This window comes from Streptococcus sanguinis (assembly GCF_020729765.1).
Taxonomy (GTDB): domain Bacteria; phylum Bacillota; class Bacilli; order Lactobacillales; family Streptococcaceae; genus Streptococcus; species Streptococcus sanguinis_Q.
In genome coordinates this window covers 1-57,412 of sequence record NZ_JAJEPD010000069.1, presented here as the reverse complement: position 1 = coordinate 57,412, position 57,412 = coordinate 1, and the positions used below count along the sequence as shown (strand labels likewise).

The 57,412-nt window shown below is 43.7% G+C and carries 59 protein-coding genes, 1 tRNA gene, 1 rRNA gene and 1 pseudogene (1 of these 62 cut by a window edge); 14 read left to right on the top strand and 48 right to left on the bottom strand.

Annotation, left to right across the window (positions count from 1 at the left end):
• Nucleotides 1-925, bottom strand: the 5' portion of a protein-coding gene (gene rsmH / locus K4H96_RS09590) for a 16S rRNA (cytosine(1402)-N(4))-methyltransferase RsmH (RefSeq protein ID WP_002911280.1). The gene continues 26 nt to the left of window position 1, outside the view; only the first 925 of its 951 coding nucleotides appear in the window; the start codon lies at nt 923-925; its stop codon lies beyond the left edge, outside the window.
• Nucleotides 926-1,125: 200 nt separating this feature from the next.
• Between rsmH and K4H96_RS09585 the strand changes: the two genes are divergently transcribed.
• From K4H96_RS09585 to K4H96_RS09570, 4 genes are read left to right on the top strand one after another with little or no spacing between them, the layout of a single operon-like run.
• Nucleotides 1,126-1,341, top strand: a complete 216-nt coding sequence (locus K4H96_RS09585) for a helix-turn-helix transcriptional regulator (protein ID WP_223338035.1) — start codon at nt 1,126-1,128, stop codon at nt 1,339-1,341.
• Nucleotides 1,342-1,388: 47 nt separating this feature from the next.
• A complete protein-coding gene (locus K4H96_RS09580; protein ID WP_227956488.1) occupies nt 1,389-1,919 on the top strand; it encodes a DUF3278 domain-containing protein in 531 nt (176 codons plus the stop codon).
• A 31-nt stretch (nt 1,920-1,950) separates the two neighbouring features.
• Nucleotides 1,951-2,493, top strand: coding sequence for a DUF3278 domain-containing protein (locus tag K4H96_RS09575; protein WP_223338033.1), 543 nt, complete (start codon nt 1,951-1,953; stop codon nt 2,491-2,493).
• Entirely contained in the window at nt 2,490-2,666 is a 177-nt protein-coding gene (locus tag K4H96_RS09570) for a hypothetical protein (RefSeq protein WP_223338032.1), read from the top strand. Before K4H96_RS09575 ends, K4H96_RS09570 begins: the two co-directional genes overlap by 4 nt.
• A gap of 59 nt (nt 2,667-2,725) precedes the next feature.
• Here the strand turns inward: K4H96_RS09570 and K4H96_RS09565 are convergent, their stop codons facing one another.
• From K4H96_RS09565 to K4H96_RS09465, 21 genes and pseudogenes are all read right to left on the bottom strand, one after another.
• The gene (locus tag K4H96_RS09565; protein ID WP_004189791.1) at nt 2,726-2,983 is read right to left on the bottom strand and encodes a DUF896 family protein; all 258 of its coding nucleotides are present in this window, start codon (nt 2,981-2,983) and stop codon (nt 2,726-2,728) included.
• A 22-nt stretch (nt 2,984-3,005) separates the two neighbouring features.
• The gene (glyS, locus tag K4H96_RS09560; RefSeq protein ID WP_223338031.1) at nt 3,006-5,045 is read right to left on the bottom strand and encodes a glycine--tRNA ligase subunit beta; all 2,040 of its coding nucleotides are present in this window, start codon (nt 5,043-5,045) and stop codon (nt 3,006-3,008) included.
• A gap of 2 nt (nt 5,046-5,047) precedes the next feature.
• Complete coding sequence (glyQ, locus tag K4H96_RS09555) at nt 5,048-5,965, bottom strand: glycine--tRNA ligase subunit alpha (RefSeq protein WP_002908141.1); 918 nt, start codon at nt 5,963-5,965, stop codon at nt 5,048-5,050.
• A 199-nt stretch (nt 5,966-6,164) separates the two neighbouring features.
• Nucleotides 6,165-6,926 carry an elongation factor Tu gene (locus tag K4H96_RS09550; RefSeq protein WP_223338030.1) on the bottom strand — a complete coding sequence of 254 codons (762 nt, stop codon included), beginning with the start codon at nt 6,924-6,926 and terminating at the stop codon, nt 6,165-6,167.
• A gap of 313 nt (nt 6,927-7,239) precedes the next feature.
• A complete protein-coding gene (locus tag K4H96_RS09545; RefSeq protein ID WP_223338029.1) occupies nt 7,240-11,760 on the bottom strand; it encodes a S8 family serine peptidase in 4,521 nt (1,506 codons plus the stop codon).
• Between the two features lie 258 nt (nt 11,761-12,018).
• Nucleotides 12,019-12,453 (bottom strand): annotated as a pseudogene (locus K4H96_RS09540) (N-6 DNA methylase); the annotation flags it as partial.
• A gap of 30 nt (nt 12,454-12,483) precedes the next feature.
• Nucleotides 12,484-14,229, bottom strand: coding sequence for a DUF2075 domain-containing protein (locus tag K4H96_RS09535; RefSeq protein WP_227956487.1), 1,746 nt, complete (start codon nt 14,227-14,229; stop codon nt 12,484-12,486).
• A complete protein-coding gene (locus K4H96_RS09530; RefSeq protein WP_223338027.1) occupies nt 14,229-14,564 on the bottom strand; it encodes a MazG-like family protein in 336 nt (111 codons plus the stop codon). The genes K4H96_RS09535 and K4H96_RS09530 overlap by 1 nt, the downstream gene beginning before the upstream one ends.
• 308 nt (nt 14,565-14,872) lie before the next feature.
• On the bottom strand, nt 14,873-15,715 hold the full coding sequence (locus K4H96_RS09525; protein ID WP_223338026.1) for an aldo/keto reductase: 843 nt from the start codon (nt 15,713-15,715) through the stop codon (nt 14,873-14,875).
• Between the two features lie 76 nt (nt 15,716-15,791).
• Nucleotides 15,792-15,986, bottom strand: coding sequence for a hypothetical protein (locus K4H96_RS09520; protein ID WP_002903311.1), 195 nt, complete (start codon nt 15,984-15,986; stop codon nt 15,792-15,794).
• 158 nt (nt 15,987-16,144) lie between these two features.
• A complete protein-coding gene (gene nagA, locus K4H96_RS09515) occupies nt 16,145-17,296 on the bottom strand; it encodes an N-acetylglucosamine-6-phosphate deacetylase (protein ID WP_223338025.1) in 1,152 nt (383 codons plus the stop codon).
• Between the two features lie 240 nt (nt 17,297-17,536).
• Nucleotides 17,537-17,887, bottom strand: coding sequence for a 30S ribosome-binding factor RbfA (gene rbfA / locus K4H96_RS09510; protein ID WP_002908941.1), 351 nt, complete (start codon nt 17,885-17,887; stop codon nt 17,537-17,539).
• Between the two features lie 177 nt (nt 17,888-18,064).
• Nucleotides 18,065-20,860, bottom strand: coding sequence for a translation initiation factor IF-2 (gene infB / locus K4H96_RS09505; RefSeq protein ID WP_223338024.1), 2,796 nt, complete (start codon nt 20,858-20,860; stop codon nt 18,065-18,067).
• Nucleotides 20,861-20,879: 19 nt separating this feature from the next.
• Nucleotides 20,880-21,176, bottom strand: a complete 297-nt coding sequence (locus tag K4H96_RS09500) for a YlxQ-related RNA-binding protein (RefSeq protein ID WP_002893557.1) — start codon at nt 21,174-21,176, stop codon at nt 20,880-20,882.
• Nucleotides 21,169-21,465 (bottom strand): RNase P modulator RnpM, encoded by a 297-nt coding sequence (gene rnpM, locus K4H96_RS09495; protein WP_002893558.1) that lies wholly within the window; start codon nt 21,463-21,465, stop codon nt 21,169-21,171. The genes K4H96_RS09500 and rnpM overlap by 8 nt, the downstream gene beginning before the upstream one ends.
• Before the next feature lie 10 nt (nt 21,466-21,475).
• Nucleotides 21,476-22,732, bottom strand: a complete 1,257-nt coding sequence (nusA, locus tag K4H96_RS09490) for a transcription termination factor NusA (protein WP_173332619.1) — start codon at nt 22,730-22,732, stop codon at nt 21,476-21,478.
• Between the two features lie 59 nt (nt 22,733-22,791).
• The gene (rimP, locus tag K4H96_RS09485) at nt 22,792-23,280 is read right to left on the bottom strand and encodes a ribosome maturation factor RimP (RefSeq protein WP_314581574.1); all 489 of its coding nucleotides are present in this window, start codon (nt 23,278-23,280) and stop codon (nt 22,792-22,794) included.
• Nucleotides 23,281-23,478: 198 nt separating this feature from the next.
• A complete protein-coding gene (trmB, locus tag K4H96_RS09480; protein WP_002911262.1) occupies nt 23,479-24,117 on the bottom strand; it encodes a tRNA (guanosine(46)-N7)-methyltransferase TrmB in 639 nt (212 codons plus the stop codon).
• Nucleotides 24,114-24,908 carry a cell cycle regulator CcrZ gene (gene ccrZ, locus K4H96_RS09475; protein ID WP_002893562.1) on the bottom strand — a complete coding sequence of 265 codons (795 nt, stop codon included), beginning with the start codon at nt 24,906-24,908 and terminating at the stop codon, nt 24,114-24,116. Before ccrZ ends, trmB begins: the two co-directional genes overlap by 4 nt.
• A gap of 50 nt (nt 24,909-24,958) precedes the next feature.
• Nucleotides 24,959-26,005 carry an ABC transporter permease gene (locus tag K4H96_RS09470; protein WP_223338022.1) on the bottom strand — a complete coding sequence of 349 codons (1,047 nt, stop codon included), beginning with the start codon at nt 26,003-26,005 and terminating at the stop codon, nt 24,959-24,961.
• A complete protein-coding gene (locus tag K4H96_RS09465) occupies nt 26,002-26,733 on the bottom strand; it encodes an ABC transporter ATP-binding protein (RefSeq protein WP_032911853.1) in 732 nt (243 codons plus the stop codon). Before K4H96_RS09465 ends, K4H96_RS09470 begins: the two co-directional genes overlap by 4 nt.
• A 68-nt stretch (nt 26,734-26,801) precedes the next feature.
• Between K4H96_RS09465 and K4H96_RS09460 the strand changes: the two genes are divergently transcribed.
• Complete coding sequence (locus K4H96_RS09460; RefSeq protein WP_002893566.1) at nt 26,802-27,212, top strand: HIT family protein; 411 nt, start codon at nt 26,802-26,804, stop codon at nt 27,210-27,212.
• Between the two features lie 9 nt (nt 27,213-27,221).
• Entirely contained in the window at nt 27,222-27,509 is a 288-nt protein-coding gene (locus K4H96_RS09455; RefSeq protein WP_002896907.1) for a hypothetical protein, read from the top strand.
• Between the two features lie 120 nt (nt 27,510-27,629).
• On the opposite strand, the gene lytR is transcribed toward K4H96_RS09455, so the two are convergent.
• The 5 genes from lytR to K4H96_RS09430 form a co-directional block, all read right to left on the bottom strand.
• Nucleotides 27,630-28,868 (bottom strand): glycopolymer--peptidoglycan transferase LytR, encoded by a 1,239-nt coding sequence (lytR, locus tag K4H96_RS09450; protein WP_223338021.1) that lies wholly within the window; start codon nt 28,866-28,868, stop codon nt 27,630-27,632.
• Between the two features lie 7 nt (nt 28,869-28,875).
• Nucleotides 28,876-29,397, bottom strand: coding sequence for a GNAT family N-acetyltransferase (locus K4H96_RS09445; RefSeq protein ID WP_223338020.1), 522 nt, complete (start codon nt 29,395-29,397; stop codon nt 28,876-28,878).
• Nucleotides 29,390-29,830 (bottom strand): tRNA (adenosine(37)-N6)-threonylcarbamoyltransferase complex ATPase subunit type 1 TsaE, encoded by a 441-nt coding sequence (gene tsaE / locus K4H96_RS09440; RefSeq protein ID WP_223338019.1) that lies wholly within the window; start codon nt 29,828-29,830, stop codon nt 29,390-29,392. Before tsaE ends, K4H96_RS09445 begins: the two co-directional genes overlap by 8 nt.
• A 139-nt stretch (nt 29,831-29,969) precedes the next feature.
• The gene (locus K4H96_RS09435) at nt 29,970-31,391 is read right to left on the bottom strand and encodes an NCS2 family permease (RefSeq protein ID WP_002923330.1); all 1,422 of its coding nucleotides are present in this window, start codon (nt 31,389-31,391) and stop codon (nt 29,970-29,972) included.
• Nucleotides 31,392-31,536: 145 nt separating this feature from the next.
• Nucleotides 31,537-32,166 carry a DUF1361 domain-containing protein gene (locus K4H96_RS09430; RefSeq protein WP_223338018.1) on the bottom strand — a complete coding sequence of 210 codons (630 nt, stop codon included), beginning with the start codon at nt 32,164-32,166 and terminating at the stop codon, nt 31,537-31,539.
• 96 nt (nt 32,167-32,262) lie between these two features.
• Between K4H96_RS09430 and K4H96_RS09425 the strand changes: the two genes are divergently transcribed.
• The 6 genes from K4H96_RS09425 to K4H96_RS09400 all read left to right on the top strand — a co-directional run bounded on the left by K4H96_RS09425 (nt 32,263) and on the right by K4H96_RS09400 (nt 38,014).
• Nucleotides 32,263-33,075, top strand: coding sequence for a Cof-type HAD-IIB family hydrolase (locus K4H96_RS09425; RefSeq protein WP_002908111.1), 813 nt, complete (start codon nt 32,263-32,265; stop codon nt 33,073-33,075).
• 217 nt (nt 33,076-33,292) lie between these two features.
• The gene (adhP, locus tag K4H96_RS09420; RefSeq protein WP_223338017.1) at nt 33,293-34,312 is read left to right on the top strand and encodes an alcohol dehydrogenase AdhP; all 1,020 of its coding nucleotides are present in this window, start codon (nt 33,293-33,295) and stop codon (nt 34,310-34,312) included.
• A 462-nt stretch (nt 34,313-34,774) separates the two neighbouring features.
• Complete coding sequence (locus K4H96_RS09415; RefSeq protein WP_002893577.1) at nt 34,775-35,770, top strand: PTS sugar transporter subunit IIB; 996 nt, start codon at nt 34,775-34,777, stop codon at nt 35,768-35,770.
• Between the two features lie 44 nt (nt 35,771-35,814).
• The gene (locus K4H96_RS09410; protein ID WP_002893578.1) at nt 35,815-36,621 is read left to right on the top strand and encodes a PTS mannose/fructose/sorbose transporter subunit IIC; all 807 of its coding nucleotides are present in this window, start codon (nt 35,815-35,817) and stop codon (nt 36,619-36,621) included.
• 18 nt (nt 36,622-36,639) lie between these two features.
• Nucleotides 36,640-37,581 (top strand): PTS system mannose/fructose/sorbose family transporter subunit IID, encoded by a 942-nt coding sequence (locus K4H96_RS09405; RefSeq protein ID WP_002893579.1) that lies wholly within the window; start codon nt 36,640-36,642, stop codon nt 37,579-37,581.
• Between the two features lie 70 nt (nt 37,582-37,651).
• Nucleotides 37,652-38,014: a DUF956 family protein gene (locus K4H96_RS09400; RefSeq protein ID WP_002920098.1), complete on the top strand. Its 363-nt coding sequence runs from the start codon at nt 37,652-37,654 to the stop codon at nt 38,012-38,014.
• 187 nt (nt 38,015-38,201) lie between these two features.
• Here K4H96_RS09400 and K4H96_RS09395 read toward each other — a convergent pair whose 3' ends face one another.
• The 3 genes from K4H96_RS09395 to K4H96_RS09385 are packed head-to-tail and all read right to left on the bottom strand — an operon-like array spanning nt 38,202 to nt 39,976.
• Complete coding sequence (locus K4H96_RS09395; RefSeq protein ID WP_223338016.1) at nt 38,202-38,834, bottom strand: GNAT family N-acetyltransferase; 633 nt, start codon at nt 38,832-38,834, stop codon at nt 38,202-38,204.
• Nucleotides 38,835-38,847: 13 nt separating this feature from the next.
• Nucleotides 38,848-39,426 (bottom strand): NAD(P)H-dependent oxidoreductase, encoded by a 579-nt coding sequence (locus K4H96_RS09390; RefSeq protein WP_223338015.1) that lies wholly within the window; start codon nt 39,424-39,426, stop codon nt 38,848-38,850.
• On the bottom strand, nt 39,419-39,976 hold the full coding sequence (locus K4H96_RS09385; protein WP_223338014.1) for a TetR/AcrR family transcriptional regulator: 558 nt from the start codon (nt 39,974-39,976) through the stop codon (nt 39,419-39,421). The genes K4H96_RS09390 and K4H96_RS09385 overlap by 8 nt, the downstream gene beginning before the upstream one ends.
• Before the next feature lie 309 nt (nt 39,977-40,285).
• Between K4H96_RS09385 and serS the strand changes: the two genes are divergently transcribed.
• Nucleotides 40,286-41,563: a serine--tRNA ligase gene (gene serS / locus K4H96_RS09380; RefSeq protein WP_223338013.1), complete on the top strand. Its 1,278-nt coding sequence runs from the start codon at nt 40,286-40,288 to the stop codon at nt 41,561-41,563.
• A 120-nt stretch (nt 41,564-41,683) separates the two neighbouring features.
• Here the strand turns inward: serS and K4H96_RS09375 are convergent, their stop codons facing one another.
• The 16 genes from K4H96_RS09375 to K4H96_RS09300 all read right to left on the bottom strand — a co-directional run bounded on the left by K4H96_RS09375 (nt 41,684) and on the right by K4H96_RS09300 (nt 55,225).
• On the bottom strand, nt 41,684-42,601 hold the full coding sequence (locus tag K4H96_RS09375; RefSeq protein WP_223338012.1) for a TDT family transporter: 918 nt from the start codon (nt 42,599-42,601) through the stop codon (nt 41,684-41,686).
• 72 nt (nt 42,602-42,673) lie between these two features.
• The gene (locus tag K4H96_RS09370; protein WP_223338011.1) at nt 42,674-43,738 is read right to left on the bottom strand and encodes an acyl-CoA dehydrogenase family protein; all 1,065 of its coding nucleotides are present in this window, start codon (nt 43,736-43,738) and stop codon (nt 42,674-42,676) included.
• 18 nt (nt 43,739-43,756) lie between these two features.
• The gene (locus tag K4H96_RS09365; protein WP_032911848.1) at nt 43,757-44,305 is read right to left on the bottom strand and encodes a carboxymuconolactone decarboxylase family protein; all 549 of its coding nucleotides are present in this window, start codon (nt 44,303-44,305) and stop codon (nt 43,757-43,759) included.
• Nucleotides 44,306-44,505: 200 nt separating this feature from the next.
• Nucleotides 44,506-45,276, bottom strand: coding sequence for an acetyl-CoA carboxylase carboxyl transferase subunit alpha (locus K4H96_RS09360; RefSeq protein WP_223338010.1), 771 nt, complete (start codon nt 45,274-45,276; stop codon nt 44,506-44,508).
• Entirely contained in the window at nt 45,273-46,136 is an 864-nt protein-coding gene (accD, locus tag K4H96_RS09355; protein WP_223338009.1) for an acetyl-CoA carboxylase, carboxyltransferase subunit beta, read from the bottom strand. The genes K4H96_RS09360 and accD overlap by 4 nt, the downstream gene beginning before the upstream one ends.
• A 99-nt stretch (nt 46,137-46,235) precedes the next feature.
• Entirely contained in the window at nt 46,236-47,603 is a 1,368-nt protein-coding gene (locus K4H96_RS09350; RefSeq protein ID WP_002893598.1) for an acetyl-CoA carboxylase biotin carboxylase subunit, read from the bottom strand.
• Between the two features lie 18 nt (nt 47,604-47,621).
• Nucleotides 47,622-48,044 carry a 3-hydroxyacyl-ACP dehydratase FabZ gene (gene fabZ / locus K4H96_RS09345; RefSeq protein ID WP_002896886.1) on the bottom strand — a complete coding sequence of 141 codons (423 nt, stop codon included), beginning with the start codon at nt 48,042-48,044 and terminating at the stop codon, nt 47,622-47,624.
• Nucleotides 48,041-48,529, bottom strand: coding sequence for an acetyl-CoA carboxylase biotin carboxyl carrier protein (gene accB / locus K4H96_RS09340; RefSeq protein ID WP_061589281.1), 489 nt, complete (start codon nt 48,527-48,529; stop codon nt 48,041-48,043). Before accB ends, fabZ begins: the two co-directional genes overlap by 4 nt.
• Before the next feature lie 6 nt (nt 48,530-48,535).
• Nucleotides 48,536-49,768: a beta-ketoacyl-ACP synthase II gene (gene fabF, locus K4H96_RS09335; RefSeq protein WP_002893606.1), complete on the bottom strand. Its 1,233-nt coding sequence runs from the start codon at nt 49,766-49,768 to the stop codon at nt 48,536-48,538.
• Between the two features lie 64 nt (nt 49,769-49,832).
• Nucleotides 49,833-50,567, bottom strand: a complete 735-nt coding sequence (gene fabG / locus K4H96_RS09330; protein WP_223338008.1) for a 3-oxoacyl-[acyl-carrier-protein] reductase — start codon at nt 50,565-50,567, stop codon at nt 49,833-49,835.
• A gap of 12 nt (nt 50,568-50,579) precedes the next feature.
• On the bottom strand, nt 50,580-51,500 hold the full coding sequence (gene fabD, locus K4H96_RS09325) for an ACP S-malonyltransferase (protein WP_223338007.1): 921 nt from the start codon (nt 51,498-51,500) through the stop codon (nt 50,580-50,582).
• Entirely contained in the window at nt 51,493-52,467 is a 975-nt protein-coding gene (fabK, locus tag K4H96_RS09320) for an enoyl-[acyl-carrier-protein] reductase FabK (RefSeq protein ID WP_002896881.1), read from the bottom strand. Before fabK ends, fabD begins: the two co-directional genes overlap by 8 nt.
• A gap of 136 nt (nt 52,468-52,603) precedes the next feature.
• Nucleotides 52,604-52,828, bottom strand: a complete 225-nt coding sequence (locus tag K4H96_RS09315; protein ID WP_227956485.1) for an acyl carrier protein — start codon at nt 52,826-52,828, stop codon at nt 52,604-52,606.
• 55 nt (nt 52,829-52,883) lie between these two features.
• Entirely contained in the window at nt 52,884-53,858 is a 975-nt protein-coding gene (locus K4H96_RS09310) for a beta-ketoacyl-ACP synthase III (protein ID WP_223338006.1), read from the bottom strand.
• The gene (gene fabT, locus K4H96_RS09305; RefSeq protein WP_002901186.1) at nt 53,858-54,292 is read right to left on the bottom strand and encodes a fatty acid biosynthesis transcriptional regulator FabT; all 435 of its coding nucleotides are present in this window, start codon (nt 54,290-54,292) and stop codon (nt 53,858-53,860) included. Before fabT ends, K4H96_RS09310 begins: the two co-directional genes overlap by 1 nt.
• 141 nt (nt 54,293-54,433) lie before the next feature.
• On the bottom strand, nt 54,434-55,225 hold the full coding sequence (locus K4H96_RS09300; protein WP_002893616.1) for an enoyl-CoA hydratase: 792 nt from the start codon (nt 55,223-55,225) through the stop codon (nt 54,434-54,436).
• Nucleotides 55,226-55,475: 250 nt separating this feature from the next.
• On the opposite strand from K4H96_RS09300, the gene K4H96_RS09295 reads away from it, so the two are divergent.
• On the top strand, nt 55,476-56,840 hold the full coding sequence (locus K4H96_RS09295; RefSeq protein ID WP_223338005.1) for an aspartate kinase: 1,365 nt from the start codon (nt 55,476-55,478) through the stop codon (nt 56,838-56,840).
• A gap of 195 nt (nt 56,841-57,035) precedes the next feature.
• Here K4H96_RS09295 and K4H96_RS09290 read toward each other — a convergent pair.
• Nucleotides 57,036-57,109: transfer RNA gene (locus K4H96_RS09290), tRNA-Asn, on the bottom strand.
• A 5-nt stretch (nt 57,110-57,114) separates the two neighbouring features.
• Nucleotides 57,115-57,230 (bottom strand): 5S ribosomal RNA (rrf, locus tag K4H96_RS09285).
• Nucleotides 57,231-57,412 lie beyond the last annotated feature (182 nt).

Here is a 57,412-nt window from a genome sequence, read left to right as displayed (position 1 = left end):
GCAGTTTGGCGGAATGAGCCCGGTTATTGCTTTCTAATTCTTCTTTGCTTGGTAAAATTGGTTTGCGGCTGACCAGCTCCAGCTTAGGCTGCAGTTCATCAGGTATAAAGGGCAAGCCCTTGGGAACATCCACTGTTGACGCCTCCTTGAAAAGCTGCTTGGTCAGACGATCTTCCAGCGAATGAAAAGTAATGACCGCAATCCGGCCGTCCACCGCCAGCAGATCAATGGCCTGCTGAATAGACTCATCCGCCGCTCCCAGCTCATCATTGACCTCAATCCGAATAGCCTGAAAAATCTGCTTGGCTGGATGGCCTTTCTTCTTCAGCTCCTTAGCTGGCTTGGCCGACTTGATAATTTCAGCCAGTTCTGTCGTTGTTTCAATAGGCTTGATACTTCTAGCCTGCTCAATCTTGCGAGCAATCTGCTTAGAAAACTTGTCTTCGCCGTATTTAAAAAAGATTCGTACTAAATCCTGATAACTATAATGATTGACAACCTCAAAAGCTGTCAAGGCTGCCTCGCGGTTCATACGCATATCCAAAGGTGCATCCTGTTTATAGGAAAAACCACGCTCACGCTGATCCAGCTGAGGGCTGGAAACGCCTAAATCATAACAAATCCCATCAATTTCTTCCACACCGGCTTCTTGCAAACGGCTCTTGAGGTGGCGGAAATTGTCCTTGATAAAGGTCACCATCCCCCGCTCTACATATGGAGCCAAGCGCTTTTTAGCATTGTCAATAGCTGTCTGGTCCTGATCGAAGGCATAGAGATGCCCTTCGTCTCCGAGCTGGCTCAAAAGATATTCGCTGTGACCAGCGCCCCCAAGGGTCGCATCAACATAGATGCCGTCAGGCTTAACTGCCAACTGGTCAACCGTTTCATGAAGAAGAACCGTAATGTGATGAAATTCGTTTGTCATATCTTACTTATTATATCACATTCAAAAGCAAAAAAAAATTTAAAAGAAAAAGTAAGCGGATGAAATCCTTTTTAAAATTTTTTGTCAGATATACTTGACACTTTTTCTAAAAAGTATTATACTAGCATAAAATAAAAGTCAAATATAACTGACAAACTTACTGGAAGTTATCAGTTATAGAATTAGAAAGGAAGGGTGTAATGAATCGTGTCAAAGAATTTCGAAAAGAAAAAAAGATGTCTCAGCTAGAGTTGGCCAAGTCTATCGGGGTATCGCGGCAAACTATCAATATGATTGAAAACAACAAATACAACCCCACCCTCGAGCTCTGTATCAATCTGGCTAGAGCGCTGGATACTGACCTAAACGCCCTCTTTTGGGAACCTCAGCTGACAGATGAAGAATCAGAGGACTAAGAATTTTTCCCTGCAGCAAATTTCATACCTAAAGAAAGGACTCAAACATGAAAAAAGAAACATTCTCAGACAAGATGATCAAACGATTTTACGGCATTACTGGACCTTTGGACGAGCAAAAACGTCAACAGGCTGAGCACTTAGGAAATATAGGCTTTATTTGGCTTTTCTTGATTTTGCAAGTTGGTAATTTCCTAGCTTTCATGCTAGCCGATATCTATCCAGGCTTAGATGCTCGAATTTACCCCATTATTATAGAGCTTCTTACCTTTATAATAGCTGGTATCATTTACTTCAGGTCTGAGRAAGAGSACCTGGCAGATTTGGATTTGGAACTAATGAGTGAAAAAGAAAAGCGCAAGCTTCAATATCCTGGTCTTAAGATTGCTCTCTTCGTTGGATTAACTTTCCATCCTATCTTTAGCCTTATAGAAGCAGTCACTCTCAAGCAAGACTTTTTCACTCTCTTTTTACAAGCTGATCGAATCCTGAAAACAGCCTTGGTCGCTAGCATTTTAGGTGTTTTTATCAGTTTCTACTTCAAATCACGCAAACACCATACTGAACAGAGCGAATAATCCCTCGACTCAAGCTAGAAAGGACACAAACATGAAAAAAGAAACATTCTCAGACAAGATGATCAAACGATTTTACGGTATTACTGGACCTCTGGACGAGCAAAAACGCCAACAGGCTGAGCATCTAGGAAATATAGGCTTTATCTGGCTTTTCTTTATTCTGATTTTTGGCAATGCCATCGCCTTTCCCCTAGCCTTTCGCTGGCCCAAAATTATCGCTGTTGCCTATCCAATCCTGCTGGAAATCCTTATCCTCGGCTTCTGTGTCTATATAGTCATTCAAGCACGGCGCAAAGGAATTGATGACCTAGAGCTAGGACTTCAGGATGAAAAAGAAGAAAAAGCTATGAAACATGCTGGTCTCAAAGCAGGTTTCTCCTATTGGCTGCTCTTTTACCCTCTCTTTGGCATCATGATAGCTGTCATGGAAAAGAAAGATATCCTACAAGTTCTGCTTCAGCCTAAACTCATTATAACTGGATTAGCTGCAGGCCTTGGATTTGGACTGATTATGCATTTCATTGCCAAAGGAAAGATTCGTCAAGCACAAAAAAAGGAGGAAGAAGACCTATGAGACTCAATCTCAAAGAAAAAATTGATTTAGGGATTCTGTCCCTCATTATTGCCATCGCTGCTTATTTCTTTTTCCGTATCACGGAGCCTTGGATTTTCTGGCTGGATGTAGCAATCATCATTAGCTGCATCTATGTAGCTCTCCGCATTTTGAAAAAACATAAACAAGAATAAAAGAATCCCTCGACAGGAACTTTCTAGCTTCCTAGCGAGGGATTTTTTTATATTTTTACTTAAGACTCTGGGTCATCCAGACTACGGCCGTGAAGGCCTTTCTCGCGCTGAACTTGACGCAATTTTTCAGGCGTCACATCATTGCCATCCTCATCAACAATCTTAATGCCTTCGATGTGATGGCGAACAGAACGACGGTAGCCTTCGATGTACTCTTCACGAAGCTTGGCTTGTTCCACTTTTTCCTCAGCAGTTAGACCTTCAGCTTTTTTCTTTTTAGCCAGTTCATTGATACGTTCAATTTTTTTAGGATCCATGATTCTACCTCTCTCTTACCTTTTATTTGGTATTAATCTGATTAAACTGGGCCAGCTGTCCCGCTTTAGCCGTCAAAGACGCCAGGAGAGCTAGGCGATTGTTACGCACAGCCTCATCTTCAGCCATAACCATGGTATGGTCAAAGAAAGCATCAATAACTGGACTGAGTGTAAAGAGTTGGTCCATATTGGCAGCCAAGTCAGATGTCAGCTCCACTGCTTCAATGGCGGCAGCCAAGTCTTTTTCCTCTTGATTTTCAAAGAGAGCTGGATTGACAGCGGTCTGCCCTTGGGCTTTCTCAGCTAGATTAAAGACCCGAGACAGGCTTTCGACTGCTGACTTGAAGTTGTCTTCCTGAGCTTTTTCTGCTAGGAGCGCAGCTGTTTCTACCAAATCGCGTACGACAAAGTTAGTGCTTTGAAGAACAGCCGTCACGATGTCTTTTGGAATGCTGCGATCCATCATTTTCTCAATGCGGGCACGGAAGAAGTCCAGCACCGCCTCTTGATTGTCATAGCTTAGACTATCAAACTTGAGTTCGTAAAGTCGACCAAGAAGCTGAGCCAAGTCAATGTTCCAACCAAACTTATCCAAGATACGCACAACACCCTGAGTCGCACGGCGCAGAGCATAAGGGTCATTGGAACCGCTCGGAATCAGTCCAACAGAGAAGAAGGACAGAATGGTATCCAGCTTATCAGCCAGAGCCAAGACAGCACCGACCTTGGTATCAGGTAATTCGCCATCGGCTGAAGTCGGCATATAGTGCTCCCGAATGGCAGCTGCCACCGCAGCATTCTCACCAGCCAGAAGAGCATACTTCTCACCCATGATACCTTGCAGCTCGTCAAACTCACCAACCATGCCGGTCAGCAGATCAAACTTATAAATAGCTGCTGCACGAGCCAAATCGGCTGTCTCATCAGCATCCAATCCAGCTTCTTGCGCCAAGAGAACAGCAATCTTGCCAGTCCGCTCCATGTGCTCTGCCAGAGAGCCAATCTTTTCGTGGAAGGTCACATTGCTCATTTTTTCAACCAAGTCGGCAATAGCTAGTTTTTGGTCTTCCCGCCAGAAGAATTCCCCATCTTCCAGACGAGCCACCAAGACTTTCTCATTTCCCTTGATGACATTTCCCAGATGCTCTGCATTTCCGTTACGGACAGAGATAAAGTGTGGCAAAAGCTTGCCTTCACTATCGCGCACAACAAAGTAACGCTGGTGCTCTTTCATGGAAGTTACCAAGACTTCTTCTGGCACCTCTAAGTATTTAGCATCAAAATTACCTAGGAAAGCAGTTGGATATTCTACCAGATTCAGAACTTCATTGAGCAAGTCTTCGTCAATCTCGATAGAAACCCCGTGCTCCTCTTCTAGTGCTCGAATCTGCTCGACAATCATATCTCCCCGCTCAAGAGGACTGGCAATGACAAACTGAGCCCGTAGATCATCTTCATAGGAATCCGCTGAAGCAATCTCCGTTTCTTTGCCCAAGAAACGGTGTCCTCGACTAGTACGTCCGCTCTTGATGTCCAAGAATTCCAAATCAAAGGCCTGCTCATCTAAGAGCACAGTCAAGGTGTGGACCGGGCGAATGTATTCAAAGGTGTTGTTGGCCCAGTGCATGCTGACAGGGAAGGTCAGGGCTTGCAAAACTTCTGTCACTGCTGGGATGATTTCTTCTACAGGGCGGCCGATTTCTTCCTTAGTCACATAGACGTATTCTTCGCCCTTAATTTCACGGAAAGTAATATCCTCAACCGTCAAGCCCTTGCCACGGACAAAGCCTTCTGCAGCCTTGGTAAAGTTGCCATCAGCATCCAGAGCAATTTTCTTAGAAGGACCTTTGAAATCTTCGGTCAGATCAGACTGCTTGTCCGCCAAGCCAACCACGCGTACCGCCAAACGACGCGGTGTGGAGAACATTTCAATTTTCTCAAAGGTCAGACGATGGTCTGTCAGGAAGACTCCCATCTTGTCGCGCAGCTGCTTCATGCTCGGTGTCACGACATAGGCTGGCATTTCCTCCAAGCCTAATTCAACTAATAAATTCTTTACCATGATTATTCTCCCTCCTCTGCCAAGAGTTTCTCGCGAGTCTCTGCATCCAAAAGCGGATAGCCCAGACGCTTGCGCTCAGCCACAAAGGTCTTAGCCACGACACGCGCCAGATTACGAATACGGGCAATGTAACCAGCCCGTTCTGTCACAGATACGGCTCCACGCGCATCCAAGAGGTTAAAGGTATGCGAGCATTTGAGAACATAGTCATAGGCTGGGTGTACCAGATGCTCGTCCAGACAGCGCTTAGCCTCCGCCTCAAACTTCTCAAAATTCCCCAAGAGCAAGTCTTGATCGCTGACCTCAAAGCTGTACTTGGAATGCTCATACTCAGGATGAGTGAAAATTTCGCCGTACTTAACGCCATCAGCCCACTCAATGTCATAGACAGAGTCCACTTCTTGGATATAAGAAGCCAGACGCTCCAGACCATAAGTCACCTCAGCAGTCACCGGGTGAGTTGGCAGACCTCCGACCTGCTGGAAGTAAGTGAACTGCGTGATTTCCATTCCATCCAGCCAAACTTCCCAGCCCAGACCAGCAGAGCCAGTTGACGGATTTTCCCAGTTATCCTCAACAAAGCGGATGTCGTGCTCCAGCGGATTAATCCCCAAGAGCTCCAAAGACTGCAAGTAAAGTTCTTGGATATTGCTTGGAGATGGCTTCATAACCACCTGAAATTGATGGTGCTGATAAAGACGGTTGGGATTTTCCCCATAACGACCATCTGCTGGCCGACGAGACGGCTCTACATAGGCCGCATTCCATGGTTCAGGACCAATGGCACGCAGGAAAGTGTAGGGGCTCATCGTTCCCGCTCCCTTCTCATTATCATAAGCCTGCATGAGCATACAGCCCTGGTCATTCCAGAACTGTTGTAGAGTCAGGATAATTTCCTGAAAGGTTAATTTCTTAGACATTTTTTACTCCTTTAGTTTATTTTGATTTCTTGCGAAGCGTTCAAAAGGGAACGATTATTTCCCTTTTGAAAAGCTAGTACATCGCCTAGACAAACCGCCCATAGCGGTTGTCGTCAGTCAATCGAACCTTTAGGTTCGCAATTGACTTTGGCGAGGTGAAAGGGAAGTTTCTTGGACATTAGTTACTCCTTTAGTTTGTTTATATCTCTTTGTCTATTATTTTCTGTTCTATGAACCAATCCAACAAGGGAAGTGTTTTATCTGTATTCGTCCAACGATGATAAGAATCAAAGACCGCTTGTATGTTGCCTAGATTTTCTACTAACTTGTCAACTGTCAAAAAACTGCGCCAGTATTCGTAAAAAATACTAGCATAATTCCCTTGATAAGTCGAAGTGCCGAAATCATTCAATGAGTGCCAACCGTGCTTTTTCTGAAAGAGCTTTACGAGAGACTGATTACAAGCTTTTTCTGCTCGAAATTCCTCATCTGTAAAGAAATACTTGCGGCTAATATACTCAACCATCCCTTCTTCAAACCAGATATAGGCACCGTATCCATCAAAATCATCTGAAAAATGTTCTGACCAATGAGCCAACTCATGGCCCACAATCTGTAAGAGAGAATTTTCAGACAAAGACTGATAATGGCTTTCTATTGCTCGAGTTTGGTGAGAGGTCTCGTAATTCTCCAACTGAAGGAGATACACATCTTTCCAAACCGTCAATTCGGGAGTCATAACCATCCGCCTATCATTTGTATAGGCTGGTACAGGAATTTCCCGAATGATCCGCGTAGCAGAATCAAAATCGGACCAAATGATGGCTTGCGGCAAGTCATAAACCGCAAACTCGTCTTTTAAAAATGTTAGATAAGCCTGCAACTTTGCGGAATTCTTTGCGACGAAATCTCGAAAAGCTGCTAATTGGTTCTCGTCTTTTACAAGGTAAAGGTTCTCCACGAATCTCCTTTCTTTCGAACAATAGACTCAGTACGCAAAAGAACCACATCCGACACTCCTAGGTTATTCACCTAGGGGCGTCAAGACGCGGTTCCACCCTAATTTATTACTTCATTACTTTTGAGATTATAACCGAAAGCGCCATCTGCACTGCTTCCCTATCCGGCTCACACCATCCCGAACTCGCTAAAAAGTAGACAATGAGATTTCTTTCTAAAAAAGATTATAGCAGAAAATAGGGCCAATGTAAAATACTTATCGAAAAATCCCTCAAGTTTCAACTTAAGGGATTTCTAACTGAATTGAAAACCAATTAAACTTGTTTAGGTTTTTTCGGTCTGACTACTCTTGGCTTTCTGCCATCAAGTTTTCTCTTGGCTACTCTGAGGTTGGCAATGGCTTCTTTGACATCTTCCTGACTGGCACCTGGATTAGCCAAAACTTCCTTAGCCTGTGCATAAGCTTCTAGATAAGCCGACTTCACCGCGTCAGTCGCATAGATAAACTTATTGCTGATAGCTTGGTAATGCACCTCATCATCGACTAGCTTCTTGAGATTAGTAAAGTTAGTCGCCTTGCCATCCAGCTTCTTCTCTGCAGTAGTCAGCTGAGCTAGGGCTGTATCTATTTGCTCCTGGGTCACCTTGTCCTGCACCAAGAGCAGAGCAACTGCTTGGAATGCCTTGTCATAAGCACGGCGAGTCCTATCCTTAGCATTGGCATAAGCCCCTGTCTTAGTAGTAGCTGCATAAGCCTCTACTGCCGCTTTAACCGCAGCAATATCAGAGTCCTTGCCGTCTAGATCAGCAGATGCTGTTTCTAGTTTTGCTCTTACGGCATCGACTTGCGTTTGGGTCAGTTTGCTTGTCAAAGCTTCCTTGGCTGCTTGATATGCTTGGTCGTAGGCTGTGCGCTTCGCTGCAGAAGCATTGTAATACTGAGCAGTGCCGACCAGACTAGACTGCTGATTAACAGCTGCCAGCAAGCCCGACTTGACGATAACTCCCAGCTTCAGCAGATTATTCTTACCTTCTTTGACCTCAACAGTCGGCTCATTTTCCCAGAGCTCATAGCCCGTCGGGAGGTTGACAAAGACAGAGTAGAATCCAGCCGCTACGGATCTTCCGAAAGCATGCTTGCCAAACAGTTCTGCTGGAAGCGTATAAGCATCGCCATTATTATTCTTGAGAACCACTTGGGTATTCTTCGGAACAGCTTGATCAAAGGCAACGCTGACTGGTGCAAAGACTAGCTTCTTGACTAGAAACTCAATCGTCTTAAAGCTATCTTGGGCTGTCAGCTCAAACTCCTGAGTCAGATCGCTGTAGAAACGAAGCCCATCCTTATCATAAGTAAAGATCTCTGCTGTATAGCGGCCAAATGGCAGAGCGTTGATTTTCTTGCCCTTGTCCAGTTCGACATACTTGCCCTTGCTATCCTTGATCCGATAGACAAAGGTCGACGATACATCTTGATGCGTATTAGCATCTACCAGAGCGACACGGATACGACCATCATTTTCAGCACTGACCAGCTCTGACAGAGCTATGGCATCACGGTTGCCTGCATAGTCCTCTACCACATAGAAAATCTTAGACTTGTCCACTCCTTTTGGCAAGGTGTAGCTGCCATCTGCATTGGCTGAGATGTAAACTCGACGCTCGTAATCACGCTCAATGCCAAAATCATCCACGGCTTTATAGGTCTCTTTCCCTTTTTCATCTGCTTGCAGATAGAAGACCTGTTCTCTCAAAATACCGCCGTTGCCGACATCTTTTGGCTTACGAGCCGTAAAGGTTTCCGCACCATCCTTGGTACTTATATAGCCTGAACTAATCAAAGGCTTCTGCGTATCAATCTGCAGCTTAAAGCTAATCTGCTGCTCTTTAGCACCTGGTACATCTGGCGTATAGCGAACCACATAGGTATAGAGGCCGTCCTCCAACTTATCACCCTTGCTGTCACGACCATCCCAGTATGTATCTTCTAGTAGGTAGGACTTAGGATTGTCTGACTGACCACTATAATAGTTCTTGCGGCCTTCTCTAATCGTGCTGCTCTGCCAGATTGGGAAGCGATAGTCCGTATCATCTGCCGTATAGACACTAGCTGTCAGATTATTGATATTGCGATAGAGAACTGTCCGATACTGGATGCTGTCCTGATTGCCATCACCATTAGGTGAGAAGGCCAGACGAATCTTGCCATCCGCTCCCAGCTGCAGCACATGCTTACCATCCGCATTTTCTGCAGTTCCCAGTACAATTGAGCTGCGAGCAGCTGTTCGACCGGTAGAGTAGAGTGTATCATTTGACTCTGTCACAAGGGAAGAGACATTGTCATCAGACAGGATACTCTTGTCCTCTGGTACTGGGTAATAGAAGCCTGACTTACCTTCTTGGACTAGATCATAGATTGGTCTTTCTACAGCTGGCAGATCTTGGAATTGCCCGCGGAAGCCCATGAATGGCAGACTAACCACATCGCCGTCATCCGCTGGATCAACAAAGCGGACAAAGCCTTCTAGGAAATAGCCATTCGGCATCTGCTTGATCAACTCTTCCGCAAACTTAGCAGTATTTACCTTGACCGTCACTTTCTGGCTGCTGTGAGCCTTGACAGTAACTTCTGGCCAGACTGTTTCAGTTAATTTGCGAGGTGTCAGAGTAAAGTAGCCATCCTTAACCGCATCCGTATTGGTATTGACAATCATCTTCAGCGTCCGGTCCTTATCAGTGATATTATGAACCGTAACATCAAAAGTGAAACTGTCTTGGACATTGCCCAAGGAAACACTAGGATATTGGTTATCTCCTGTCACATAGAGGCCAGTAGAAATAGCCGCTGCCGTATCCACGATACCAGCACCCTGCTGACGCGGAGAGGTGTAGACACCAGTTTCTTTGTTGACGTGCAGCTTAGCTGTTGACATGATGAGGGCTTTGACCAAATCGGCATTCTGGGCAGGTGTTAAATCTGGATAGTGCTGAAGCAGATATTCCTTGACCAGGGCCGCTACACCAGCCACATGAGGCGTAGCCATACTGGTTCCCTTCATAGAGCCATAGGTATTGTCATTAAGCGAAGAGTAAATATCGCCACCTGGCGCTGTCACATCTGGCTTGAGCAAACCATCTGTCGTTACACCCCAACTAGAGAAGTCAGACAGACTACCTGCTCCTGGATGCGGCCGATTGACCTTAAGACCATTAAAGACCGCCTTGTAATTACCAGCTGCTAAAGCCTCTCCATATTCCTTACTGATAAAGGCTGACGGAACCTTTTTAGATTCACTGTCCAGGCTCATAGTCAGGTTAGCTCCGTCAACATTATTGTAGATCAGAGCACCAATAGCACCATGGCTGATGGCATTTCTAACCTTTTCAGCAAAGGTAAAGGAACCACGCTGGATAAGAGCCAGCTTACCTGTCAAATCTTTACCAGCAAAGTCTTCTTCACGGCCAAGACCAACATGGACATACTCATATTCTTTGCCCTTTTCAAAGGTTGCATTTGTCTCGCCCATGGAGTAGCTGAAATGACCGTTCAAAAGCTTATCGTTCTTTTCCAGACCACGAACTTCCATGACTTCCTCTGTCAGAACAGTGTTATTGACAGAAGCGACTGAGATAGAGCTTTCTGCTGTTGAAGGACTGCCAACCAGACCATAGTCTGGATTTTCAACCAGCGGTTTAGAGTATTCACTTCCGAAGGTGTTGTCATTACCCGCCGCAATGATCACACTCACTCCCTTAGCCCGAGCGCGCTCAATAGCGGCCTGCAGACTAGGGCTGACATCAACCGTTGAACCTGTTGCTGAGCCCAGACTCATATTGATGGTATCAGCTCCCAAAGCTACTGCATCATCAATAGCTTTGATATAGATAGCGTCGCTGGTTGTGCGTTGACGGTCTGAGAAAACCCTCATAAACATAACTTGTGCTTCTGGCGCAACACCATAGACATACTCGTCATTAGGAGCTTTCTTGTTGGGATTTCCCGCTGTAATCCCTGTGACGTGCATACCATGTGAGTAACTGTTCTTTTCCTTGACATTGTCATCACCGTCGATATAGTTATAGGCATAGACAACCTTGTTGTTGTACCATTTCCCGTAGTCAATACCGGCCTTTTTCTTAGCCTCTTCCAAAGCCGCCTCTGTCTGATACTTGGCCTTTGACGGATCAGAAATCTTCAGAACCTCGTGATGGACATACAGACCTGAGTCGATAATGGCTACCACACGGCCTTGACCTTTGTAGCCTTGAGACCAGGTTTGAGGAACCTTAATAATCTCATTGGTACTGATGCTGCTTGGCTTAGCATCGCGAGAAGTTGGTGACTCTGCTACTGCATCAGGATTAGCAGCAGGCTTTTCTGAATCTGCGGCTGACGGAGACTCTGCTGTCGGACTAGCTGGAGCTGTTGGCTTGGTCTCTGTGGTAGATGGCTGAGTTACCTTCTCAGCACTTGAAGAAGCCTGTTCGGATGAAGAAGGCGCTCCTTTCTCTACAGGAGCTGCAGCTGCTTCCTTAGCCTCTGCCGTAGAAGGCTGGCTTGCCTGCTCTGTACTTGAAGCAGCCGATTCAGAAGAAGCTGGTGCTGCTTTCTCCACAGGTGCTTGAGTTGCTGGCTGACTCTCAGGTGTAGATGATTGAGAAGCAGACTCAGTCGCTGATACCACAGCGGCAATCGGCTGACCTTGCCCTGACGAACTAGCTGTTGCCTGCTCATCTGCCCGAGCCTGTCCAGCACCAAAAACCAGAGCAGTCCCCAGCAGAATAGAAGCCAAACCGAACTTGTATTTACGGAGTGAAAAACGTTGTCTTTGCATAGAAGTCTCCTTACTTTATTTATAAACCATATTATAATAAAAATTTTCTGACAATTCATACACTCCTAACAAATGTAACAAAAACGTAATAAAAACGAACGTTATAATAAAAAATAGCTATATAATAAAGTTTCAAGTCTCTATTTATTTGAAATACAGAATAAATACAGTTTAAAATCCGGAAATAAGAAAAACCAATCAGAACTAGCGCAGAATGCACCAGTTTGATTGGTTTGTGGTAGGATATTTCTTTAGATATTATTTCTCAAATTCAGCCAAAAACTTCTCTAGTTCTTCCTGAGCTTCAGACGTTGTGCCTGTGAGCTGGCCCAGCATGTTTACAAGTTCAGCTGTTTTGCTGGCAATCTCCTTATTAGTACGATTAATCTTAGTCACAATCTCAGTCAATGGCTCGACTTCTTCTTCCTCAAAAGTATCTACGTAGCGAGGAATATTGAGATTATAGTCATTTTCGACGATTTCCTCATAACTTGCCAGGTGGGCAAACTTATCTATCTCCTCACGAGACTTATAGGCTTCCAAAATATTATCAATATGAGCATCCGTCATGATATTCTGGTTCTTACCCTTGTCAAACTCCCTAGACGCATCAATGAAGAAAACATCGCGGTTCGTCCGGTCTTTCTTGAGAATGATGACAGTCGTTGGAATGCTGGTATTAAAGAAGATATTTAATCAAAGGTATAATAATTTTTTGTTTTTTTATTTTACGGAGTTCTTTAGAGCATTATTTAATGCTTCATCAACAGCATAAATATATAAACCATTTACACCTCTAGWCAACAAAACATTTAATTCATTTCGCAACAGTCTTTCACCATAATTTACTTTTTCGCCATTCTCTAGTTTACGATTTTGAACAGCGCCCTTATTTTTACTTTCAGAAATATCATAAATAACTTTGCCATTCCGATATTTTACAGAAGGTCCAATAATAACACCTGCATAATTTAAGTCAAATCCCTGAACTGTAAAAGTAGAGCCTATTTCATCAATTGTTTGCGGCTGTTCTATCCAAGATAATTTTGAGTATTTTTTATCTCTAGGTAATTCCCTATTCCAAGGACAAGACCAACCATTAATTTCTACACACCAAAATTCTTTATTTCCGGGTTTTGATTGACTACTATAGTCCCAATCATAGGTAGCAATCAATCTTGAAATACCCAAATTTTGATTTTCATCTTTAAATTTGATTGCATCCTGGAGTTCTTTTGCCGAATCAAAAATTTTAATCTCATATCCAGAATCTTTTGTTAGTTTACCAAGGACCCTATTATCAATGWTATCTCTAATCCATTTTATAGTACTTTCACTAGCTTTGATTCTCATTTGATTATTCAACTCGATATAATTATCATTTTGTATAGCTTCTAATTGTAATGTTGCGAATGAATCATCAATCCACACTTGTGATTTATTCATTATTTGATTTTCATCATACACTAGAACTACTACTTTAGATTTTTCCAATAAATCTTTTAAATGATTTCCCCCATGATACGCTTGATTTTTTGAAGTCAAAAGCAAATGTCCTTCATCAACAATAACTATACCTGCATCAATTCTTTCTTTTCTGAGTCTATTTAAAAATTGAGTAGGTTTCATCGCAACCTCAAGTTTGGAGCCACTATTCCAGTCAAGTTTTTTCTCAATTTCTTTATACACACTCRACTGATCCTCATGGTTTACAATCAAATTTATAGAATTATGCTCTCTAATAAACTTTGTATCATCAGAATTTAATAAATCATCTACCAAAGAACTCATCAAAACAGTTTTACCTGCTCCAGCTTCACCTTTTACTAAAATCAATGTTCCGTGATCTTCACTACCAAGTGCAGAGGTAATTTTAAAAATAATCTTATCTTTTGCTTTTACTTGCTCCTGAGTTAATTTATGAAAAGGAGAAGATTTAAATATTGCAGAATTCCTAACTATACTTTCAGCTGGAAACAGGTATTCATTTTTTCTATTTAAAGATCGCCAAATTTTAGTAAAAATATCATCAAGTTCATCGGATRTATAATATTCATTTTGAGGATTTCCTCTTCTATTTTGTACTCTGGTAACATTGTCGACACTTGATAAATAAAGCATTAAACGATTTTCTATGTCTAGAGTTAACGACTTATTAAAATGATTGTGACCAATTACAAACATCTTCGTTGTCGAAGATGTTGCAAAATCTCTCCAATCAYCTCTATTCTCTTTTTTTATATCGTCAATTAAGTGTTGACTAGTTCGCCGAATTATATCAGTTGTTTCTCCTATGTATACACTAAATTGATTTTTCTTCTCATCGTTAACAATATAAACTACCGGATAATCAAATAAAAATTTAAAATCATTTTTATTTTTACTAAGACTAAGTTGATTTTTAAGTTTCACCAGTGAGTTGCTTGCATACTCTATTTCTCTTACAATTGGACTCTGTATTTTTACCATTATTTCTCCAAATCAGTGTATTTTTTGTTATTACCTTTACTCAGGTTAACTGGATACTTCATGTTATTAGAAATAAGTTTATCCTCAATAATCTTATTTACATCAAGTTGTAAATTATCAGCCAACATAAAACTATAAATTAAAACATCAGCTAGTTCCTCTTTAATCCTTTCCAATGATTTACTGGTGACTTCCTCAGACTGCTTCCACTGAAATAGTTCCAAAAGTTCACTTGCCTCTAGTAAAATAGATATAGCCAAATCTTTTTCATTATGAAATTTACGCCAATCTCGATCGTCTCTAAATTTATTGATTTTGTTAATTAATTCATCCATTATTAGTATCTCCTAGAGTTTTTGAAAAAATTTCCTCAACATACCAGAAATTATAGCATTTTTAAAATTTCTTTAACAGTTTAAAATAGATTAATCTTCTAAAACTCAATTTTAAATATGAAAACAGAATTTATTAATTTAATCAATCGTAAATTAAACTGAATTAAATCTTGTCATATAAAATCATTACAGTTATAATTATTATTTTTATAACACTTAGATGCTAATAAAAACTTAACATTTCAAAAATACCAAAAACCTCTTGCACTCAATAGACCAAGAGGTTACTATCTATTTCCAACATTATCCTAAAAATCCATCCCATCCGGATCTGGTGCCCCAGATTCAACTGATAAACTCTTCAGAAGTTCCATATCAGCAGCATCTAGCTCGATGTCAAAGCAGTCTAGATTGCTGGCAATCCGGCTCGGAGTGACCGACTTAGGCAGGGGCAGGAAGCCTTCCTGCAAGCTCCAAGCTAGAGCGATTTGGGCAATGGTCTTGCCATACTTGTCTGCCACAGCCTGCACAGCTGGATTTTGGAAGAGCTCACCTTGGCCAAATGGTCCCCAAGCTTCCAGTAAAATCTCATGCTCACGGCAGAAGTTCACCGCCTCTGTCTGATAGACACCTGGAGCCAGGCGGATTTGATTGACAGCAGGAGTCATGCGCACTGTTTCAAGCAAGGCTTCTAAGTGATGAGGCAAGAAATTGCTGACGCCAATCGCTCGAATCTTGCCGAGATTATAAAGATCTTCCATAGCCCGCCAGACTTCGGCATTGCGCTTTTTCCAAGCATCGTTTTCCCTCAGGGGTTTGGGATTAGGCCAGTGGATGAGGTAGAGGTCCAGATAGTCCAGTCCCAACCGCTCCATTGAGGCCGCAAAAGCCTCTTGAGCCTCCTCATAAGTATGAATGTCATTCCAAAGCTTGGTCGTGATGAAGAGCTCCTCCCGCGGAATGCCGCTATCCTTGATTGCCCGTCCGACACTCTCTTCGTTCTTATAGATGGCTGCCGTATCAATATGCCGATAGCCTGCCTTGAGAGCGGCTAATGTTGCTTGATAAGCTTCTTCGCCATCCTGAGCCTTCCAAGTACCGAAGCCCAGCACCGGAATGCCAACACCATTGTTCAAAAGATATTCTCTCATCTCATGTCTCCTTTACAAGTTCCATCTACTGCCTTCAGCAAGGCAGCTGCTATAGTGTTCACAAGAGTAGAACTGCTCACTTCTTTTCCTTTTTCTTCAGTATTGGCTTGGGTTTAAAGATATTTTCCTTAGTCGGCTCCATACCTTTACTGAAAAAGCTATAGATAATGAAAGCAACTCCTGCGACAAGGATTAAGATTCGCCCAAAGATCAGTCCCGCCAGCAGTAAAACAAGCCCCATTATCAAAAATTTCGCATCAATTCGTTTCATAGCCTACTCCTGTTCACATTATAGTCTCATTATATCACGCCTAAGAAAGCAATTCAAATCTAGACAAAGGCTATCAAGTTGTCCGCCAATCAAAAAGAACAGGTTTCCCTGCTCTTCCTGAAAAATATAAGGAGACTAATTTAAAATACCTGCGGTTCTCATACATGGAATCGTTCTTGACCATCAAGATAAGTAGCTACCAGCTCTAAATCTTTATCTAAAACGATAAAGTCAGCATCGTAGCCTTCCTTGATCTGTCCGCAGACATCATCAATATGGACTGATTTTGCTGGAATCAGGCTAGCCATCATAACCGCCTGATGAGGATTGGCAATACCCCATTTGACCACATTTTTCAATCCGTCCTTGAGCTTGAGGATAGAGCCAGCTAGATTGCCCGTTGACTTGAGCCGAGCTGTTCCTTCGGCCACAACCACTGGAAATTCTCCCAGCATGTAGTCACCATCTTCAAGACCTCCTGCGGTCATACAGTCAGTAATGAGAGCAATATTTTCATGTCCCTTCTGCTTGAGCAAGATGTCACAAGCCTTAGGGTCCACATGGTGGCCGTCACAAATCAGTTCTGCATAGGTGTGGGGCAACTCATACATGGCACCAACCATGCCCAGCTCCCGGTGGGTCAAGCCCCGCATACCATTGTAAGCATGCACCCAGACGCTAGCACCAGCTTCTACTGCCATCTTAGCTTGGTCAAAGGTTGCGTTAGAATGCCCCAGAGCAACGGTCACGCCTTCATCAGTCAGCGTGCGGACAAATTCCTCTACGCCATCACGTTCTGGCGCGAGAGCTATCTTATTGAGCAAGCCATTTGCGGCCTTCTGCCAAGCACGAAACTCATCCATGCTAGGATCTTTCATATAGGCAGGGTTTTGGGCACCCTTATACTTCTCGGTGAAGTAAGGCCCTTCAAAATAGAGACCGCGAATCTTGGCCCCGCTGGCTTCTTGATAGCGAGCACCGATATTTTCAGTGACTGCTAAGAGGCGCTCATAGGATGAAGTCAGGGTTGTTGGTAAAAAGCTGGTCACACCGGTAGTCAAGAGACCCTCACTCATGGTATGAAGAGTTCCTTCGATGTTATTGTCCATGACATCAACACCGCCGAAGCCGTGAATATGAGTATCCACCAGACCTGGTGCAATTGAGTAGCCGCTGTAGTCTATGACTTCTGCATCCTGCGGAACAGACTGCACCAACTTGCCAAACTTGCCGTCAATCAGCTCTAAATAACCGCCCTGACGGATTCCCTGAGGATAGAAAAATTGATCTGCTTTGATATATGTAGGCATAAGACTGCCTCCCTTGTTCTTGAATTCTATATTCTCGGCCATTCAAAACGGAATTCTGTGATAAATCTAGCTTATTACTCTAGCTATTTTCTAACTCCCGCTTTTGAATCTCTGAGTTTTCTTGACTATATTATAACTCTTTCTTTTTTATTTGTAAATGGTATATACCTATTTTTGCGAAAAATTGTTATATTAAATTAAAAAACAAGAAAACCCAGCCATGACAGCTGAGTTTCTGCTTTACTTTTTATCTAAATCGCGCAGCATCTGGTCGATCTTATTGCCATACTCGATGGATTCGTCCTTGACAAAGGTCAAATCTGGAATCTTGTACATCTTCAGATTGTGGCCCAGCTCTCGCTTGATGGTACCGGTCGCTTTTTCCAGACCGGTCTGAGCTTTTTGATTGTCAGAGGCCAGATTGCTCATAATCGTGTAGTAGACCTTGGCCATGGATAGGTCGCCCAGCATTTGGACATCAGTAATGGTCACTCCCTGCACCCGCGGGTCACGAACTTTCTTCTGCAAGATTTCATTGACTTCGCGCTTGATTTCCATGCCCACACGGTCTGTACGAAAATTATTTGCCATGAGATTTCCTTTCTAATTTTTCTTTTCTGCAATATAAGCTAGGCCTAGCCTAGCTTATATGTTTTGTTTTAGTTGAGTAAGATTCGTTTTAAACTCTTTGTGAAAAAGATGTGAAACTAGAAGTATCAACTTCCACCAAATATGATTTCACTGCGAGTTTTTCACCTACTTCTTATCTTATTTCTTAATTTCTTCCATGATATAGGCTTCAATCGTGTCATCTACTTGGATGTCATTGTAGCCATCAATCATGAGTCCACCTTCGCGGCCGTTAGTAACTTCCTTAACATCATCCTTGAAGTGCTTGAGGCTGGCAAGCTCACCATCGTAAATCACGACGCCATCACGGATAACGCGAACCTTGGAATCACGGGTAACTTTACCGTTGATAACCATAAATCCACCGATAGTACCAACCTTGGAAACCTTGAAGGTCTCGCGGATAAGAGCTTCCCCGATGATTTTTTCTTCGTATTCTGGGTCCAGCATTCCCTTCATGGCATCTTCCATTTCTTCGATAACCTTGTAGATAATGCTGTGGAGACGGATTTCGACATCATCAGTTTCTGCCTGCTGGCGAGCTTGAGATGTAGGACGAACGTTAAATCCGATGATGAAGGCATTTGAAGCTTCCGCCAGTGTCACGTCAGATTCATTGATAGCACCAACCGCTGAGTGGACGATGGTAATCTTAACGCCTTCCACTTCAATCTTCTGCAGAGAAGCAGACAGGGCTTCTACAGAACCTTGCACATCAGCCTTGATGATAACATTAACAGACTTAACTTCACCAGCTTTGAGGGTATCAAAGAGATTTTCCAGACTAACGCGGTGAGTAGCTTGACGCTGTTTGAGAAGGGCACGTTTGGCACGTTCTTCACCAGCTGCACGCGCAGCTTTTTCATCTTCATAAACCGCAAAGTGGTCACCAGCCATCGGAGTTTCATTGAGACCAGTGATAGAAACCGGTGTAGATGGTCCTGCCACCTTAACACGACGGCCCAAGTCATTGGTCATAGCCCGAACCCGACCGAAGGTATTACCAACAACGATTGGATCCTGCACATTCAGAGTTCCCTGCTGAACCAGAAGGGTTGCGACAGCACCTTTTCCTTTATCCAAACGGGCTTCAATGACTGTACCAATCGCTCGAACAGTCGGATCTGCCTTGAGCTCTTGAATTTCAGCCACCAAGAGGACTGTTTCCAACAAGCTGTCGATATTTTGATTGAATTTCGCTGAGATTTCAACAAATTCAGAATCTCCGCCCCAAGCTGTTGACATGACACCATGCTCAGCCAATTCACCAATCACACGTTCAGGATTCGCTCCCGGCTTATCAATCTTGTTGATGGCTACGATGATTGGGACATCAGCCGCCTTGGAGTGGTTGATAGCTTCAATCGTTTGCGGCATAACACCGTCATCAGCCGCTACGACCAGGATAGTGATATCCGTGACAGAGGCACCACGGGCCCGCATAGAAGTAAAGGCCGCGTGTCCAGGCGTATCCAAGAAAGTAATCTTCTTGCCACTTTCCTCGATCTGGTAAGCACCGATGTGCTGAGTAATACCACCTGCTTCACCTGTAGCTACGCGAGAGTTACGCAAGGTATCCAAGAGGGTTGTTTTACCATGGTCAACGTGTCCCATGATGGTTACAACCGGTGGACGCTCAACCAAGGCATCTTGGTTGATATAACCTTCTTCTACGAAGAAGCGCTCAATGTCAGCTGTGTCAACTTCCACCTTCTTCTTAGCTTCGATACCGTAGTCCACCATGAGGAGCTCAATAGTATCCCCGTCAAGAGATTGGTTTTGCGTTGCCATCACGCCCATCATAAAGAGCTTCTTAACAATTTCAGCTGGCTCGCGCTTGATCCGTTTTGCAATTTCTGCAACGGTCATTCCGTCTGTATATTCAAATTCAGTTGGCAACTCATGGAACTTACGTTCTGTAACAGGTTTTGGTGCCTGATTATTGTTGCCCTTTCCTTTTTTATTTTTCTTGTTTTTATTCCAATTACTATTTCTTTGATTTCTCACTTGATTTTGACTGCTTCGATTCTTTTGTTGTTTTCTTGGACCTTCTTCTTCGCGATCAAAATCATCGCGCTTCTTATCTGGTCGAGCTTGCTTCTTACGACGCGTATCCACAGCGGCTGGCGCTGGGCTTGGATTCGCTGCTGGAGCAGACGGAGCTGGTGCAGGCTGAACTGGTGCACTTGCTTCTGCCTTAGGCTGCTCCTTACGGCGATTTTGCCGTTCCATAACTTCTTTAGCTTCTTGTGCTTGCTTAAAGCGTTCCTCGCTGGAACGAGCGTATTCAGCATTCTGCTCTGCTTTCAAAGCTGCTGCCCGAGCCTTAAAGTCAATCTTCGGTCCTTGTGGCTGTTGGCGGTTTTGACCGTTAAATCCTTGATGATTCTGACCATTGCGGCGGCCATCTTGACCACGATTATCACGACGGTCATTTGGACGATTGCCCCTATCTCGGTCGTTGCGGTTTCCGCGATTCTTATTTCGATTATCGCGGTCCTCACGCTTGCCTTGCTCTTTATTTTGTGGTTTGCGGTTGCCTTGCTGCTTACGGCGCTCTGCCTCTTCTTTGGCTCTCGCTTCACGCTCTGCCTTAAAGTTCCGGCTTTGCGGGCGCTTGACAGGCGCAGCTGTTTCTACTTTCGCTTCTGGCTTAGCAGTTACTTTTGCTTCTGTCTGTTCTGCCTTGACTGGCGCTGCCTCTTTGGCAGGAGTTTTTTGCGGTGATGGCTGAGTTGCTGCAGGCTTTTCTACAGTAGCTTGAGGTGCGGCTGCTTTTTTCGTAAAGCTGGACTTGATTCGCTCACTAGCGTCAGCTTCTACGCTGGATGAATGACTCTTGACATCCAATCCCAGCTCCTTAGCACGAGCCACTACCTCCTTGCTTTCTTTTCCCAGTTCTTTGGCGATTTCATACAATCTTACTTTAGACAAATCTTGTCCTCCTCTTCTATTACATAAGAGACCTCATTTTCTTTGTAAAACCAGCATCTGTCACAGCGAGCACTTTTCTGGCCTTGCCAATGGCAGAGCTTAATTCCAGTGTTGAAAACACGGTTGATACTTCTACTTGGTAGTAACGACTTTTATCAGTGATTTTCTTGCTGAGATTAGGAGCTGCATCCTGGGCCAAAAAGACCAGATGTGCTTTTCCCTCCTGGATAGCTTTGACGGTCAGCTCCTCACCAGAAATGATGCGGCCAGCCCGCTGAGCCAGTCCCAGCAAATTTGCAAGTTTCTCTTTATTCAAGACCTAACTCTCTTCTTTTGACCTTATGATCGACATAAGCGATTAACTCATCATAGAAAGCCTCATCCACTTCCATACTGAAGCTGCGGTTAAAGACCCGCTTCTTCTTAGCCTGAAGGGCTTCCTGATTGTCCAGCTTGATATAAGCTCCACGGCCGTTAGCCTTGCCTGTCGGATCGATAAAGACTTGACCTTCCTTGTTCTTGACAATCCGCAGCAAATCACGCTTGTCAATCACTTCGTTGGACACCACTGATTTTCTTAAAGGGATTTTTCTTGTTTTTGCCATTCCAGCCCCCTTAATCTAGTTCTTCAGCTTCGCTTTCTAAACCAGCTGTTTCTAGTACAGTTTCCTCTGCTACTGCGTCAAAGTCTGTTGCTTCTGCTGCTGAAACTTCTGTCTCTAGGACATCTGCATCCGCAAGGATTTCTTCAGCTTCCTGAGCAAATCCGCCCAGTTCATTGGCTGCTTCCATTTCTTCAAACTCTGTGGCAGACTTGATATCGATTCTAAAGCCTGTCAAATGAGCTGCCAAGCGTACGTTCTGTCCGCGACGGCCGATAGCCAGAGAAAGCTTGTTGTCCGGTACAACAACCAAAGCCCGCTTGTTATCTTCTTGGTTAAAGATAACTTGGTCAACCTCTGCAGGAGCAATAGCGTTGTAGATAAATTCAGCTGGATCTGCTACCCACTCGATGACGTCGATATTTTCTTCAGTCGGCACCATACGGCCACTCTTCGGATCGTATTTGGCAGGATGGAACTTGCTCGTAATTTTCTTGATATTGGCTCCACCGCGTCCGACGATTGTTCCGATGGCATCCACATTAGGGTTGTGGCTGCGAACCGCTACCTTGGTCCGATCGCCTGCTTCCCGCGACACGCTCATGATTTCCACAGTTCCGTCATAGACTTCAGGGATTTCCTGCTCCATCAAGCGCTTGATCATTTCTGGATGGCTGCGGCTGACAAAGACATTGACACCGCGAGGATTGTCTTCTACCTTGTAAACAAAGACTTCGATACGGTCATGAGAGGCAAATACCTCACCAGGAATCTGATCTTGCTTCGATAGCTGCGCTTCAATGCTGCCAAGATTGACATAGATAAAGCGATTGTCAAAGCGCTCCACCGTCCCGCTCATGATTTCATTTTCATGCTCTTTATAGGTATTGTAGGTGATTGCTCGGGTCTGCTTGCGCATCTTTTCCATGATGGTTTGCTTGGCAGACTGAGCAGCGACCCGGCCAAATTCAGCTGGCGCTTCTTCAAACTTAATCTTGTCTCCCAACTCATAGGCTGAACTAATAGCCAGGGCATCTTTGAGACTGATTTCCAAACGGCTGTCAAAGACCTCGTCCACGACTTCGCGAACAGTATAGACACGGAAATCTCCTGACTTTTCGTCAAACTCAATAGCTGCGCTGTCTGCCTGACCATAGCGACGACGATAGGCTGAGCGGAGTGACTCAGTCACTGCGTCAATGATATCTTCTTTCTTGATTCCTTTGTCTTCTTCCAAAATGCGGAAGGCCTCTAGCATTTCTTTACTCATTTTCATGTGACTTTTGCCGAAACAAAAGTGTTCCTTTCTTTTCTATATTGCTTCTGCGGCTAAAACTTAACGGCTAATCTGGCTTTGGAAACCAGACTGTAGGGAATTTCGACTTCTTTTCTGCGAGTCTTGTCCAGATATTCCATGTGCAGAACATCCTCTTCAAAACTCAGCAAGGTGCCTTCAAAGACTTTCTGCTTGTCAACAGCCTTATAGAGACTGACATGGATATAACTGCCGACTGCATCAGCTAGCTGTTCCTTGGTCTTGAGCGGACGCTCCAAGCCAGGACTGGTCACTTCCAGAAAATACTGTTCCGGGAAGGGATCTGGCTTGATTTGATCCAAGATCGGACTGATAATATCCGTCAAATCCGCTGTGTCATTGACCGTAATGCCCTCAGGCTTATCTACAAAGACACTGAGAACGTAGTCTCCGCCCATCTTTCCGTACTCAATATCGACTAATTCATAGGGGGGCAGAATGGCTGGTTCAATAACCTCCCTCACCAATTCAACAATCGTTGCGATATGACGACACCTCCTCACAGATAAGAGGCGAAGATACTTCCTCGCCTCTCTTTCCTTATTCATTATTAGTATTATAGCACGACAAGTCCCAGAATGCAAGGGAAATGTGCCATTCAAGCTTGTTAAGACGGAATTCCACTTAAAACGATCTTATTTTTAAGCAAAATTCTTTCCCAATAAAAAGTCTTCAAGGAGTATTTCCTCAAAGACTCTTTCTTATTCAAATGCTGCTTCCACCCGGTAGATAACTTGTCCCTTGTTAGCAAATTTCTGCTCATACTCAGTCAGGACATTATCCTCGAAGTCGCTGGCATGCAAATCTAACCACACACCCTTTAACTTCATACCATACTGTGAAAAGCTTACTAGGCTATACTCAAAAAGACCTCGGTTGTCCGTTTTGAAGTGGATTTCTCCATTTTCCGGCAAAATCTGCTGATAGGTCGCCAGAAAGGACTGATAGGTCAGACGGCGCTTTTCATGGCGTTTCTTGGGCCAAGGATCCGAGAAGTTCAGATAGAGGCGGTCAATCTCGCCATCTTCAAAATAATCAGTCAGATCCGAACCGTCCACCCAGAGAAGCTTGATATTGGGCACATCCGTTGCCAGCACCTTGTCCAAGGCATAGCTGAGGACCGATTTTTGAATATCAATCCCAATGTAGTTGATATCCGGATTGGCCTTGGCCATGCCGGATACAAAAGCTCCTTTGCCGCTGCCAACCTCTACATGAATGGGATGGTCGTTGCCAAAAATCTCCTGCCATCTGCCCTTGGCGTCTGCCGGATTCAAAATCACATACTGGGGATGCGCCTCCAGCAGTTCCGTCGCTCCCTTACGATTCCTTACTCTCATTGTCCTCTTCCGTATTTAGAACGGAAGTTTCGTAATGCGTAAATCTCCCGGTTCACATTTTCTAAATCATTGTTTTCGTAGTATTTGGCAATCTGCATCAGATAAGAATACTGACCAAACCAGTATAGCTTATTGAAAACAGTCTGATTATACTTATAGCCATATGCGCTCAGCCACTCTTGCCAACCTGAATCAGGCACATAATGGCTCAAAATATGTGCTACATCCATCATCCTGTCTGTCAGGCGCACAGAATCCCAATCCACCAAGTAAATAAGCCCGCTGTCGGTCTCTACCCAATTGCTGTGACGCACATCTCCGTGAACGATGGTTGCATAATCCTCACGAAAGGCCGGCACAGTCTGGCGTAGGTCGCGGATAACAGATTGAAGATATTGATTATTTCTCAAAGCAAGCGGCACTTGATTGAGCCAAGCATTCAGCAAATCAGTTGGCGTTTCCAAAGTATAGCCCAGCTTGGTCAGCTGCGTCATCAATGGGCGCGAGCGATGCAGCCGAGTCAAAATATTGATTACCTGCTTTTTGGACATATCATTTGGGGTCAGAATAGTGCCTGAAAGCCACTCCTGCCCGCTCATTACGTTGCCGTCCGGCATCCGGCGGCTCCACAAAAGCTGCGGTGCGATTTGTTCTCGAGCTAAGCCTGCTAAGATAGGGGTTGTATTCATCTTGACGAAAACGCGCCCCCCGTCCGGATAAGTCCCCATATAGGCCTTTCCGCTCTTACCAGCTATCGGTGTCAGGGTCAGCTCGTTATCAACCAAGTCCATGTTTCCCCTCCGTAAAAAGTTTCTTTATCATTTTACTAGTTTTACCTCTTTTAGTCAACCAATCTCCGTAACTTAAACGGCAGATAGAACAGATAGAGTAGGGCAGTTGCTCCCAGCATAGCCAGCACTGCTGTCTTGTCTTGGAGAAATAGCAGAGCAGTCATCACTTCAGCTAAAAGGACACTGCTGCCAATAGATGTGATAATTTGTCTTGCTCCCTTCAGCTTTTCCCCTCTTTCTATCGGAAAAAGCTGGGTCAAAAACTGATAATCAAAAGCTTCGTACAAGGCTGTCAATTGGAAGAGCAAGAGGTAATTGAACAAGATCGCAAAAGCTGCAGCAATCCAAGCTTGACTGACAAAAATCAAGGCCAAAAGAGCCAAAAAGAGCAGTCTCAAGGTCAGAGCAAAGAAGTCTCCATTTCGCAAGTAAGAGCGCAAAAAGAGATTCTGCCAGGTCTTACTATGCTGCTTGCCCACAAGTCTCGTCAAACCATCCAGATAGGCCCGGCGCTTGACACTGTTTGAAATGCCTTTAACATTTGTAAATAGAGCAAAGAAGCGCAGAATCGTCTGCTTTCGGGCTGCTTCATAAGCTACCAGAGCCTGCCAATCTAAGCCATTTTGAGTAAAGAACTTCTTGGCCTTAGCCTGAAACAAAAACCATTTCAAAACTAGCATAAAGATGCAGTAGAGCCCGAAGCCCCAAATAGGCAATCCCAGAGCCAGAAAAAGCGGAGCTAACAGTAGCAATAGCCCAGTCTGTAAGACTGCGTACAAGAGATAGGAACGCAGAATCTGAGCCTTGATAAAAGCCCTGACTTCTGCTTCTCTGACCAAGAGAAAGAGAGCATCCGGCTTTTCCAGATAGGTCGCAATCCGTCCAAAAGGCAAGATAAAGACCGATAGAATAACCAGACTAGCAATAATGGGGAGGTGATTGGTCGGAAAGTGCCGCAAAAGCTGACTGTACTGAACACCTAAAAATCCCATAAAAATCAACAGAAAGAGCACGAAATGGTCATTAAAAACATAGCGCAGGTACTTCAGACACTGCTGACGAAAATCCTGCTTTCGTTTGACAAATAATTCTTTCATAGCGCAGCCTCTTCTGTCAGGGCTAGATAGATGTCATTCAGACTAGCATCCGGCATTTGAAATTGGGCCCGCAACTCAGTCAAGCTGCCCTTGGCCCGCACTTGACCCTTGTGCAAGATTACAAAACTATCGCACATCTTCTCGGCAGAGTCCAGGACATGGGTGCTCATCAGAATGGACTTGCCCTTCTTCTTTTCCTCATCCAAGAGCTGGATAAGGTCTGCAATAGCTACCGGATCCAGACCCAGAAAAGGCTCATCCACAATAAAAAGGCTGGGATCAACTACAAAAGCACAGATAATCATCACTTTTTGCTTCATCCCTTTTGAAAAGTGAACAGGGAACCAATCCAGTTTTTCCTTGAGTCGGAACATTTCCAGTAGCTTATCCACGCGCTTAAAAGCCGTCTCCTGCTCAATGTCGTATGCCATAGCTACTGTCTCAATGTGCTCGCGCAGGGTTAATTCTTCGTAGAGACTAGGCGTTTCCGGAATAAAACCGATCTTCTTGCGGTAATCACTGGGATTGGTCCGCAGCTCCAGTCCATCAATTTGAATTTGCCCCTTATAAGGGGTCAGAAGACCGATAATCTCATTGATAGTCGTGGACTTGCCTGCACCGTTGAGACCAATCAGACCAACCAGCTGGCCATTGCCCACTTCAAAGCTGACATCCTTTAAAACCGGGATATTAACATAGCCGCCCGTAAGCTCTTTGATTTCTAACATATTTTCTCCGAATTCTGGTATAATGGTTCTTATATTATAACAAAATCTAGCGAATAGAGGTACCATTTATGGCTGATTGTATTTTTTGTAAAATTATTGCCGGAGAAATCCCTTCTTCTAAAGTCTATGAAGACGAGAAAGTCCTTGCTTTTCTGGATATTTCCCAGGTAACACCAGGTCATACCTTGGTTGTCCCTAAAGAGCATTTCCGAAATGTGCTGGATATGGATGCTGACAGCACCAGTCAGCTCTTCGCTCGCGTACCTGACATTGCCCGTAAGGTGATGAAAGCCACAGGTGCAGCTGGTATGAATATCATCAACAACAACGAAGAAATTGCTGGACAAACTGTCTTTCATACCCATGTGCATTTGGCACCGCGCTACAGTGATGCAGATGACCTCAAGATTACTTTCGCAGCCCACGAACCAGACTTTCCAGCTCTGGCCGAATTAGCTGAGAAGATTGCGCAAGCTTAAGGAGGGAATATGAAACTTTCAAATATTTTCCTATTTATCGGTGCCGCAGCAGCCAGCTACAAGCTGGTTGAAAACCGTCAAAAAATTCAAGAAGAAATCATTGAAACAACAGATAGTCTAGACAAAGTAAAGGACAGTCTAGCCAATATCCAAAGAAATATTGCCATCATTCAAGAGCAAAAAGAGCAAGTCAAAGACATCGCTCAAGATCTTACTTATAAATATAAAGTCCTTGAAAACCAAGCTCAAGTGCAGATCCAGCAAGTCAAAGACATCTGGGAAAAGTACGAGTCTTGATAGAGAAAAGGTGGGTGATAGGGAAACAAAAACTCCAATCCACTACCGCGTCAAGAACCTCTAGTCATTACCAAAAGAGACCGAGACATTTTGTCCCGGTCTCTTTTTATATTTAACTTTTTACTCTGTAGTCGCATTGACTACTGGCTGACTTTGTGGGGTGCTGACACTGACATCTGTAGCTGGAGCAGAGGAAGCTGCTGGAGCAACCGGAGTTGTATTCGTAGTTCCAACTGTTGTATCTGTCGACGGATAAGAATAATTCTCATAACCATTATTATAAGTAGGCTGACTATAAGAATTCTGGTAACTGCTGTAGCTTTCTATGCTGCTGGATGTACTGCTGCTATTGCTGCTTCTTAGACTGTTGCCGCCCATAATATCTTCATAGAGAACAGCATTGGTCTTCAGACTCTTCACTGTGTCCAAGCCAAGAGACTTGCGGATTAGATTCTGCATGCTCAGCAGATGCTCCGACGTCACTAGCTGATAGCTTCCACCATCAGGCAAGGTCGCGTCTTCTCCACGTAGCTGCTCAGACTTGATGTTTTTAAAGGCGTCTTTATAGCCTAACAGTTGAGGAATGCTTTTTGAATCAAGCGCGATATTAGTCTGCATATTGTTGCTGACAGCTTTTAAAATAGTCTGATAACGGCTGAGACTGTTGAGACTAAGAACTTTTTCAACCACTTTCTCAATTACTTCACGTTGACGCTTTTGGCGGCCATAGTCGCTATCTGGATCCTGATAGCGCATGCGAGCATATACCAGCGCTTGATCACCATTGATTTTTTGCTTGCCAGGTTCCACCTTGGCAGTATACTCAGGCTCATTATCTTCAATAGAAATTGGGAAGTCAAAGGTATTATTGACCTCAATACCACCTACTGCGTCTACTAACTGAACCAAGCCCTGCATATTGATCATCACATAGCGGTCGATGTGGATATTCATCAAGCCCTCAATAGTCGAAATGGCTAACTCAGCTCCACCATTCGCATAGGCCGCATTCAGTTTAGCTTCAACTGTCTGACCGTTTTCGTCAATCTGAGTCAGAATATCACGTTCCAAACTCATCATGACTGTTTTCTTGGTCTTGGGATTGACACTCAGGAGAATCATGGTATCGCTGTTCCCGACCCAAGTATCCTCGCGGGATCCGCTCCCTGTATCTACCCCCATCAGCAAGATAGTCATGGGCTTAGTTGCAGAAATAACATCTGTCTCATTTCCCAAACCCTTATAAGTCTTGGACAGTTCATCTGTTGACTGACCATAAATCGTCCAAGCATAAGTACCTATACCAGCTGTCGTTACGACAAGGAGGCTGAGAAACATCATTATAATCTTTTTAAACATATCTTTTTTAGTCTATCAGTTTACCCATCAGGTAAACATCAAGAAATTTCCCTTCTTTTAAATAGGCTCCTCTTTTTTGTAAGCCTTCAATTTCAAATCCTAAATCTTTATAAAGGTGAACCGCTCGTTCATTTCTAACCTGAACGCTCAATTCCAAACGTCGAATAACTTGAGAATCCTCTGCCCAAGTCAGTGCCTCTTCCAGCAATATGCGTCCCAGTCCTTGGTTCCAGAAAGTTTTCTTCACCACGACAAAGACTTGACCAATATGGCGAATTCGCTCATGGAAATCAGCTGTGATGCTGACAAGACCGGCAATCTCACCATTCAAAAGCGCCAACAGATAAAGCTGATTACCGGAAGCAGCCTGATGCTCAATGAATGAAGCCATCTCCTCTTGATTCATCAAGATTCCAGCCTCATCAAGCGTCATATAATCTGACTCAGACCCGACCTGATTGAGGAAGGCAATCAGCTCAGCAGCATCTGTTTTTTCCGCTTCACGCAAGCACAATTCATATTCAGTCATTCTGCAGTCCCTCAAGTAGCTCTTGGGCTCGTGTTCCTTGGGCTTCAAAAACCAATTCACGCCCGTCTTCCTTTTTCAAGAGGCTTAATTTGAGATAGTCTTCAGGCAGATTTTCTCCCAGTAGCTCCCCCCATTCAATGACCGTCACACCCTCCCCGAAGAGAAAGTCATCCAAATCAATGGAGTCTGGATCGTCTCCGATGCGGTAGACATCCAGATGATAGAGCGGTAAGCGCCCCTCATATTCCCGAACAATGGTATAGGTTGGACTTTTAATCATCTGACTAATGCCCAAACCTAGAGCCAGCCCCTTAGTAAAGGTTGTCTTTCCTGCTCCTAAATCTCCCGTTAAAACCAGTACGTCCCCTGCCTGAAGCAATTTGCCCAGACGCTGACCCTGCTGGATTAATTCTTCCTCATTATGACTAAACATTCTCTTATTATACCAGAAAAAATTTTTTTCTGCTTAATTTTGCAAAAGAAAAATCAGCTAGAAAAAGCTGATTTTTTATGCAAAAAATACAATCTATCCAAACTTCACTAGACATGAGGATTTCCAGCAATGTTTAGACCTAATTTAAAGCCAGATTTACGAAATTCAAAATAAAGAGAAGATCCAAAATCCAAATCATAGAATGCACATCCTTGGCTTGACCTTTGAAGATTTTAACCAAGGTGTAGGTGATAAATCCAGCTGCTATCCCGTGAGTGATAGAATAGGCAAATCCCATAAAAATAGAAGTGAAGAAAGCTGGAATGGCTTCTGCCATATCATCCCAATGGATGTTTTTCAGACTAGCCAGCATCATAATCCCCACGATAATGAGAATCGGTGCTGTTGCAGCATTAGGAACAATGGCTAAAAGCGGACTAAAGAAGCTTGATACTGCAAAGCAGATGGCTACAACCAAGGCGGTCAGACCTGTTCGGCCTCCAGCTCCGATACCAGCTGCAGACTCCACATAAGTCGTCACGTTAGAGGTTCCAGCAATTGCGCCAATAGAGGTTCCGATGAGGTCCGAGTAAAGCGCCTTATCCAAGCCTTCTGATTCATGGTTTTCCCCAGAAGTCGCCACAATCCCGACCTTTTCACCAGTCCCAATCAAGGTACCAATGGTATCAAAAATATCTGTCAACGAGAAAGCCAGAATGGCCATACATGTCTGAGGCCAGCGAGCTGAATCTGCTAAAAGGGCACCCAGACCTTTCGGTCCTACTGCCACCCCAAAAATCTGTCCCAGTTCATTAACAGCAGTACCAATGTTATTCTGCCCAAAGTCAATGGCTGACAAATCAACCAAGCCAACCAGAATAGCTACCACTGTCGTTACTAGGATGGATAGGATAACACCACCCTTGATATTTTTCACGATAAAGAAGATTGTGATGGCCAAACCAACCAGGGCTACTAGGACCGCTGGATTGTTAAAGTCTACCAGACCTGGAGTTGCTGCTGAATTAGCCGTAATAGCCGCTGCAGCTTTATCTGCTCCCTTGCCAGCTACTGTATAGTTTCCCGGATCGATTGAAAACTTGAGCAAGCCAGCATTTTTAATACCTACATAAGCCAGAAAGACTCCGATTCCTGCCGAGATAGCTGCTCGCAAGGAGCCTGGAATTGACTCAATGATCATCTTACGCACCTTGGTCAAAGTGATAATGAGCGAAATAATCCCGCAGATAAAGACCATAGCCAAGGCTTCCTGCCATGTGTAGCCCAAGGCAAAGACGACCGTAAAAGTGAAAAAGGCATTCAGACCCATACCCGGTGCCTGCGCATAAGGCAAGTTGGCAAAGAAGGCCATCATCAAGGTGCCGGCAACAGCTCCGATAATCGTAGCTAGGAAAACACCTTGCTTAGGCATACCTGTCTGAGCCAGCATAGCCGGATTGACAAATAAAATGTAGGACATGGCAAAGAAAGTCGTCAGACCAGCCAAAACTTCTGTCCGGACATCTGTCCCTTTTTCGGTCAGTTTGAAAAATTTATCCATTTTTCAATAAATCTCCTTTTGAGTAAAATTTCTAATATCTAGTTCAAAAACAAAGAAAAACAGATTTAAATCTGTTTATTTGCGAACGATATTTTAAATTATAATAAAAAACATTCACTTTTTCAAGATGAATGTCTCGCTATTCTTATTTTTTATTATCTTTCATCAGAAATACCAAACTCATAAACTGTAAAAAGGTAAAACCAAGAATGAAAGGCAGTCGATCAGGCTGCAAAGATTGCAAGAGTTTCTGTAGAACCAGCTGAGGATGAAGTAATAAATCCCAGCTATTGAGGCGATCATAACGTCCTATGTAGATAGCCAGACTGGACACAGCCGACAGAACTGCCGTCAGCAATAGATCCAAATACCAGTTAAGCTTCCAACGCTCCTTGATGACATACCAGCTCTCCATACCACAGAAAATCCCGAATAAAATACTGGAAACAAAAGCTAAAAAGAGCAGAAAAACACTTGGCTTACTCAGAACATCTGCCACCCAAGTCATATGAATCAAATCAGTAATCATATAGAAAGTGTTGGGGAAGAAAAGCAACCACAACAGGAAAAGAAGAGGATAAGCCCACTTCTGCTTCTTGAATAAAAGCGTCAAGACAGCTGCATCATAGCTGATTAAGGCCAAGGTCATATTCCAGATGAGATAGGTTGGACCCCCATTTAGAGATTGGATATAGATAAAAAAGGCAATCATTAGAAAAAGAGCATGAATCATGAACGGTTTACGCATACGAAAAGCTCCTCCTTGCTGTGTCATAATTGTGACTGATTAGAGCACCATTATAACATAAGTCGTGTTATTTACACTGAATTCTGTTATAATAGTCTGTATTATCACTGAAAAGAGACTCACATGACAAAAAAAGTAATCGCTGTGGATTTGGACGGAACCTTGCTGGATTCTAACAGCAATCTGTCTGACTTCACCAAAGAAACCATCAAAAAAATTTCCCAAAAGGGCCACAAGGTCATCATCACAACAGGACGGCCCTACCGCATGGCTTTGAAATATTATAAAGAATTAGAGCTCAATACGCCCATGATTAACTTCAATGGCTCTCTGACTCACATTCCAGAAAAGAAATGGGACTTTGAAAAATCGCTGACGCTGGATAAGTCCTTTCTGCTGGATATGGTTAAGCGCAGGGATGAGATTGAAGCGGATTTCATTGCCGGCGAATACCGCAATAAATTTTATATCACCAATCCTAATGAAGAAATTGCTGATCCCAAGCTCTTTGGCATCGATGCTTTTAAGCCTGAAAATCAGTTTCAAGCCAATCTAGTAACGGAGAATCCTAACGCCATTCTCCTGCAGACACGAGCAGCTGACAAATATGCTCTGGCAGAGGAAATGAATGCTTTTTACCAGCATGAACTTGCCATCAACTCTTGGGGCGGACCGCTCAACATTCTCGAGTGTGCTCCCAAAGGGGTCAACAAAGCCTTCGCCCTTCAGTACCTGCTTAATGTTCTCAATGTGGATCGTAAAAATCTGATTGCCTTTGGCGATGAGCAAAATGATACTGAGATGCTGTCCTTTGCTGGCACTGGCTATGCCATGAAAAATGCCAATACTGACCTTCTTCCATACGCAGACCAGCAGTTGTCTTTGACTAACGACCAAGATGGCGTCGCCCACGAGCTAAACAAACTCTTTTTATAAAAGTAGACAATTAGGCAAACTCTGTTCGAGAGTTTGTCTTTTATTTTTTGTCTTCTCTCGACCTCAATCATGCTCAAAAGCTTTAAAAATCGGAGCTTATCCGCCGTATCATAGTTTTAAAGGTTACTTCTGCTTGAAATTGTAAGCGTTTGCCATTTGTTTGAGTTTGTGATATAATTAACATAATCAAAAACTAAATAACAGGAGGAAACTACTTATGAGAGCAGTTGTTGTAAATCCAGAGGGAACTAATGTCCAACTCGTTGAAAATAAAGAAATGCGTCCTCTTGAAACCGGGGAAGCTCTCGTTGATATCGAATACTGCGGTGTCTGCCATACGGATCTGCACGTCGCGCATGGTGACTTTGGCAAGGTACCGGGTCGCGTTCTCGGACATGAAGGTATCGGTATTGTCAAAGAAATCGCTCCAGATGTAAAAAGTCTCAAAGTCGGAGACCGCGTCAGTGTCGCTTGGTTCTTTGAAGGCTGCGGCGCTTGTGAATACTGTACAACTGGCCGCGAAACCCTTTGCCGGATAGTAAAAAATGCAGGCTATTCCGTTGACGGTGGGATGGCAGAGCAATGTATCGTAACAGCTGACTACGCTGTCAAAGTCCCTGAAGGTCTTGATCCTGCTCAAGCTTCTTCTATCACCTGTGCCGGTGTAACTACCTACAAGGCTATCAAAGAAGCTCAGTTGCAGCCAGGCCAATGGACAGTTATCTTTGGAGCAGGTGGATTGGGTAACCTAGCGGTTCAATATGCTAAGAAAGTCTTTAATGCCCATGTTGTCGCTGTTGATATCAACAATGACAAGCTCGCTCTGGCCAAAGAAGTTGGTGCTGATATCGTCATCAACGGCCATGAAGTTGAAGATGTCGCTGCTCTTATCCAAGAAAAAACTGGCGGTGCGCATTCTGCCGTAGTAACAGCCGTTTCTAAAGTTGCCTTCAACCAAGCTGTTGATTCTGTTCGTGCTGGCGGTCGGGTAGTTGCTGTTGGATTGCCATCTGAAATGATGGACCTCAGCATTGTCAAAACTGTTTTAGATGGTATCCAAGTCATTGGTTCCCTCGTTGGTACACGCAAGGACTTGGAAGAAGCCTTCCAGTTTGGTGCTGAAGGATTAGTGGCTCCTGTCGTTCAAAAGCGCCCTGTTTCAGATGCTGTGGATGTCTTTGACGAAATGGAAGCGGGTACTATTCAGGGACGTATGGTCCTTGACTTCACACACTAATCCTTTAAAGCATGCCAGTCCCAACATTTACCAAGCTCTTGGAAACTTATGATAGACAGACTTGATACTATTTAGAAACTTTTGCCATTAATAGAGGGAGACTAAAGACATTAGATGCGATTTTTTGTCTTTGGTCCTCCTCTTTCTTTTTTGAAAAATAAACACTTTCTCAAACACGATTCTTTTCTTTCATTTCAAAAGTCTCTTTCATATTATTTCACACTTTTTTCATATATTAATCTGTTGTATTTTCTATTTTCCTAATTTATTAAAACATTTCTATAGCTATGGTTTGCTTATACCTATATTTATCAGGCATTCAGTGAATACTGACATTTTTGAAAGAAAAAGTCGTTTTTAGGAACAAACGCTTGCATTTTTCATGAAAACGTTTTATAATAAACTTGCCTTAAAGTTTTCTTAAAACTTAAGTCAAACATTTTATAAGGAGGAATGTCAATAATGAGTATCGGAATCATTATTGCTAGCCACGGTGAATTTGCTGCTGGTATTCATCAATCAGGTTCTATGATTTTCGGTGAGCAGGAAAAAGTACAAGTTGTAACTTTCATGCCCAACGAAGGACCAGATGATCTCTATGCAAAGTTCAATGACGCTGTGGCTTCGTTTGATGCGGACGATGAAGTGTTGGTCTTGGCTGACCTTTGGAGTGGTTCTCCATTCAACCAAGCTAGCCGTGTCATGGGTGAAAATCCTGACCGCAAGTTCGCTATCATTACAGGCTTGAACCTGCCTATGCTGATTCAAGCTTATACAGAAAGGATGATGGATGCCAACGCCGGCGTTGAAGCTGTGGTTGCTAACATTATCAAAGAAGCCAAGGAAGGAGTCAAAGCCCTGCCTGAAGAGCTAAATCCTGCTGCTGAAGAAGCAAATGCTCCTGCTGCAGCTGCTCCAGTTGCCCAAGCAGCGATCCCTGAAGGAACTGTAATCGGTGACGGCAAGCTCAAAATCAACCTTGCTCGGATCGACACACGCTTGCTGCACGGTCAGGTAGCAACAGCTTGGACGCCAGATTCAAAAGCAGATCGTATTATCGTTGCCTCTGACTCAGTAGCTCAAGATGAACTTCGTAAAGAATTGATCAAGCAAGCTGCACCAGGTAATGTCAAAGCCAATGTTGTCCCAATCGACAAATTGATTGCTGTTTCAAAAGACCCTCGCTTTGGCAACACACATGCCTTGATTCTGTTTGAAACTCCTCAAGATGCCCTTCGTGCTGTTGAAGGCGGTGTGCCAATCAAGACCCTTAACGTTGGTTCTATGGCCCACTCAACTGGTAAAACAATGGTCAACAACGTACTGTCAATGGACAAGGAAGACGTTGCTACTTATGAAAAGCTGCGCGACCTTGGCGTTGAATTCGATGTACGTAAAGTACCAAATGACTCTAAAAAAGATTTGTTTGATTTGATTAAGAAAGCCAACGTGCAGTAGAATCAAACGTTTTGCTTTTATTAATTTACGAAAGGATTTAGAACATGTCTATTATTTCTATGGTTTTAGTAGTCTTTGTTGCCTTCTTAGCTGGTCTAGAAGGTATCTTAGACCAATTCCAATTCCACCAACCACTGGTTGCTTGTACCTTAATTGGACTGGTAACTGGTAATTTGGCTGCCGGTGTTATGCTGGGTGGCTCTCTCCAGCTAATCGCTCTTGGCTGGGCTAATATCGGAGCTGCTGTAGCACCTGATGCCGCCCTCGCTTCTGTTGCCGCTGCCATCATCATGGTACTGGGCGGAGACTTCTCAAGCAAAGGAATCGCTGTAGCACAAGGTGTTGCTATTCCGCTTGCTGTTGCTGGTCTCTTCTTGACTATGATTGTCCGTACTTTGTCAGTCGGTTTGGTTCACGGTGCAGATGCTGCTGCGAAAAAAGGAGACATTAAAGGAGTTGAACGCGCTCACTTTATCGCTCTTTTCATGCAAGGAGCACGTATTGCTATCCCTGCAGCACTTCTTTTGATGATTCCTGCTGAGTCTGTTAAATCTGCTCTTGAAGCTATGCCAGCTTGGCTATCAGAAGGTATGCAAATCGGTGGTGGTATGGTCGTAGCCGTTGGTTATGCCATGGTTATCAACATGATGGCAACTCGTGAAGTATGGCCATTCTTCGCTATTGGTTTCGCTTTGGCTGCTGTCAGCGAACTCACTCTGATTGCCCTCGGTGCAATTGGTGTCGCTATTGCCCTCATCTACCTCGCTCTGTCTAAAAAAGGCGGAAATGGCGGTGGCGGAGCAACAGCTTCATCTAACGATCCAATCGGCGACATCCTAGAAGACTACTAAGAAAGGAGACACACTATCATGACAGAATTAAATACTGTAAAACCTGATGAGTCAGGAAAATTGACTCTTTCAAAGGCTGACCGTCAAAAAGTTTGGTGGCGTTCTACTTTCTTGCAAGGCTCTTGGAACTACGAACGTATGCAAAACTTGGGCTGGGCTTATTCACTGATTCCAGCTATTAAGAAGCTTTATACTAAAAAAGAAGATCAAGCTGCTGCTCTTGAGCGTCACTTGGAGTTCTTCAACACTCACCCATATGTTGCAGCTCCAATCATCGGAGTTACACTTGCGCTTGAAGAAGAAAAAGCAAATGGTGCAGCAATTGACGATGCGGCTATCCAAGGGGTTAAAATCGGTATGATGGGACCTCTGGCTGGTATCGGAGACCCTGTCTTCTGGTTCACAGTTCGTCCTATCCTTGGAGCACTTGGAGCATCTCTTGCTTTGACCGGAAATATCATTGGTCCACTTATCTTCTTCTTAGCTTGGAATGCTATCCGGATGGCTTTCCTCTGGTACACACAAGAATTGGGCTACAAGGCTGGTTCTGAAATCACTAAAGACATGTCTGGTGGTATCCTCCAAGACATTACCAAAGGTGCTTCAATCCTAGGTATGTTTATCTTGGCTGTTCTGGTTGAGCGCTGGGTATCTATTAAGTTTGTCTTTAACGTATCATCTGTTAAGCTAGATGATAAAGCATATATCCATTGGGACAAATTATCTAGTGGCTATAAGGGTATCCAAGAAGCCTTTGCTCAAGTAGGTCAAGGACTATCTCAAACCCCTGAAAAAGTTACAACTTTCCAACAAAACTTGGATTCCTTGATTCCTGGTTTGATGGGACTGCTTCTAACTTTCGCTTGTATGTGGTTGCTTAAGAAGAAAGTGTCCCCTATCACAATCATCATCGCCCTCTTCGTAGTTGGTGTACTAGCTCACGTTGCTGGTTTGATGTAATCAAAAAGAAGGTTTCGACCTTCTTTTTATTGTGGTATAATAGCTATATTATTTAAAAGGGAGTTACTCTATGGCACAGTCACAAAACAAAACAGTTGAGTTTAATACCACTGGCGTATCCTATCTTGGATTAGGCGGAAAGGTTGGGAAATTTCTAATCGGCGAGACAGCTCTGGAGTTTTATGCTGATGCCAATGTAGAAGATTATATTCAGCTGCCTTGGACTAGCATCACTACTATCGGTGCTAATGTTTCTGGCAAAAAAGTCAGCCGCCATTTTGAAATCTGGACTGACAAAGGAAAGTTTCTCTTTGCCTCCAAAGACTCTGGTAAGATTCTCAAAATTGCACGAGAACATATTGGCAACGACAAAGTCGTTAGATTGCCGACTCTGTTACAAAAAATTGCTGGAATCTTTAAGAAGAAAAAATAGGGTTGAAAAAGTTTCAACCTTATTTTTTATATTTTCGACTAAGACAAAAGCTGCTTGTATCAGCAAAATGGAGCTAGCACAAAAAATTGAAAAGTGAAACAGGTTTGAGAATGCACTATTTCAGTCCCTTGAAATGATTGGGTGGGGTAAGCTGATATTATCAATGCAAGACCGCATCATTAGATCTTCAAAAAGTATAAACATCAGCTAATTTTTTCTCGAAAGTCCATGTCTTGACACCTTCAACATCACGGACATCTAACTGCTTAAATCCGTTCTTTTTGTAAAAACGACAGTTGCTTTCTGTATGAGTAATCAAAGTAAGCCGCTGGCATTTCTCTTCTTTTGCAAGCAACTCAAGTCCTTTTGAGATAAAAAGACCGCCAACTCCCTGCCCTTGATAATCAGGCAGCACACCCAGTAGTTCAAGATAAAGAGTTGAAACACTCCTTTTCTTAGCTTCTTTACTGCCCTCCCCAAAGACTTTTTGAAAAGCTAAAAGCTGAGGAATATATTGCCACATCCTCCATGCTCCTGCCCGCAAAAAGGAAAGTATACCGACAGGATGGCTACCGAGCTTATGAATAGTAGCGACTGCCATAAGACGCCCGTCCACTTCAGCAAGCAGACAAATATGATGACGCATCGCTGCCTTAACCATAACTGCATGCAATCTATTTAGAAAATCAATATAAGACTGGCTACTGCCAAAGAGAGGGCGGAATTTTTCTCTGTAGATCTCATGCTCAGCAAAAGCAGCAGTTAAAACTGAGACCACAGCAGCAAGCTCCCTTTCATCTGCTCTTCTAAAACGAATCATGATAGCTACCTCTTCAAATCTTTTCTGCTAATTTTTCTAAAAAAGCTTGACGTTTTTCAGCTGTAGACTGAGAAATATTCCCGAAATTCAACCAACGGCGCTGTCTAGCGCCGATAGACTTAAAGGTATGGCCCAACATGGCTTTCTTGACGACATCACCACAGAAATACTTAAGATAGAAGGTCGGTGCTGCAGAGGTAGTAATAGCCAATACCTCTTTAATATTGGTCAGACGACCAACTAACTGGCGAGTCTTCGTCTCCTCGTAAATCTTATTTTTCAAAAATACCTTATCTTCAAAGCCCTTGACAATAGCTGGCATATCCGCCCACCAGATAGGAAAAATCATGATAAGGCGGTCACAGGACGCAAGAGCTTCCTGATATTTTAAAACCAGCGGGTCTAGTGCCTGCCCTTTATTAAAAAGCGCTAGCTCTTCCTTGGTATAGACAGGATTAAAACCATCCTCATAGAGATCGACCAGTTCATAGGTCTGACCTTTCTTCTCCAACAAGTCCTGAACCTGCTCTAAAATAGCATGGTTAAAGCTTTTATCATAGGGATGTGCATAAACAATGAGATTTTTAATCATGTTTGTAACCTCCTAGTAAATCATTGAACATTGAGCGATAGACTTCCTCATCAAAAGGCTCTAAGCCTTTGGCAATAAAATGACCATAGCCTGTGATGAAGGTGTCCAGTTTGAGCAAGAGAATCTTTTTCTCTTTCTGACTCTCAATAGGCAGCCGATCCAGATAATCTACTGTCTTATTCCCAATTTCCAGAAGCTCACCTTTCCGGTAAGCCTCTATCGCCACAGGACTGAAAAAGAGAAAATCCATCATCCGACTGTTAGTTTCATATTCCGATAAAAGAAAGAGTCCTATCTGCCAAATGCAATCCAGAGGATCAGAGACTCCATCTAGATACTGCCCCTCTAAACGCTTAAGCTGCTTCTGGTTTTCCAAAAGACAGACCTGATAGTAAAGTTCCTCCTTATTCTCAAAAGCCTTGTAAAAAGCACCAGTTGTAACCCCCAGCAGAGATGCCAGTTTCCTCAGGGGGATATTCTGATAGCCATACTCTCTGATAAGCTGGCTTGCCTTTTCAATCATACGGTCGCGTGTTGTTTGTTTTACCATAAGAACTCCTTCAGATAACTACGTTACCTTTATTTAAAGATAACACAGTTATCTTTTTCTGTCAAGATTTTTCCTATCCTGGGATTTACATTTTCCGGAAAATCCTGTATAATAGTTGAAACGGATAAGTACTATTGGGCACTTTTCAGAAAGTCTGCGGTGGCTGTGAGCAGATAAGGAGAAAATAGGAAATTCTACCGTTAGTTTAAAAATGAATAATTAAGCAAGTGCACTTTTGTGAAGTTGGATGGAACCGCGGCTATGCCGCTCCAACAGTTTCATAAAGTGCTTTTATTTTTGGAGGTACCTATGTTAGATTTAAAACGTATCCGTACAGATTTTGATTCTGTAGCTGAAAAATTAGCTACGCGAGGTGTTGACGCAGCTACCCTTAGCCAAATGAAAACCATAGACAAAGAACGCCGGGATTTATTGGTCAAGGTCGAAGAACTCAAGGCTGAGCGCAATACTGTTTCTGCTGAAATTGCCCAAGCTAAACGCAACAAAGAAAATGCAGATGACAAGATTGCTGCAATGCAAAAACTTTCTGCTGAGGTCAAGAACTTAGATGCAACCTTGGCTGACCTAGACGCCAAGTTGACTGAATTCACTACCACTCTGCCGAATATTCCGCACGAAAGTGTTCCTGTCGGAGCAGACGAGGACGAAAATGTCGAAGTTCGTCGCTGGGGGACACCGCGCCAATTTGACTTTGAAGCTAAGGCTCACTGGGATTTGGGTGAAGATCTGGATATCTTGGACTGGGAGCGTGGAGCAAAAGTTACTGGTGCTCGCTTCCTCTTCTATAAGGGCTTGGGAGCAAGACTTGAGCGTGCCATCTACAACTTCATGCTGGACGAGCATGGCAAAGAAGGCTATACCGAAGTTATCACTCCTTACATGGTCAACCACGATTCTATGTTTGGGACTGGGCAATATCCTAAGTTCAAAGAAGATACCTTTGAGCTAAGCGATACCAACTTCGTTCTGATTCCGACTTCTGAAGTTCCACTGACCAACTATTATCGAGACGAAATTCTCGACGGAAAAGAATTGCCAATCTACTTCACCGCTATGAGCCCATCATTCCGCTCTGAAGCGGGCTCTGCTGGTCGTGACACGCGCGGTCTCATTCGTTTGCACCAATTCCACAAGGTTGAAATGGTGAAATTTGCCAAGCCAGAAGAATCATATGAAGAGCTAGAAAAGATGACTGCCAACGCAGAAAACATCCTGCAAAAGTTGAATCTGCCTTACCGCGTTGTAGCACTCTGTACTGGAGATATGGGCTTCTCAGCTGCTAAGACCTACGACTTGGAAGTTTGGATTCCGGCTCAGAACACCTACCGTGAAATCTCTAGTTGCTCTAACACAGAAGATTTCCAAGCTCGTCGAGCTCAAATCCGCTACCGTGACGAAACAGATGGCAAGGTCAAACTCCTTCATACTCTCAACGGTTCTGGACTGGCCGTCGGACGCACAGTGGCAGCTATCTTAGAAAATTACCAAAACGAAGATGGCTCTGTGACTATCCCAGAAGTTCTGCGTCCGTACATGGGTGGATTAGAAGTTATAGCGCCAAAATAAAAAGCAGATCATACTGATAATTTGCCTGTATCATTAGGTCTAAGTTCAGACTTATTTTGCTAAAATTAAAAAAATCCGAGTTCAACTCAGAGAAAATCAAAAACAGATTTTCAAAGAGTATCATCTCGGATTTTTTGTTATCTTTCTGGCTCGCAATGAGACTGTATAGTAAAAACAAACATAGAGGACAATTACGACGGCTAGCAGAGCTTCTGCATGACTTAGCCAAACAAGCCAAGCCCAACCTAGATAATCAAGTCCCAGTTTCAGGGCAAAAGCTGTATTGACAAGAGGAAAGGTCAAGGCTGACCAGCTAAGCTGAGGTCCCAGTCGGAAAATACGAGGTAAGAGGCATAGGACCAAGAGATAAAAGGCCTGCGATAAGAGGAGCAGCAAGGCAACAAACCAACCTTCAGCATCAGAACCAGCCAGACGTATATAACTTCCCAGTAGGAGCGAAAAAGGTGCACAGTAAATGGCCCACTGCGGCTTTAAAACATCAGGCAGCCTTTGTGACCACCTAGACCTGTAAAATAAGGGATAGAGAATCAAACTCAGTAGCAGAGCAAAAAACCAAGCTACATAGCCCAAAAACGGCTGATGAACTACACCCTGAGTCAAGCTTGCCATGGCCAATCCAACATATAGGACCGTCCAGCTCGGGGTCAAAGATAATCCCTCGGCCTTAAGGACATACTTCCAAGTAAAGATAGCTATTAGAAAAATATGCAGCAGCAAGGCTATATACCAAAGAAACTGGCTCACCAAAAATAAGCCAAGCTTGCTTAGGTAAGCAGCTAAGAGCATACTAGCCATAGGATAAGTCGCAAAGCTCGATAAGAAAGGGGCCTTTTGCAAATCTTGCCGATAGTCCGAAAATGACAGCACTAAAGCCAGTGTCAGATAAAGCCAAAGTATCAAAGCTAGACCATTCAAGAAGTGGAAAAAGATAGAATGGTAGTTCAGTAACAGATTACCTAGGCCAAATAGGCCAAGAATCAACCCAGATAAAAGAATGGGCGGTCGTTTGCTGTTCACGAAGCAACTCCTTTATAGTAATGTTTTGAAGTTCCTTTTCAATGACAGTCAAACATTTATTTGCCATCATTTCTATGAAACTTCTAAAATATGCCGCAGCTGGACTGCACTCGGTGAGACAATGGGAAGAAATGCTCCTTCGTTCCAACGACGGATAAAGCCAGAAGTCGAATTACTCAAATATCCTCTGCCTCCACTAGCCTGCAGCTCCAAGAGCAGACTTTGAGCTACCACATCAACTATATCAATTCGCAGCTGGAAGAGCTCCTTAGGACGTTCAACAAAATAACCAGGCTGGAGAAGACCTCTATAGAGCTGTTCCTGGATCGCAGTCAGAGCAGCCACTTGCTCCTCCCACTCCTCTCTCAAAATAGAGCGGACTGACAGATTGGCTTCAACCTCCTCCAGAGACTTCTCTGCTAGGCCAAGAGCCAAACCAAACTGGTAACCGAGAAAAGCTGGGCGATTTTCTGCCAAAAAGGCCTGGGCATCTTGAGCAAGAATCCATTCCTCTTGCAAAGGCACATGGTTAAATGTCAGGGCAGCTGTATTTCCCCCTTGCAAGGATACAAACTCTAAATCCGCTGAACGGGAGAAATTCTCTGCGTCAGATGGTACAGCCAGAACCAGCGGCTGACGGCTCCCGTCTTCGAAACCGGCAACAAATATGCTGAGGAAACGATCCGCGCGAGCATTGGTTACCCAAGGCAGACGCCCCTTCAGATAAAGCTTCCCGCCTGCTTCCACGATAGAGACATTTAACTCCTCTAGATCCGACAAGAATTTAACAGCATTAGACAGGGCTGTCGCACCTGCATATTCTCCTGACAAGAGCCCTTCCAAATAGTGGTCTCTAAAGTAGGGATTAGGAGATTTTAAAATGTTATCAATAAAGGTCCTTTGCCCCCAAGAGATAAAGGAAGAGGTCAAAGAATGGTGAGCCAGCTCCTTGAGCACTTCAATCACATCCGTATCATTGCCACCTCGGCCTCCCAGCTCTTCTGGAACGCCAACCCGAAAGGCTCCTTCAGCAGCAATACGCTCAATCAGTTGATTGCCAGCTGCACAGGATTCTTTGTCAATTTGGTCAGCGTGATCATCCAACCAGTTGATAAACTCTTCTGAAAAAAATGTCATTTGCCACCTCCTCAAAGACTAGGCATAAGGCTGCAATTCCGGATTAATTGGCGTGTTGGCTAGATTATTGGCATAATTGCAAAGGGTCGCAAGGCTAACACCCAGAACTACATCCAGTGCATTCTCATGCGTATAGCCTGCTTCTAGGAAGTCTGACAAAGCCTCATCTCCGACTCGTCCCTTAGTATTGATGACAGCAATGGTAAATTTAGCAAGTGTATCTAGCTTCGGATCTGTATCAATCGGAGTACGATTGCGCAGAGCCTCCAAAAGATCATCATTCATTTGAATCTGCTTGATTGAAAAGGCTGTATGACCCGCCACACAGAAAGCACAGCCGTTAGTAACTGCAGCCGTAATCTGCACTACTTCACGCTCAGTCGGTGTCAGGCTGTTACGGCGATTGATAGCTCCAACCGTCCGATAAGTTTCCAAAGCCGTTGGCGCATTGGCCAAAAGTCCGATAAGATTAGGAATGTAGCCACCGTTATCTTTTTGAACAGTTTCCAGGACTTCTTTTACCTCGGCTGGTGCGGACTCAATTGTGTGGATAGTAAATTCTGACATATGAAACCTCATTTCTTTTAATTAGAAACTATCTTAACATAGGACCAATGGCTTGTATAATATATATTTTATATAGGTCCTATAAAGAGAATATAATGCAATTTTTCAAACTAAAATATATTCCCCTCGTAAGGTGGTTCCACATTAATTCCAAACAAGAATCCGAAACGAGAAAAAGAAGCCTTTTGGCTTCGATTTTTTTAATATTTCCTGAATCTCTGGTAGCGATTTTCCAGTAATTGCTCCAAGGGAAGCTTAGACAGACTATCCAACTCAGCAGCAATTTCTTCTTTCACTGCAGCCAGTAATTCATGGTTGTTAAAGCCTCTTTCAGGAATAACCTTATCCACCACTTCCATCTGCAAGAGCTCGTGTGAAGTAATTTTCATCAGTTCTGCCGCTTCCATAGCGCGGCTGCCGTCTTTCCAGAGGATAGAAGCAAAACCTTCCGGACTGAGAACTGCATACATAGAATTTTCCAGCATCCAGACCTTATCTGCTACAGCCAAAGCCAAGGCACCACCAGAGCCACCTTCACCAATGATGATGGCAATAATCGGTACTTTGAGATTGCTCATTTCCATCAAGTTACGGGCAATGGCTTCCCCTTGACCGCGCTCCTCAGCACCGACACCAGGGTAGGCACCAGCCGTATTGATAAAAGTTACCACAGGACGGCCAAATTTTTCCGCCTGCTTCATGAGGCGCAGGGCCTTGCGGTATCCTTCTGGATGCGGCTGTCCAAAGTTTCGGCGCAGATTGTCCTGCAAATTACGGCCCTTTTGAATACCGACCACAGTTACAGGCTGACCGTTTAGCGTCCCGATACCGCCAATCACCGCACCGTCATCTCGAAAAGAGCGATCTCCATGCAGCTCAACGAAGTTATCAAAAATTCCTTGTGCAAAATCCAGCGCAGTCAAACGAGCCTGATCACGCGCTTCTTTAATAATCCGAGTGATTTTTGTCATGCTTGACCTCCATGGAATGCTAATAAGGTAGCAAGTGTATCTCTCATGTTACCACGCTTGACGATGGCATCTACAAACCCATGCTCCATGAGAAATTCAGCCTTTTGAAAATCATCTGGCAGCTTCTCACGAACCGTGGACTCAATAACCCGACGCCCTGCAAACCCAACAAGAGCCTGAGTTTCAGCCAGAATAATATCACCCTCCATAGCAAAAGAGGCTGTGACACCACCAGTTGTCGGATCTGTCAAGACTGTCAGATAGAAGAGACCTGCTTCAGAATGCCGCTGTACCGCCGCAGAGACCTTAGCCATCTGCATCAAGCTCATAATGCCCTCCTGCATGCGGGCACCACCAGAAGCCGTAAACAGAACGACTGGCAATTTATGCTCTGTCGCATACTCAAAGAGGCGGGTAATCTTTTCACCCACAACTGTCCCCATAGATGCCATGATAAAGTTTGAATCCATGATTCCAAGAGCAGTTTTATGCCCCTTGATACTAGCCGTCCCAGTCAGAACCGCCTCATCTAAGCCTGTCTTCTCACGGGTAAGAGCCAATTTCTCCTGGTAGTTAGGGAAGTTCAGAGGATCCTTGGTTTCAATTCCAGTGAACATCTCCTCAAAACTATTCTCATCCACAGTTAGATTTAAGCGCTCATGAGCAGAAATACGGAAATTATAGCCACAGTTAGGACACACACTGTCATTTCCAAGATCTTTTTGGTAAATGGTATGCTTACAACCTGGGCATTTCGAAAAGAGTTCGTCTGGTACCTCAGGCTTTGCTTGAGGCTTTTCCCGACTCGCTCGATTAGGATTGATACGGATATATTTATCCTTCTTTGAAAACAAAGCCATCGTTTACGTCTTCTCCTTTTCAAGATTTTATACTCAGGCACATCAAACTGCAAGAGCCGCCGTCTTTTTAGTTTACAGAGCAGCTCTTACATGTCTCATCTATTGTTTCTCTTGATAAGCCGGAAGGAACTTCTCCATGAGAAAGGCTGTGTCATAATCACCAGCAATTACATTAGGATCTGAGATTAAGTCCAGTTGGAAGCCGCTGTTGGTCACAACACCGTCAATTTCTAGTTCATAGAGTGCACGCTGCATCTTCATCAAAGCATCAAAGCGATTTTCCCCATGAACAATTATCTTCGCAATCATGCTATCGTAGTAAGGGGGGATGGTGTAGCCAGGATAGACGGCTGAATCCACGCGCAGCCCCACTCCACCGCTTGGCAGATAAACATTTGAAATCTTACCTGGACTCGGCGCAAAGTTAAAGGCTGGATTTTCAGCATTGATCCGACACTCAATCGCATGCCCTCGGATTTCAACATCATCCTGGCTGAAGGACAGCTCTTGACCGTTTGCGATCTTAATTTGCTCTTTTACGATATCCACACCGGTAACAAACTCGGTGACTGGATGCTCAACCTGCACCCGAGTGTTCATCTCCATAAAGTAGAATTCACCCTTGGCTTCATCAAGCAGAAACTCAATTGTACCAGCATTTTCATAGCCGACAGACTGAGCAGCCCGAACAGCTGCTTCACCAATCTGCTGACGCAAGGTTTTCCCGATTGCCACAGATGGACTTTCTTCCAGTACTTTCTGATTATTACGCTGCAAAGAGCAATCCCGCTCGCCCAAGTGAACCACATGCCCCTGCTGATCTGCCAAGATCTGCACTTCAATATGGCGCGCTGGATAGATGACTCGCTCCATATACATGGCACCATTACCAAAGGCCGCTTTGGCTTCGCTAGATGCAGACTCAAAGGCCGCTACTAAATCCTCAGCCTTTTCAACCTTACGAATGCCCTTGCCGCCGCCACCAGCAGAAGCTTTAAGCATGACTGGATAACCAATTTTCTCGGCGACTTCCAAGGCTTCTTCAGAGGTATGAACTTCTCCATCAGAACCTGGGATAACTGGCACTTTCGCCTTAATCATCTGAGCCCGAGCATTAATCTTGTCCCCCATCATGTCCATAACAGCACCTGAAGGCCCAATGAACTTAATGCCGACTTCTTCGCACATGGTCGCAAATTTAGAGTTTTCACTCAAAAAACCAAACCCAGGATGAATGGCTTCTGCACCTGTCAGAACAGCAGCAGACAGGACCGCGTTCATATTCAGATAAGAATCTGTGGACTTGGCTGGACCGATACAGACAGCCTCATCAGCCAATAGGGTATGGAGTGCTTCCTTGTCAGCCGTTGAATAAACAGCTACCGTATCAATTCCCAACTCGCGGGCTGCACGAATAATTCTGACCGCAATTTCCCCACGGTTAGCAATTAAAATTTTACGAAACATGGTGAAAGCTCCTTTTATCTACTGGCCAATCGCAAAGGTCAAAGTACCGCTGGCTGCAAGTTTTCCATCAACTTCTGCTTTCGCCTCTACAACCGCAATCGTTCCGCGGCGCTTAACAAACTTAGCTGTCATAATCAACTGATCACCTGGTACAACTTGCTTCTTGAACTTAACCTTGTCCATACCAGCATAGAAGACCAGTTTGCCCTTATTTTCTTCTTTGGATAATTCCAGCACGCCGGCTGTTTGAGCTAGAGCTTCCATGATCAAGACACCTGGCATAACAGGATATTGAGGAAAATGTCCGTTAAAGAAAGGCTCATTGACTGTCACATTTTTCAGAGCGACAATCTCATCTTCGCTAACTTCCAAAACACGATCCACTAAAAGCATTGGGTAGCGGTGCGGAAGTGCTTCTTTTATTGCATTGATATCAATCATTTGATGCGTACCAGCCCTTTCCCAAATTCAACCATTTCTTCATTCTGAACCAGAATTTCTGTAACCAGACCATCTTTAGGTGCTGGAACTTCATTCATGACCTTCATTGCTTCAATAATCATCAGGGTTTGACCTTTTTTAACTTGGTCTCCAACTGATACAAATGGCGGCTTGTCTGGACCAGCTGCTAAGTAAGCCACACCAACCAAAGGACTTTCCACAACATCACCTTCAGCAGCAGGTGCCGGAGCTTCTGAAGCTGTTTCAGGCTCAACAGATGGAGCTGCTTGAGGAGTTGGTTCAATCACAGGTGCACTCGCAGCCTGCAAAGGTGCAGCAATTGGAGCAGCGCTGGCTGTTGGAACTGCAGCCTGACCTTCATTCTTACTAAAAGTTAGCTCATCACTCTGATTTTTGTAAGAAAACTCACGCAGACTAGACTTGTCAAACTGCGCCATTAAATCTTTAATTTCGTTGATATTCATAGGTTTTTAAGCCTCCCAGCGTTTAAAGGCAAGAACTGCATTGTGGCCGCCAAAGCCAAATGTATTGGAAATCGCATAAGGGATTTCCTGTTCCTTACCTTGACCGTAAATAACGTTGGCTTCAATATAGTCTGGCAGCTCTGTTGTACCAGCTGTTTTTGGCACATAGCTATGACGCATTGCTTCAATCGTCGCAATAGCCTCAACCGCGCCCGCTGCACCGAGCAGATGTCCTGTAAAGGATTTAGTAGAAGACACCGCTACATCTTTACCAAAGACAGAAACAATGGCTCCGCTTTCGCCTTTTTCGTTAGCAGGAGTTGATGTACCATGAGCATTGACATAAGCTACATCTTTTGGTTCAATTTCAGCTTCTTCAACCGCCTGTTTGATCGCCTTGATAGCGCCCAAACCTTCTGGATGCGGAGAAGTCATATGGTAAGCGTCACAAGTATGACCGTATCCTACCACCTCAGCCAAGATAGTAGCTCCGCGTTTCTCAGCATGTTCCAAACTTTCCAGGACCAGCATACCAGAACCTTCACCCATGACAAAGCCATTGCGGTCCTTGTCAAAAGGAATAGAAGCACGCTTAGGATCTTCTGTCGTAGAAAGAGCAGTCAGAGCCTGGAAACCAGCAATCGCAAATGGTGTAATAGAAGCTTCTGAGCCACCAACCAGCATCACATCTTGATAACCAAATTTAATTGAGCGGAAAGCTTCACCAATCGCATCGTTAGCTGAGGCACAAGCTGTATTGACAGACTTACAGATACCATTGGCTCCAAAGCGCATCGCAACATTTCCTGCCCCCATATTTGGCAGGGCTTTTGGCAAGGTCAAAGGTTTGATACGTTTAGGACCTTTTTCATGCAAGCGAACAACCTGCTCTTCAATTTCCTGAATCCCACCGATACCTGAAGCCACAATGACACCAAAGCGATCCTTATCCAACGCATCTACATCTAAGTGAGCATTGTTGACCGCTTCTTGAGAAGCATAAATCGCATAGAGTGTGTAATTATCATAACGGTTGGTATCCTTTTTGACAAAGTATTTATCAAAAGGAAAATCCTGAATTTCCGCCGCATTGTGAACACTGTATTCACTATGATCAAATTTAGTAATTGGACCGATTCCAATATTGCCTTCTTTTAAATTATTCCAGAATTCTTCTGGAGTATTCCCGATAGGTGAAGTTAAACCGTATCCTGTTACAACAACTCGATTAAGTTTCATATTGAGCTCCTTTATTTAGATGAATCAACTGATTTTCTACTCGTTAATATTCAAAAACTGTGACTTACTGCATGGTAAAGCCCCCATCAATCGTGATGACTTGACCCGTCAGATATTCTTGACCCGCCAAGAAGAGAGCAACATCTGCTACTTCTTCCGGAGTACCAAAACGCTTCATCGGAATGAGTGCCAGAGACGCTTCCTTTACTTTTTCTGGAAGTACATCTGTCATATCAGATGCGATAAAGCCAGGGGCAATGCAGTTCACACGGATATTACGCGCTGCCACTTCACGGGCTACTGACTTAGAAAAACCAATCAGACCGGCCTTGGAAGCTGCATAGTTTGCCTGACCGATATTTCCAGCCAAACCAACGACACTCGATAGGTTGATAATAGCACCCTGACGAGCTTTTGTCATCGGTTTCAGGACTGATTGTGTCATATTGAATGTTCCAGTCAAGTTCACTTTCAGCACCTGCTCAAAATCTTCTTCCGTCATTTTCAGCATGAGCTTATCACGGGTAATACCAGCATTATTGACCAATACATCAACAGACCCCAGAGCCGCAAGAGCTTCTTCCACTATCCGCTGAGCATCCGCAGATTTAGACACATCCCCAATAACAGCTACGACTTTACCAGAATAGCCGGCAAATCCAGCCAAAATATCATCAGAAATCCCGCTTAGTCCGTTTAAAATAACATTGGCTCCGACACTGGCAAATTTATGCGCAATTGCCAGCCCAATTCCACGAGCGGACCCTGTAATTAACACATTCTTGTTTTGTAATTCCATGATGATTCCTCATTATTTTTCTAGAAGAGCATTCAAACTTTCTACATCTTCAACTTGGCGTACATCCGCAGACCTATCAATTTTCTTAATAAAACCAGACAGAACTTTGCCAGGACCGATTTCGATAAATTCAGTCACACCAGCTTCCTGCATCTTAGCAATGCTGTCATAAAAGCGCACTGGCTCCATTACCTGACGAGTCAAAAGCTCTCTGACTCTTTCTTTTTCCATCACAGTTGCTTCAGTATTTCCGACTAATGGCAGTACAAAATCTGAAAACTCAACTGTTCCCAAGACTTCTGCCAATCGTTCGCTGGCTGGCTTTAAAAGCGCTGTATGGAAAGGTCCGGATACATTGAGCGGGATTAAGCGCTTGACACCGGCATCTTTCAAAAGCCCCACAGCCTTGTCTACTGCTGCCACTTCTCCGCCAATAACAATCTGACTAGGCGTATTATAGTTGGCTGGTGAGACTACACCAATAGCGCTTGCTTCCTGACAGACCTCTTCAATGAGAGAAGCCTCAGCATTTAAAACTGCGACCATTTTTCCAGAACCTGCTGGAGCTGCCTCTTCCATGAAGCTACCGCGCTTAGCAACCAAGACCACTGCAGTCTTAAAATCAAGGGCGCCAGCAGCTACCAAGGCAGAATATTCTCCAAGCGAGAGACCTGCTACCATATCAGGCTCGATTCCCTTATCAGCCAAGAGCCGATAAATAGCTACTGAAGTTGTTAAAATAGCCGGTTGCGTGTAGCGAGTTTGATTGAGCTTTTCCTCATACTGATCGATCAAAGCTCGGACATCATAGCCTAGAACTTGGCTAGCCTCATCAAAAGTTGACCGCACAAGCTCATACTGATCATAAAGCTCACGCCCCATTCCAAGGTACTGCGCTCCCTGACCGGCAAAGAGAAAGGCTCTTTTAGTCATTTCTAGTTACTCCTGCCCAACGTTTCGCTTCCTGCTGAATCTTCTCAGCAGCACCATAGTAGATATCTTTGAGGATCTCTTCGACTGTTTCTTCCTTACTGATTAAACCAGCAATTTGACCAGACATGACGGAACCATTTTCCACATCTCCGCGAACAACCGCATTGGCTAGAGCACCAGCTCCAAGATTTTCAAAAACAGTCAAATCTGGATTTTCTTGCTTGAAGGCTTCTTTTTCCGCCTTTTCGAAATCACGCGTCAGCTTATTCTTGATAGCACGAACCGCATGACCAAAATGCTGGGCAGAGATAGTTGTATCAATATCGCGAGCCTTCAAAATCATATCCTTGTAGTTCTGATGAGCATTGGATTCCTTAGCGACGACAAAGCGAGTTCCGACCTGAACGGCCTCCGCTCCTAGCATAAATCCAGCCGCAGCCCCAGAACCATCTGCAATACCACCGGCAGCAATAACCGGGATGCTAACTGCTTCTGCAACCTGACGAACCAAGGACATGGTAGTCAATTTTCCGATGTGACCACCGGCTTCCATACCTTCTGCGATGACTGCATCCGCACCGATTTTTTCCATTCGCTTAGCCAAAGCCACACTTGGCACAACAGGGATAACTGTAATCCCCGCTTCATGGAAACGAGCCATGTGCTTGCTTGGATTACCCGCACCAGTTGTTACTACTTTTACTCCCTCTTCAATGACGAGATCCACAATGTCGTCCGCAAAAGGAGACAGGAGCATGATATTAACACCGAAAGGACGGTCTGTTAAAGACTTAATCTTGTCAATATTAGCCTTTACCACTTCCTTGGGTGCATTTCCGCCACCGATGATACCAAGACCGCCAGCTTTTGAAACCGCGCCAGCCAAATCTCCGTCAGCAACCCAGGCCATTCCGCCTTGGAAAATAGGATAATCAATGTTCAATAATTCTGTAATACGTGTTTGCATAATACCTTCCTTTTATCATTGCTTAAGTAATAGCTTGATCTCAAACTACCACACGCTAGATGTATTTTCTTTACTTTGACAGTCAAACTATTACCTAAACAAGAGAGAATATCTTTCGATACTCTCAGTTACTTGCTTATTTAGTTTTTTCTTCTACATAAGCAACCAAATCAMCAACTGTGTTCAAACCTTCTTCAGTTTCGATTTGGATGTCAAATGCATCTTCAATTTCTGAAATCACTTGGAACAAGTCCAATGAATCTGCTTCAAGATCATCGAAAGTTGACTCAAGAGTAACTTCTGATGGCTCTTTGCCAAGTTCTTCAACGATAATTTCTTGTACTTTTTCAAATACTGCCATGGATAGACTCCTTTAAAAATAAAATATTTTTTATCATGTGTTTCCACTTGATTAACTAAATTGTAACAATAAGCGTGCCCCATGTCAAACCTCCACCGAAACCTGACATCAAAATTGTCTGATTTCCGTTCAGTTTGATCAGTCCTTGCTCCACACACTCAGATAATAAAATCGGGATGCTAGCTGCACTAGTATTACCATATTCCATCATGTTGGCTGGAAGTTTCTCCCGCGCAACACCAAGCTTCTTAGCCATTTTATCTAAAATACGGATATTGGCCTGATGCAGCAACAGTAAATCCAAATCTTCCGCTGAAAGCTGACTGCTTTCAATGGTTTCTTTGATAGAACGAGCAACATCACGAATAGCAAAGTCAAAAATTGCTCTACCGTCCATTGTCAGATAAGGCTGATCCTTACCTTTTTCAGAAAAAGGTGAAGACAAACCGATTTTTCCGCAGGTCAGACTATCTCCGCGAGATCCGTCCGTAAACTGACTTTCTGCCAAAAAATGCTGTTCTGAAGCACTTTCCAACAGGACACCGCCAGCACCATCTCCAAAGAGAACAGCCGTTGAACGATCTGACCAATCTACTGTCTTAGAGAGCGTCTCACTTCCTATGACTAGACCTTTTTGATAACGGCCTGAAGAAATAAATTTTTCCCCAGTAGATAGGGCAAAGATAAAGCCACTGCAGGCCGCCGTCAGATCAAAGGCAAATGCATTCTTAGCCCCAATATTGGCCTGTACTCTCGCAGCAGCTGAAGGCATTAAAGAATCCGGCGTAATAGTGGCAACAATGATAAAGTCCAGGTCCTGAGCAGAAATTCCTGACTTTTGCAGCAAATTCTCTGCTACTTTTGTAGCTAAATCACTGGTCGTTTCATCTGACGATAAATGGCGGTTTTTAATCCCAGTTCGACTTGAAATCCACTCATCACTGGTATCCATAATCTCGGCTAGATCATCATTGCTGACAACCTGACGGGGAGCATAATGAGCCACCTGGCTAATCTTAGCATAGTTCATTATTTCAAATCCTCTAGGAAACTATATAAATTTTGCAGGCCCTTTTGCATTACTTGTCTCTCTTCTGGACTCATCCCATCCACTACTTGCATGACCATGCGGTTGTGGAATCGCTTGTGGAGACGATACAAAAGCCGCCCATTCTTTGTCAAATTTAGATGCACCACACGACGGTCAACTTCCGACCGACGCCGCTCAATATACCCCTTACGCTCCAGATTATTCAAACTGGTCGTAACAGTCCCCAAGGTAACCATCAATTCTCGTGATATATCACTTGGAGTAGCATTTGGGGTTGTGCCGATGACATCTATCGTATGCATTTCCTTAATGGAGACGTCGTTGAAGCGACTGCTTCTTAGGCTCGATTCTTCAATAACCAAGACATTATTGAAAATAGACGTTAAGTAATCATTTACTAACTGAAAATTCAAAACCAACCCTCCTTAAGAAAATACTTTGATAATCAAATTTTATCAGATAGAAAAGTAATTTGCAAGCTTTTTTGAAAATTAATTTGATTTTCAAATATTTTTGTAAACAACTTGCAAAATAAGCAACCTTGAACCGATACATTATTTACCAGTAAAGTTTGGACGACGTTTCTCAGAGTAAGCCCGAACCCCTTCTTTAAAATCTTCTGTAAAAGCCAGCGATTTCTGTAGTTCCAACTCTAGCTCAGCATACTCAGACCAGCCACTGAACAGACTCTTCCAGACCATTTCTTTCATAGCTCTGTAAGAATTTAGAGAGCCACGTTTCAGCTTCTTCAGCAACTGTTCCGTTGTTTTTTCCAATTTCTCTGTTTCACAGACTTTATAAAGCAAGCCGTAATCCAGAGCTTTCTCTGCAGTCAGAGCTTCCCCAGTCATAACCAGATGGGTCGCCCGAGTTACCCCGATAGCACGAGTCAGTAAGAAAAGACCACCAGCATCTGGCGCCAGACCAACCCCAACAAAGGCCTGAATGAAACGGGATTTTTCAGTGGCAATACAGAAATCTGCTGCAACGACCATATTAGCAGCCGCACCAGCAACAGGGCCATCAACACTCATGATAACCGGCTTAGGCAGACGCTTCATAGCAAAGGAAATATCATTCACCAGTTCTGCGATTTTCACCAAGGATTGGACGTCATCATCACTGACAGCTCTCTGCATCTCAGCCAAATCCCCACCCACTGAAAAAACCTTACCATTAGCATTGATAACTAAAAATTTGACGGACTCATCCTTAGCAGCAAGTTCAATAGCCTCTAAAATTTCCTCACACATAGGAATATTAAAGCCATTTGAAACTTCAGGACGATTGAAAGTAATCGTTGCTACCTCATCTGCTACATGATAGAGAATTCCATTAAATGTCATTTCAGCTCCATTCCCGACCCGATTTCAAATCAGCCGTTTTATTTTATTCTTAAATAATTTGATATTCAAATTATACACAACTTATATTTTATCATAAAATATAAAAGAAAGGAAATAAAAAATGGGAAAAATTAGATGGTCTTCAAATTTGAAGTGTAAAAGTAATATTTTGGATAAAAATAGTATAAAAAATGCGTTTGAATAATTTTCAGAATTTTGTTATAATTTTTAAAATAAGATAGGAGAACCAATGAAAGTTGTAAAATTTGGTGGAAGTTCACTGGCTTCTGCGACTCAATTAGAAAAAGTTTTGAACATTGTCAAATCTGATCCTGAACGTCGATTTGTTGTAGTATCAGCGCCAGGAAAACGCCACGACGACGATATCAAAGTAACCGATGCCCTGATTAAATATTACCGAGAGTATATAGCAGGAAATGATGTCACACCAAACCAACAGTGGATTATCAATCGCTATGCAGATATGGTGGCAGAACTAGGTTTGAAACCAAAAGTTCTGGAGAAAATTTCCAAAAGCATCACAAGCCTTGCAACTTTGCCAATTGAAGATAATGCATTTCTTTATGATACTTTCCTTGCAGCAGGAGAAAACAACAACGCTAAATTAATTGCAGCATATTTCAGTCAAAATGGCGTTCCAGCTAGCTACGTACATCCGAGAGAAGCAGGACTCGTCGTTTCCAGTGAACCTGGCAATGCAAGAATTCTCCCTTCTAGCTATGATAAGATTGAAGAACTCAACAATTCTGATGAAGTTCTAGTTATTCCTGGTTTCTTTGGTGTAACACAAGATGGACAAATCTGCACTTTCTCTCGCGGGGGTTCTGATATTACGGGCTCTATCATTGCTGCGGGAGTCAAAGCAGATGTTTATGAGAACTTTACTGATGTTGATGGAATCTTTGCCGCCCATCCTGGCATCGTTCACAAACCACATTCCATTCCCGAGCTAACCTACCGTGAAATGCGTGAATTGGCCTACGCTGGCTTTACCGTTCTCCATGATGAAGCTCTGCTTCCAGCATACCGCGGCAAAATCCCGCTGGTTATTAAAAATACCAACAATCCAGAACATCCAGGTACTCAAATTGTCCATAAACACAGTAAGGACCACCTCCCGGTCGTTGGAATTGCTGGAGATGCTGGCTTTGTCAGCATTAACATGTCCAAGTACCTGATGAACAGAGAAATCGGCTTTGGTAGACGCGTCCTTCAAATTCTAGAAGACCTGAATATTGGTTGGGAGCACATGCCTACAGGAATTGACGACCTTTCCATTATCTTACGTGAGCGCGAACTAACTCCAATCAAAGAGGAAGAAATCCTTCGCCAGCTTGTCCAAAAAGCAGAGGTTGATCATGCAGAAATCGAACACAACCTTTCCATTATCATGATTGTCGGCGAAAAAATGAAAAGTCATATTGGTGTAACTGCCACTGCAACCAAAGCTCTTTCAGAAAATAACATCAACATTCAAATGATGTCCCAAGGCTCAAGCGAAGTATCCATCATGTTTGTTGTTGAAAAAAACCAGGAAAAAGCTGCCATTCGCGCGCTTTACCGAGCTTTCTTTGAACCCCAAACACAGGAGTAAAATCAGACTTAGGAACCATTTTTATCAAACAAACTCTAGTGAAAAAAGCAGAAGTTAGTCTGAGACTAACTTCTGCTTTTTTTGATTCAACTGCTAAATACTGTTATTTAATTCATAGACTATCTGAAAAACAATAGATTTCAACTGTAAATAATACCGAAAAATACAAAAAAAGAGGTAAAAACCTCTTTGAAACTCCGCCAGTAGGACTCGAACCTACGACATCATGATTAACAGTCATGCGCTACTACCAACTGAGCTATGGCGGATAACTGCTAAGCGACTACCATATCTCACAGGGGGCAACCCCCAACTACTTCCGGCGTTCTAGGGCTTAACTGCTGTGTTCGGCATGGGTACAGGTGTATCTCCTAGGCTATCGTCACTTAACTATTGAATTAACTGTCCTGTCCTCTCAGACAAGCCTTGTCAACTCAAAATTGAATACAATATCAAATCTCACAAAAACTCAAACCATTCGCTGCACTCTGATGAATCTCTTATTCTAGGATAAGTCCTCGAGCGATTAGTATTAGTCCGCTCCATGTGTCACCACACTTCCACTCCTAACC

Bases quoted from the DNA above. Each gene is read 5' to 3' on its own strand.
- K4H96_RS09585 (WP_223338035.1), top strand. From the start codon at position 1,126: ATGAATCGTGTCAAAGAATTTCGAAAAGAAAAAAAGATGTCTCAGCTA.
- K4H96_RS09575 (WP_223338033.1), top strand. From the start codon at position 1,951: ATGAAAAAAGAAACATTCTCAGACAAGATGATCAAACGATTTTACGGT.
- K4H96_RS09570 (WP_223338032.1), top strand. From the start codon at position 2,490: ATGAGACTCAATCTCAAAGAAAAAATTGATTTAGGGATTCTGTCCCTC.
- K4H96_RS09565 (WP_004189791.1), bottom strand. From the start codon at position 2,983: ATGGATCCTAAAAAAATTGAACGTATCAATGAACTGGCTAAAAAGAAA.
- glyS (WP_223338031.1), bottom strand. From the start codon at position 5,045: ATGGTAAAGAATTTATTAGTTGAATTAGGCTTGGAGGAAATGCCAGCC.
- glyQ (WP_002908141.1), bottom strand. From the start codon at position 5,965: ATGTCTAAGAAATTAACCTTTCAGGAAATTATCCTGACTCTACAACAG.
- K4H96_RS09545 (WP_223338029.1), bottom strand. From the start codon at position 11,760: ATGCAAAGACAACGTTTTTCACTCCGTAAATACAAGTTCGGTTTGGCT.
- K4H96_RS09530 (WP_223338027.1), bottom strand. From the start codon at position 14,564: ATGGATGAATTAATTAACAAAATCAATAAATTTAGAGACGATCGAGAT.
- K4H96_RS09525 (WP_223338026.1), bottom strand. From the start codon at position 15,715: ATGAGAGAATATCTTTTGAACAATGGTGTTGGCATTCCGGTGCTGGGC.
- K4H96_RS09520 (WP_002903311.1), bottom strand. From the start codon at position 15,986: ATGAAACGAATTGATGCGAAATTTTTGATAATGGGGCTTGTTTTACTG.
- nagA (WP_223338025.1), bottom strand. From the start codon at position 17,296: ATGCCTACATATATCAAAGCAGATCAATTTTTCTATCCTCAGGGAATC.
- rbfA (WP_002908941.1), bottom strand. From the start codon at position 17,887: ATGGCAAATAATTTTCGTACAGACCGTGTGGGCATGGAAATCAAGCGC.
- rnpM (WP_002893558.1), bottom strand. From the start codon at position 21,465: ATGGCAAAAACAAGAAAAATCCCTTTAAGAAAATCAGTGGTGTCCAAC.
- nusA (WP_173332619.1), bottom strand. From the start codon at position 22,732: ATGAGTAAAGAAATGCTAGAGGCCTTCCGCATTTTGGAAGAAGACAAA.
- trmB (WP_002911262.1), bottom strand. From the start codon at position 24,117: ATGAGAGTAAGGAATCGTAAGGGAGCGACGGAACTGCTGGAGGCGCAT.
- ccrZ (WP_002893562.1), bottom strand. From the start codon at position 24,908: ATGGACTTGGTTGATAACGAGCTGACCCTGACACCGATAGCTGGTAAG.
- K4H96_RS09470 (WP_223338022.1), bottom strand. From the start codon at position 26,005: ATGAAAGAATTATTTGTCAAACGAAAGCAGGATTTTCGTCAGCAGTGT.
- K4H96_RS09465 (WP_032911853.1), bottom strand. From the start codon at position 26,733: ATGTTAGAAATCAAAGAGCTTACGGGCGGCTATGTTAATATCCCGGTT.
- K4H96_RS09460 (WP_002893566.1), top strand. From the start codon at position 26,802: ATGGCTGATTGTATTTTTTGTAAAATTATTGCCGGAGAAATCCCTTCT.
- K4H96_RS09455 (WP_002896907.1), top strand. From the start codon at position 27,222: ATGAAACTTTCAAATATTTTCCTATTTATCGGTGCCGCAGCAGCCAGC.
- lytR (WP_223338021.1), bottom strand. From the start codon at position 28,868: ATGTTTAAAAAGATTATAATGATGTTTCTCAGCCTCCTTGTCGTAACG.
- K4H96_RS09445 (WP_223338020.1), bottom strand. From the start codon at position 29,397: ATGACTGAATATGAATTGTGCTTGCGTGAAGCGGAAAAAACAGATGCT.
- tsaE (WP_223338019.1), bottom strand. From the start codon at position 29,830: ATGTTTAGTCATAATGAGGAAGAATTAATCCAGCAGGGTCAGCGTCTG.
- K4H96_RS09435 (WP_002923330.1), bottom strand. From the start codon at position 31,391: ATGGATAAATTTTTCAAACTGACCGAAAAAGGGACAGATGTCCGGACA.
- K4H96_RS09430 (WP_223338018.1), bottom strand. From the start codon at position 32,166: ATGACACAGCAAGGAGGAGCTTTTCGTATGCGTAAACCGTTCATGATT.
- K4H96_RS09425 (WP_002908111.1), top strand. From the start codon at position 32,263: ATGACAAAAAAAGTAATCGCTGTGGATTTGGACGGAACCTTGCTGGAT.
- adhP (WP_223338017.1), top strand. From the start codon at position 33,293: ATGAGAGCAGTTGTTGTAAATCCAGAGGGAACTAATGTCCAACTCGTT.
- K4H96_RS09415 (WP_002893577.1), top strand. From the start codon at position 34,775: ATGAGTATCGGAATCATTATTGCTAGCCACGGTGAATTTGCTGCTGGT.
- K4H96_RS09410 (WP_002893578.1), top strand. From the start codon at position 35,815: ATGTCTATTATTTCTATGGTTTTAGTAGTCTTTGTTGCCTTCTTAGCT.
- K4H96_RS09405 (WP_002893579.1), top strand. From the start codon at position 36,640: ATGACAGAATTAAATACTGTAAAACCTGATGAGTCAGGAAAATTGACT.
- K4H96_RS09400 (WP_002920098.1), top strand. From the start codon at position 37,652: ATGGCACAGTCACAAAACAAAACAGTTGAGTTTAATACCACTGGCGTA.
- K4H96_RS09395 (WP_223338016.1), bottom strand. From the start codon at position 38,834: ATGATTCGTTTTAGAAGAGCAGATGAAAGGGAGCTTGCTGCTGTGGTC.
- K4H96_RS09390 (WP_223338015.1), bottom strand. From the start codon at position 39,426: ATGATTAAAAATCTCATTGTTTATGCACATCCCTATGATAAAAGCTTT.
- K4H96_RS09385 (WP_223338014.1), bottom strand. From the start codon at position 39,976: ATGGTAAAACAAACAACACGCGACCGTATGATTGAAAAGGCAAGCCAG.
- serS (WP_223338013.1), top strand. From the start codon at position 40,286: ATGTTAGATTTAAAACGTATCCGTACAGATTTTGATTCTGTAGCTGAA.
- K4H96_RS09370 (WP_223338011.1), bottom strand. From the start codon at position 43,738: ATGACATTTTTTTCAGAAGAGTTTATCAACTGGTTGGATGATCACGCT.
- K4H96_RS09365 (WP_032911848.1), bottom strand. From the start codon at position 44,305: ATGTCAGAATTTACTATCCACACAATTGAGTCCGCACCAGCCGAGGTA.
- K4H96_RS09360 (WP_223338010.1), bottom strand. From the start codon at position 45,276: ATGACAAAAATCACTCGGATTATTAAAGAAGCGCGTGATCAGGCTCGT.
- accD (WP_223338009.1), bottom strand. From the start codon at position 46,136: ATGGCTTTGTTTTCAAAGAAGGATAAATATATCCGTATCAATCCTAAT.
- K4H96_RS09350 (WP_002893598.1), bottom strand. From the start codon at position 47,603: ATGTTTCGTAAAATTTTAATTGCTAACCGTGGGGAAATTGCGGTCAGA.
- fabZ (WP_002896886.1), bottom strand. From the start codon at position 48,044: ATGATTGATATCAATGCAATAAAAGAAGCACTTCCGCACCGCTACCCA.
- accB (WP_061589281.1), bottom strand. From the start codon at position 48,529: ATGAATATCAACGAAATTAAAGATTTAATGGCGCAGTTTGACAAGTCT.
- fabF (WP_002893606.1), bottom strand. From the start codon at position 49,768: ATGAAACTTAATCGAGTTGTTGTAACAGGATACGGTTTAACTTCACCT.
- fabG (WP_223338008.1), bottom strand. From the start codon at position 50,567: ATGGAATTACAAAACAAGAATGTGTTAATTACAGGGTCCGCTCGTGGA.
- fabD (WP_223338007.1), bottom strand. From the start codon at position 51,500: ATGACTAAAAGAGCCTTTCTCTTTGCCGGTCAGGGAGCGCAGTACCTT.
- fabK (WP_002896881.1), bottom strand. From the start codon at position 52,467: ATGCAAACACGTATTACAGAATTATTGAACATTGATTATCCTATTTTC.
- K4H96_RS09310 (WP_223338006.1), bottom strand. From the start codon at position 53,858: ATGAACTATGCTAAGATTAGCCAGGTGGCTCATTATGCTCCCCGTCAG.
- K4H96_RS09300 (WP_002893616.1), bottom strand. From the start codon at position 55,225: ATGACATTTAATGGAATTCTCTATCATGTAGCAGATGAGGTAGCAACG.
- K4H96_RS09295 (WP_223338005.1), top strand. From the start codon at position 55,476: ATGAAAGTTGTAAAATTTGGTGGAAGTTCACTGGCTTCTGCGACTCAA.